Source organism: Photobacterium sp. S4TG1 (assembly GCF_036040035.1).
Lineage (GTDB): Bacteria > Pseudomonadota > Gammaproteobacteria > Enterobacterales > Vibrionaceae > Photobacterium.
In genome coordinates this window covers 1-50,781 of record NZ_JAYXUH010000025.1, presented here as the reverse complement: position 1 = coordinate 50,781, position 50,781 = coordinate 1, and the positions used below count along the sequence as shown (strand labels likewise).

49 protein-coding genes and 1 tRNA gene are annotated in these 50,781 nt (G+C 40.8%); 34 read left to right on the top strand and 16 right to left on the bottom strand.

Annotated elements, in window-relative coordinates; all coding sequences use genetic code 11:
* The first annotated feature begins 31 nt into the window (after positions 1-31).
* Positions 32-116 (top strand) — tRNA-Leu (locus VXS03_RS19325).
* 164 nt (positions 117-280) lie between these two features.
* Here the strand turns inward: VXS03_RS19325 and VXS03_RS19320 are convergent.
* Complete coding sequence (locus VXS03_RS19320; RefSeq protein ID WP_327765452.1) at positions 281-1,441, bottom strand: 2-octaprenyl-3-methyl-6-methoxy-1,4-benzoquinol hydroxylase; 1,161 nt, start codon at positions 1,439-1,441, stop codon at positions 281-283.
* 169 nt (positions 1,442-1,610) lie between these two features.
* On the opposite strand from VXS03_RS19320, the gene mtgA reads away from it, so the two are divergent.
* The 7 genes from mtgA to VXS03_RS19285 all read left to right on the top strand — a co-directional run bounded on the left by mtgA (position 1,611) and on the right by VXS03_RS19285 (position 8,995).
* The gene (mtgA, locus tag VXS03_RS19315) at positions 1,611-2,339 is read left to right on the top strand and encodes a monofunctional biosynthetic peptidoglycan transglycosylase (RefSeq protein ID WP_327765451.1); all 729 of its coding nucleotides are present in this window, start codon (positions 1,611-1,613) and stop codon (positions 2,337-2,339) included.
* Between the two features lie 168 nt (positions 2,340-2,507).
* Positions 2,508-3,935, top strand: a complete 1,428-nt coding sequence (miaB, locus tag VXS03_RS19310; RefSeq protein WP_327765450.1) for a tRNA (N6-isopentenyl adenosine(37)-C2)-methylthiotransferase MiaB — start codon at positions 2,508-2,510, stop codon at positions 3,933-3,935.
* 112 nt (positions 3,936-4,047) lie between these two features.
* A complete protein-coding gene (locus tag VXS03_RS19305; protein ID WP_327765449.1) occupies positions 4,048-5,145 on the top strand; it encodes a PhoH family protein in 1,098 nt (365 codons plus the stop codon).
* On the top strand, positions 5,145-5,606 hold the full coding sequence (gene ybeY, locus VXS03_RS19300; protein ID WP_327765448.1) for an rRNA maturation RNase YbeY: 462 nt from the start codon (positions 5,145-5,147) through the stop codon (positions 5,604-5,606). The genes VXS03_RS19305 and ybeY overlap by 1 nt, the downstream gene beginning before the upstream one ends.
* 83 nt (positions 5,607-5,689) lie before the next feature.
* Entirely contained in the window at positions 5,690-6,562 is an 873-nt protein-coding gene (gene corC / locus VXS03_RS19295) for a CNNM family magnesium/cobalt transport protein CorC (protein ID WP_080158114.1), read from the top strand.
* A gap of 3 nt (positions 6,563-6,565) precedes the next feature.
* Positions 6,566-8,119, top strand: coding sequence for an apolipoprotein N-acyltransferase (gene lnt, locus VXS03_RS19290; protein WP_327765455.1), 1,554 nt, complete (start codon positions 6,566-6,568; stop codon positions 8,117-8,119).
* Between the two features lie 123 nt (positions 8,120-8,242).
* On the top strand, positions 8,243-8,995 hold the full coding sequence (locus VXS03_RS19285) for a lipid-binding SYLF domain-containing protein (protein ID WP_327765447.1): 753 nt from the start codon (positions 8,243-8,245) through the stop codon (positions 8,993-8,995).
* A gap of 82 nt (positions 8,996-9,077) precedes the next feature.
* Here the strand turns inward: VXS03_RS19285 and VXS03_RS19280 are convergent, their stop codons facing one another.
* Positions 9,078-9,647, bottom strand: a complete 570-nt coding sequence (locus VXS03_RS19280) for a zinc ribbon-containing protein (protein ID WP_327765446.1) — start codon at positions 9,645-9,647, stop codon at positions 9,078-9,080.
* A 169-nt stretch (positions 9,648-9,816) separates the two neighbouring features.
* Here VXS03_RS19280 and leuS point away from each other — a divergent pair, with 169 nt between their 5' ends.
* From leuS to lipA, 12 genes are all read left to right on the top strand, one after another.
* On the top strand, positions 9,817-12,390 hold the full coding sequence (gene leuS / locus VXS03_RS19275; protein WP_327765445.1) for a leucine--tRNA ligase: 2,574 nt from the start codon (positions 9,817-9,819) through the stop codon (positions 12,388-12,390).
* A gap of 141 nt (positions 12,391-12,531) precedes the next feature.
* Positions 12,532-13,185 (top strand): LPS-assembly lipoprotein LptE, encoded by a 654-nt coding sequence (locus VXS03_RS19270; protein WP_327765444.1) that lies wholly within the window; start codon positions 12,532-12,534, stop codon positions 13,183-13,185.
* On the top strand, positions 13,182-14,210 hold the full coding sequence (holA, locus tag VXS03_RS19265) for a DNA polymerase III subunit delta (protein ID WP_327765443.1): 1,029 nt from the start codon (positions 13,182-13,184) through the stop codon (positions 14,208-14,210). Before VXS03_RS19270 ends, holA begins: the two co-directional genes overlap by 4 nt.
* Before the next feature lie 222 nt (positions 14,211-14,432).
* On the top strand, positions 14,433-14,750 hold the full coding sequence (gene rsfS, locus VXS03_RS19260; RefSeq protein WP_080158120.1) for a ribosome silencing factor: 318 nt from the start codon (positions 14,433-14,435) through the stop codon (positions 14,748-14,750).
* Between the two features lie 6 nt (positions 14,751-14,756).
* Entirely contained in the window at positions 14,757-15,227 is a 471-nt protein-coding gene (rlmH, locus tag VXS03_RS19255) for a 23S rRNA (pseudouridine(1915)-N(3))-methyltransferase RlmH (protein WP_061000179.1), read from the top strand.
* A gap of 6 nt (positions 15,228-15,233) precedes the next feature.
* A complete protein-coding gene (mrdA, locus tag VXS03_RS19250) occupies positions 15,234-17,189 on the top strand; it encodes a penicillin-binding protein 2 (protein WP_327765442.1) in 1,956 nt (651 codons plus the stop codon).
* Complete coding sequence (rodA, locus tag VXS03_RS19245; protein WP_327765441.1) at positions 17,189-18,310, top strand: rod shape-determining protein RodA; 1,122 nt, start codon at positions 17,189-17,191, stop codon at positions 18,308-18,310. The genes mrdA and rodA overlap by 1 nt, the downstream gene beginning before the upstream one ends.
* 3 nt (positions 18,311-18,313) lie before the next feature.
* Entirely contained in the window at positions 18,314-19,204 is an 891-nt protein-coding gene (locus VXS03_RS19240; protein ID WP_327765440.1) for a septal ring lytic transglycosylase RlpA family protein, read from the top strand.
* A 229-nt stretch (positions 19,205-19,433) separates the two neighbouring features.
* Positions 19,434-20,606, top strand: a complete 1,173-nt coding sequence (locus VXS03_RS19235) for a serine hydrolase (protein WP_327765439.1) — start codon at positions 19,434-19,436, stop codon at positions 20,604-20,606.
* A gap of 208 nt (positions 20,607-20,814) precedes the next feature.
* A complete protein-coding gene (gene ybeD / locus VXS03_RS19230; RefSeq protein WP_061000189.1) occupies positions 20,815-21,096 on the top strand; it encodes a DUF493 family protein YbeD in 282 nt (93 codons plus the stop codon).
* Positions 21,097-21,328: 232 nt separating this feature from the next.
* Positions 21,329-21,979: a lipoyl(octanoyl) transferase LipB gene (lipB, locus tag VXS03_RS19225; RefSeq protein ID WP_327765438.1), complete on the top strand. Its 651-nt coding sequence runs from the start codon at positions 21,329-21,331 to the stop codon at positions 21,977-21,979.
* The gene (gene lipA, locus VXS03_RS19220; RefSeq protein ID WP_327765437.1) at positions 21,976-22,947 is read left to right on the top strand and encodes a lipoyl synthase; all 972 of its coding nucleotides are present in this window, start codon (positions 21,976-21,978) and stop codon (positions 22,945-22,947) included. Before lipB ends, lipA begins: the two co-directional genes overlap by 4 nt.
* Before the next feature lie 89 nt (positions 22,948-23,036).
* Here the strand turns inward: lipA and bamC are convergent, their stop codons facing one another.
* Together bamC and dapA are read right to left on the bottom strand one after the other, a co-directional pair.
* Positions 23,037-24,047 (bottom strand): outer membrane protein assembly factor BamC, encoded by a 1,011-nt coding sequence (gene bamC, locus VXS03_RS19215; RefSeq protein ID WP_327765436.1) that lies wholly within the window; start codon positions 24,045-24,047, stop codon positions 23,037-23,039.
* 51 nt (positions 24,048-24,098) lie between these two features.
* Entirely contained in the window at positions 24,099-24,977 is an 879-nt protein-coding gene (gene dapA, locus VXS03_RS19210) for a 4-hydroxy-tetrahydrodipicolinate synthase (RefSeq protein ID WP_327765435.1), read from the bottom strand.
* A gap of 358 nt (positions 24,978-25,335) precedes the next feature.
* Between dapA and VXS03_RS19205 the strand changes: the two genes are divergently transcribed.
* Together VXS03_RS19205 and bcp are read left to right on the top strand one after the other, a co-directional pair.
* The gene (locus VXS03_RS19205; protein WP_327765434.1) at positions 25,336-25,872 is read left to right on the top strand and encodes an ACT domain-containing protein; all 537 of its coding nucleotides are present in this window, start codon (positions 25,336-25,338) and stop codon (positions 25,870-25,872) included.
* Between the two features lie 74 nt (positions 25,873-25,946).
* Entirely contained in the window at positions 25,947-26,411 is a 465-nt protein-coding gene (bcp, locus tag VXS03_RS19200; protein ID WP_327765433.1) for a thioredoxin-dependent thiol peroxidase, read from the top strand.
* Between the two features lie 76 nt (positions 26,412-26,487).
* Here bcp and VXS03_RS19195 read toward each other — a convergent pair whose 3' ends face one another.
* Both VXS03_RS19195 and VXS03_RS19190 read right to left on the bottom strand, forming a co-directional pair.
* Positions 26,488-27,558: an AI-2E family transporter gene (locus VXS03_RS19195; protein ID WP_327765432.1), complete on the bottom strand. Its 1,071-nt coding sequence runs from the start codon at positions 27,556-27,558 to the stop codon at positions 26,488-26,490.
* A 5-nt stretch (positions 27,559-27,563) separates the two neighbouring features.
* The gene (locus VXS03_RS19190) at positions 27,564-27,818 is read right to left on the bottom strand and encodes a sulfurtransferase TusA family protein (RefSeq protein WP_327765431.1); all 255 of its coding nucleotides are present in this window, start codon (positions 27,816-27,818) and stop codon (positions 27,564-27,566) included.
* A 163-nt stretch (positions 27,819-27,981) separates the two neighbouring features.
* Here VXS03_RS19190 and VXS03_RS19185 point away from each other — a divergent pair, with 163 nt between their 5' ends.
* From VXS03_RS19185 to VXS03_RS19170, 4 genes are read left to right on the top strand one after another with little or no spacing between them, the layout of a single operon-like run.
* On the top strand, positions 27,982-29,445 hold the full coding sequence (locus VXS03_RS19185) for a beta-barrel assembly-enhancing protease (RefSeq protein WP_327765454.1): 1,464 nt from the start codon (positions 27,982-27,984) through the stop codon (positions 29,443-29,445).
* A gap of 29 nt (positions 29,446-29,474) precedes the next feature.
* A complete protein-coding gene (arsC, locus tag VXS03_RS19180) occupies positions 29,475-29,831 on the top strand; it encodes an arsenate reductase (glutaredoxin) (protein ID WP_327765430.1) in 357 nt (118 codons plus the stop codon).
* Positions 29,828-30,424, top strand: a complete 597-nt coding sequence (wrbA, locus tag VXS03_RS19175; RefSeq protein WP_327765453.1) for an NAD(P)H:quinone oxidoreductase — start codon at positions 29,828-29,830, stop codon at positions 30,422-30,424. The genes arsC and wrbA overlap by 4 nt, the downstream gene beginning before the upstream one ends.
* 14 nt (positions 30,425-30,438) lie before the next feature.
* A complete protein-coding gene (locus VXS03_RS19170; protein ID WP_327765429.1) occupies positions 30,439-30,861 on the top strand; it encodes a DUF2069 domain-containing protein in 423 nt (140 codons plus the stop codon).
* Between the two features lie 96 nt (positions 30,862-30,957).
* Here VXS03_RS19170 and VXS03_RS19165 read toward each other — a convergent pair whose 3' ends face one another.
* The gene (locus tag VXS03_RS19165) at positions 30,958-32,121 is read right to left on the bottom strand and encodes a DUF2066 domain-containing protein (RefSeq protein ID WP_327765428.1); all 1,164 of its coding nucleotides are present in this window, start codon (positions 32,119-32,121) and stop codon (positions 30,958-30,960) included.
* A 275-nt stretch (positions 32,122-32,396) separates the two neighbouring features.
* Here VXS03_RS19165 and VXS03_RS19160 point away from each other — a divergent pair, with 275 nt between their 5' ends.
* Positions 32,397-33,644, top strand: a complete 1,248-nt coding sequence (locus VXS03_RS19160) for a uracil-xanthine permease family protein (protein WP_327765427.1) — start codon at positions 32,397-32,399, stop codon at positions 33,642-33,644.
* Positions 33,645-33,736: 92 nt separating this feature from the next.
* Here the strand turns inward: VXS03_RS19160 and upp are convergent, their stop codons facing one another.
* On the bottom strand, positions 33,737-34,363 hold the full coding sequence (gene upp, locus VXS03_RS19155) for a uracil phosphoribosyltransferase (protein WP_327765426.1): 627 nt from the start codon (positions 34,361-34,363) through the stop codon (positions 33,737-33,739).
* Positions 34,364-34,564: 201 nt separating this feature from the next.
* On the opposite strand from upp, the gene purM reads away from it, so the two are divergent.
* Both purM and purN read left to right on the top strand, forming a co-directional pair.
* Positions 34,565-35,605, top strand: coding sequence for a phosphoribosylformylglycinamidine cyclo-ligase (gene purM / locus VXS03_RS19150; RefSeq protein WP_327765425.1), 1,041 nt, complete (start codon positions 34,565-34,567; stop codon positions 35,603-35,605).
* Positions 35,606-35,609: 4 nt separating this feature from the next.
* Positions 35,610-36,251: a phosphoribosylglycinamide formyltransferase gene (purN, locus tag VXS03_RS19145; RefSeq protein ID WP_327765424.1), complete on the top strand. Its 642-nt coding sequence runs from the start codon at positions 35,610-35,612 to the stop codon at positions 36,249-36,251.
* A gap of 80 nt (positions 36,252-36,331) precedes the next feature.
* Here the strand turns inward: purN and VXS03_RS19140 are convergent, their stop codons facing one another.
* The 3 genes from VXS03_RS19140 to dauA form a co-directional block, all read right to left on the bottom strand.
* Positions 36,332-37,129: a class II glutamine amidotransferase gene (locus tag VXS03_RS19140; protein ID WP_327765423.1), complete on the bottom strand. Its 798-nt coding sequence runs from the start codon at positions 37,127-37,129 to the stop codon at positions 36,332-36,334.
* Between the two features lie 88 nt (positions 37,130-37,217).
* The gene (gene lpcA, locus VXS03_RS19135; protein WP_061000225.1) at positions 37,218-37,796 is read right to left on the bottom strand and encodes a D-sedoheptulose 7-phosphate isomerase; all 579 of its coding nucleotides are present in this window, start codon (positions 37,794-37,796) and stop codon (positions 37,218-37,220) included.
* A gap of 101 nt (positions 37,797-37,897) precedes the next feature.
* The gene (gene dauA, locus VXS03_RS19130) at positions 37,898-39,589 is read right to left on the bottom strand and encodes a C4-dicarboxylic acid transporter DauA (RefSeq protein ID WP_394167702.1); all 1,692 of its coding nucleotides are present in this window, start codon (positions 39,587-39,589) and stop codon (positions 37,898-37,900) included.
* Between the two features lie 490 nt (positions 39,590-40,079).
* On the opposite strand from dauA, the gene fadE reads away from it, so the two are divergent.
* On the top strand, positions 40,080-42,533 hold the full coding sequence (gene fadE, locus VXS03_RS19125) for an acyl-CoA dehydrogenase FadE (RefSeq protein ID WP_327765421.1): 2,454 nt from the start codon (positions 40,080-40,082) through the stop codon (positions 42,531-42,533).
* Between the two features lie 51 nt (positions 42,534-42,584).
* On the opposite strand, the gene VXS03_RS19120 is transcribed toward fadE, so the two are convergent.
* Positions 42,585-43,844 carry a TIGR03503 family protein gene (locus tag VXS03_RS19120; protein ID WP_327765420.1) on the bottom strand — a complete coding sequence of 420 codons (1,260 nt, stop codon included), beginning with the start codon at positions 43,842-43,844 and terminating at the stop codon, positions 42,585-42,587.
* Positions 43,822-44,544 carry a DNA polymerase III subunit epsilon gene (gene dnaQ, locus VXS03_RS19115; protein WP_327765419.1) on the bottom strand — a complete coding sequence of 241 codons (723 nt, stop codon included), beginning with the start codon at positions 44,542-44,544 and terminating at the stop codon, positions 43,822-43,824. Before dnaQ ends, VXS03_RS19120 begins: the two co-directional genes overlap by 23 nt.
* 51 nt (positions 44,545-44,595) lie before the next feature.
* Here dnaQ and rnhA point away from each other — a divergent pair, with 51 nt between their 5' ends.
* Positions 44,596-45,060, top strand: coding sequence for a ribonuclease HI (rnhA, locus tag VXS03_RS19110; protein WP_327765418.1), 465 nt, complete (start codon positions 44,596-44,598; stop codon positions 45,058-45,060).
* Between the two features lie 8 nt (positions 45,061-45,068).
* On the opposite strand, the gene VXS03_RS19105 is transcribed toward rnhA, so the two are convergent.
* Positions 45,069-45,827: a class I SAM-dependent methyltransferase gene (locus tag VXS03_RS19105; RefSeq protein WP_327765417.1), complete on the bottom strand. Its 759-nt coding sequence runs from the start codon at positions 45,825-45,827 to the stop codon at positions 45,069-45,071.
* Positions 45,828-45,868: 41 nt separating this feature from the next.
* On the opposite strand from VXS03_RS19105, the gene gloB reads away from it, so the two are divergent.
* The 3 genes from gloB to VXS03_RS19090 all read left to right on the top strand — a co-directional run bounded on the left by gloB (position 45,869) and on the right by VXS03_RS19090 (position 48,941).
* Positions 45,869-46,627 (top strand): hydroxyacylglutathione hydrolase, encoded by a 759-nt coding sequence (gene gloB / locus VXS03_RS19100; protein ID WP_327765416.1) that lies wholly within the window; start codon positions 45,869-45,871, stop codon positions 46,625-46,627.
* A gap of 71 nt (positions 46,628-46,698) precedes the next feature.
* Positions 46,699-48,255 (top strand): LysM peptidoglycan-binding domain-containing protein, encoded by a 1,557-nt coding sequence (locus VXS03_RS19095; protein WP_327765415.1) that lies wholly within the window; start codon positions 46,699-46,701, stop codon positions 48,253-48,255.
* Positions 48,252-48,941, top strand: a complete 690-nt coding sequence (locus VXS03_RS19090) for a Yip1 family protein (protein WP_327765414.1) — start codon at positions 48,252-48,254, stop codon at positions 48,939-48,941. Before VXS03_RS19095 ends, VXS03_RS19090 begins: the two co-directional genes overlap by 4 nt.
* On the opposite strand, the gene VXS03_RS19085 is transcribed toward VXS03_RS19090, so the two are convergent.
* The gene (locus tag VXS03_RS19085; protein WP_327765413.1) at positions 48,938-49,804 is read right to left on the bottom strand and encodes an endonuclease/exonuclease/phosphatase family protein; all 867 of its coding nucleotides are present in this window, start codon (positions 49,802-49,804) and stop codon (positions 48,938-48,940) included. The genes VXS03_RS19090 and VXS03_RS19085 overlap by 4 nt on opposite strands.
* Positions 49,805-49,899: 95 nt before the next feature.
* A complete protein-coding gene (locus VXS03_RS19080) occupies positions 49,900-50,235 on the bottom strand; it encodes a DUF1904 domain-containing protein (protein ID WP_327765412.1) in 336 nt (111 codons plus the stop codon).
* Positions 50,236-50,781: the final 546 nt, after the last annotated feature.

The following is a 50,781-nucleotide window of genomic DNA, read 5'->3' as shown; positions in this document are numbered from 1 at the left end:
CTTTTCTGATGACAGTTAAGAATAAAAATATGCGGAAGTGGCGGAATTGGTAGACGCACTAGATTTAGGTTCTAGCGCCGTAAGGTGTGAGAGTTCAAGTCTCTCCTTCCGCACCATATTAGAAACCTACTCTTTGAGTAGGTTTTCTTTTATCTGCAATATAGTGATTATCGTTACCAATGACAGTTGCAAATAAAAGTACTAATAAAAAGCCGAGTAATTAATTTTACTCGGCTTTTTATGCTATTAAGTCTGTAAAAAATAGATTCAAGACAACAGCCTAGATCCCCATTGCGTATTTCAATAGTTGTTTTTTTATCACGCCAGTATGATCAGCAGCCCGTAATCCAACATTACGCAGTAGCTTTAAGGGTCCAATATTATTACTAAATGTACTGTAGAAAAAATCCATTCCAGTTTGCATAACCAAATTATCAGGCCGGCGACAACGCTCATAATTAGCTAAAACTTGAGGTTGTTGCCAATCACTGCCTGCTTGGCTTATTTTATCTAATAAGCAAGCAACATCTTTAAAACCTAAATTAACCCCTTGCCCAGCTAAAGGGTTAATGGTGTGTGCAGCATCACCTAATAACACCACATTGGGTTTATAGTATGTTTGTGCATGACGGCGGGTTAAAGGAAAACTACCATGATTAAGCACGGTAAACTCACCTAATTCACTTGGGAAAGTAGCCATGATCTCAGCCTGTAATTGCGCTGCAGGCATTGCCGATAATTGACGAATTCGAGCAGGAGAATCATACCAAACAAGTGATCCTTGATGGCCTGGCAGAGGTAAAAATGACCGTGGCCCCGCTGGAGTAAACTGTTGCCAAGTAATATCTTGCTGTGGTAACTGAGTCGCAATATTAATCAGCATACAATGCTGACGATAATCCCATGCTGTAATGCCAATATTTGCTTGCTGACGTACCTGAGAGTTCGCTCCATCAGCACCAATGAGTAAACCACAATTAAGCAGTGAGCCATCATTCAACTCGATCTGATAACCATCTTCTATTTCGGTTGCTGCCACCATGGTTGCTGGACACAATAAAGTAATATTGTCGTATTGTTCAAACTGTTGCCATAACGCTAATTGAAGTACACGGTTTTCAACGATATAACCTAATTGTTGTAATTGCATTTCATCGGCATTAAACCGTGTTCGACATTCAGGATGCTCCCACGTTTCAAGGCGCTTAAAAGGACATAAACGCATTGCCATCACAGCCTGCCATGCGCCTAATTGTTCTAATAAGGCAACTGAACGTGGAGAAATAGCCGAAACACGTAAATCCATTGCTTGGGCAGACATAAATGGCTGTGGCGCATAGCCTTCTATTACTGCCACATCTAGCCCTTGTTGAGCTAAACCTATTGCGGCAGCAGCACCAACCATACCGCCACCAGCAACAATGACATCATATTGTTCCATATCTTTACCTACCTATTATGTCCTGGCTTATTATTTGGTTATAATCTTTCAAACCATTGTGTTAGATGATTGTATAAGAAAATACAGTTACTGGGGTACTACCATAACGTATTCATCGCTAATCACCCCTTAACCTCTCTCTTTTATCGCTGACAGGAACCCAATCACCATGCTGGCAAGCTTTAAACGTTTTATTGTGAAACTTATTTTAGGCGCGTTGATTGTACCTATTGTGCTAATTGTTATTTTTAAATTTATTAACCCACCGTTTTGGGGATGGGAAATTAGCCGTACCATTTTTCCACCTCAAGGCTATCCAAAACAAACACATCATCAGTGGGTTAATCTGGACAAGATTTCAAAGAACATGCAATTAGCGGTGATAGCCTCAGAAGATCAAACCTTTCCAGAGCATCATGGTATCGATCTTAGTGCAACTCTATCTGTACTTGAACACAGTGGTAAAAACGGGCCTAGTCGTGGCGCTAGTACTATTAGTCAACAAACCGCTAAGAATGTATTTTTATTTCCAAGCCATTCTTTCATTCGTAAAGGCATTGAATTGTATTTTGCATTATGGATGGAAGTCATTTGGGGCAAAAAACGTATTTTAGAAACCTATTTAAATGTCATTGAATTTGCACCGGGAATTTATGGCGTTCAAGCTGCAAGTGAACACTTTTTCCATATTCCCGCTAGCCGCCTTAGTGCTCAACAAGCGGCACAACTGGCAGCAGTATTACCTAACCCTTATAAAATAAAAGCGAGCCCAATGAGCAATTATGTTTATCAACGCACATTATGGATTCGCAAACAAATGCGTCAACTGGGTATGGTTACGCTAAATAAGGTCTATGATGAACAATCACTTTTTAAATCTTTTAACCTCTATCGCTAGTCAATCCCAAAAGACCACACTTTTTTCAGGGTGGTGATGATCTAGTCAGACCGAGTTTAAAGCAGTACAATACGCGGCTTGCTACAGGGCATTACCTTTTACATACGGTAATGCGACCTGTCAGCCCGTAATCTGAATGTAATGAATCAACACTACGAGCGAAGAGAGATGGCGAAGAAACTGCTGATTAAAACCTGGGGCTGCCAGATGAACGAATACGATTCATCAAAAATGGCCGATCTTCTTAATGCTGCTAATGGCTTCGAGTTAACAGAAATCCCAGAAGAAGCAGATGTTCTGCTACTTAATACCTGTTCGATCCGTGAAAAAGCACAAGAAAAAGTTTTCCACCAGCTAGGCCGTTGGAAAAAATTAAAAGATAAAAAACCCGATCTAGTGATCGGCGTCGGTGGCTGTGTAGCGACTCAAGAAGGCGATTCGATTCGCAAACGCGCACCTTACGTTGATGTTATCTTTGGTCCACAAACCCTACACCGTTTGCCAGAGATGATTAAACGCTCTCAATCAAATGAAAAAACCGTAATGGATATTTCATTTCCTGAGATTGAAAAATTCGATAGTTTACCAGAACCTCGTGCAGACGGCGCAACAGCATTTGTGTCTATCATGGAAGGCTGTTCTAAATACTGTACTTATTGTGTAGTGCCTTACACCCGTGGCGAAGAAGTTAGCCGTCCAATTGATGACGTATTATTTGAAATTGCTCAACTGGCAGATCAAGGTGTACGTGAAGTTAACCTGCTTGGCCAAAACGTGAATGCATTCCGTGGTCCAACACATGATGGTGAACTTGCTAGCTTTGCTGAACTTCTACGTTTAGTCGCAGCGATTGACGGTATTGACCGTGTACGTTACACAACCAGTCACCCGATTGAATTTACTGACGATATCATTGACGTTTACAAAGATACCCCTGAACTGGTTAACTACTTACACCTACCAGTACAAAGTGGTTCAGACCGTATTCTAACGATGATGAAGCGCCCTCATACGGTACTTGAATATAAGTCAAAAATTCGTAAGTTACGTAAAGTACGCCCAGATATCACCATGAGCTCAGACTTTATTGTCGCGTTCCCTGGTGAATCTGATCAAGATTTCGAAGATACCATGAAACTGATTCGTGATATCGATTTTGATATTAGTTACAGCTTCATCTTCTCACCTCGCCCTGGTACGCCAGCAGCAGATTACCCATGTGATCTGACTGAAGAAGTGAAAAAAGAGCGTCTGTACGCCCTACAACAACAACTAAATAGTCAAGCAATGCGCCATGCACGTCAAATGCTAGGCACAGAGCAACGTATTTTAGTTGAAGGACCATCGCGTAAAAATGTGATGGAACTACGCGGTCGTACTGAGAATAACCGTATTGTAAACTTTGAAGGCTCTGCTGAGTTGATTGGTCAATTTGTTGATGTAAGAATCATCGATGTATTTACTAACTCATTACGTGGCGAACTTGTTCGTACTGAAGCAGAAATGGATCTTCGCGTTGCAATGTCACCAGCAGCAATGATGGCAAAAACGCGCCGTGAAGATGATTTAGGTGTAGGCGTATATACTCCAGAATAACTGTCGGTCACTGCCGTCAAATCACGCGCAGTAATCACTATTATTCAAAGTAAGTCGCATGCCCTGAAAATATGGTCGCCTACATTTAGGCGACCTCAATGAGAGGCAAACCTTGAGCAAGATAATTACTGTAGAATTTGATCTGGAACCTGCTGATAATCAGCGTCTTTCCAGCCTTTGTGGTCCTTTCGACGACAACATCAAACAACTAGAACGTCGTTTAGGTGTTGAAATCAATCATCGCAGCAACCACTTTAGCGTCGTGGGTCAACCACACACTGCTGATGTTGCCACCAATATAATTAAAGATTTATACGTTGATACGGCTCCCGTACACAACAACATTCCAGATATTGAACCTGACCATATTCATCTGGCGATCAAAGCTTCTGGCGTCCTAGAACAAACCGTAGAAACAAGTATTCCTTTTGGTAAAGAAGTCCATATAAAAACCAAAAAAGGGATCATAAAACCACGTACGCCCAACCAAGCCCAATACATTGCTAATATCGTAACCCATGATATTACCTTTGGTGTTGGTCCTGCGGGTACAGGTAAAACCTACCTTGCTGTTGCTGCCGCCGTCGATGCGCTTGAGCGCCAAGAAGTGCGCCGTATTCTGCTAACTCGCCCAGCTGTTGAGGCTGGTGAAAAATTAGGCTTCTTACCGGGTGATTTAAGCCAGAAAGTAGACCCATACCTACGCCCACTTTATGATGCTTTATTTGAAATGCTCGGTTTTGAACGAGTAGAAAAACTGATTGAGCGTAATGTGATTGAAGTCGCACCATTGGCTTATATGCGTGGTCGAACACTGAACGATGCCTTTATTATTTTAGATGAAAGCCAAAATACGACGGTTGAACAAATGAAAATGTTCTTAACTCGTATTGGCTTTAATTCTCGCGCCGTGATCACCGGTGATGTCACTCAAATCGATTTACCGCGTGGCGCACGTTCAGGTTTGCGTCATGCTGTTGAAGTATTATCTAATGTTGAAGATATTAGCTTTAACTTTTTCTTAGCCAATGACGTTGTGCGCCACCCTGTCGTCGCTCGCATTGTTCAAGCTTATGAAGTTTGGGAAAGTGAAGATCAAAAACAACGTAAACAAGCAGAACAACGTCGTCGTACAGAACAAGACGCCAAAGACGCCGCCTTATTCGCCGTTGCGACTGCCGCTAAAATTGAATCACAAAAGAGTAACTAATGGCGATTTATCTTGATCTACAACTTGCAACAGCAGACGAAACTGGATTACCAACTGAAGCTGAATTCCAGCAATGGTTAAATGCCGCAGTCACGCCATTTCAGGCTAATGCTGAAGTCACTATTCGATTAGTTGACGAGCAAGAAAGCCACGCACTTAATCTTGAGTACCGTGGTAAAGATCGACCAACAAACGTACTTTCATTTCCATTTGAAGCGCCACCTGAAATCGAAATGGACTTACTTGGCGATTTAATTATTTGTCGCCAAGTTGTCGAAGCTGAAGCACTTGAACAACCGAAACCGCTTAAAGCGCATTGGGCACATATGGTTGTACACGGCAGTCTGCATCTGCTAGGTTATGATCATATCGAAGACGATGAAGCAGAAGAAATGGAAGCATTAGAGACTGAAATCATGCAAAACATGGGTTTTGTCGACCCTTACATTTCTGAAAAGTAGTAACATACCAACGAATATTCCGCGGCTTAATTAACTTAAGTCGCATTTCCGTGGCAATGTCCACTTAGTTGATAAAGTAAATAATGAACGAAGATAACTCTCCAACAACTGAAGGTCCGAGTAGAAAATCCTTCTTTGAACGTATTGGCCAATTTTTCCAAGGCGAACCACAAAACCGTGAAGAATTAGTTGAAGTATTCCGTGATTCGGAAGAAAACGATTTGATAGACCATGACACTCGAGACATGCTTGAAGGTGTAATGGAAATTGCTGAAATGCGTGTACGTGACATTATGATTCCACGTTCACAAATGACCACTATCGAGCGTTCTCAGAAGCTAGAAGATCTTATTGATTTAATTGTTGAAGCTCAACACTCTCGCTACCCTGTTATCAGTGATGATAAAGACCATGTTGAAGGCATTCTATTAGCCAAAGACTTACTGCGTTATTTATTACCTGATAGCGAACCTTTTGATATCGACAAAGTATTACGTCCTGCCGTTGTAGTGCCAGAAAGTAAACGCGTTGATCGCCTATTAAAAGAATTCCGCGAAGAGCGTTACCACATGGCAATTGTGGTTGATGAGTTTGGTGGTGTATCTGGTGTTATCACTATTGAAGACATTCTTGAGCAAATTGTTGGCGAAATCGAAGATGAATTCGACGACGAGGAAGAGCAAGAAGTTCGTCAATTAAGTAAGCATACTTACGCGGTCAAAGCCCTAACAACCATTGAAGATTTCAATGAACTGTTCCACACCTCATTTTGTGACGAAGAAGTCGATACTGTCGGCGGCTTAGTTATGATGAGTTTTGGTCACCTGCCATCACGTGGTGAAGTCGTTGAAGTTAATGGTTATTCTTTTAAAGTGACCTCGTCTGATAACCGCCGTGTTATCCAGTTACAAGTAACTGTACCGGACGAAGCATTTCAACCTACCATTACTCCGTAAATGATGACAAAAAAAACACTCATCTCATTGGGACAGTTGCTTGCAGCTGTCCCTGCGGGTGCAATTGCGACCTTGTCTTTTGCCCCTTATGACTACGCATTTATCGCACCATTAACTCTGATTCTGTTTTTCCTTTTATTACAGAAACAATCTCCTAAACGCTCAGCACTGATTGGCTTTTTTTATGGTCTAGGCATGTTTGGTACCGGCATCAGCTGGGTACATGTCAGCATTGATACCTTTGGCGGTATGCCTAAAATTGCCAGCATGTTCTTAATGTGCTTATTAATTAGCTATTTAGCGTTATATCCAGCGTTATTTGGCTATTTATTTAATCGCTTTAACCGTCAACGTCCTTTGCACCAATTACTGCTATCTGGCCCTGTTATTTGGTTGGTACTTGATTGGATCCGTGGTTGGCTCTTTACTGGCTTTCCTTGGCTATGGATGGGATACAGCCAGCTTAATACGCCATTGGCACACTTCGCACCCATTTTTGGTGTCGAAGGGATCACCCTCGCATTAGTGCTCATCTCGGGATCGATTACTGCGACCCTCTATTACCGTAACTGGCGTCCATTCATGGTTGCGGTGTTAGTGGTAATATTAGCCGTATTAGCGGGTATTCCGCAGTGGGTAAAACCCGATCCTAAGCACAGTGTTAGCGTTGCTTTAATTCAAGGCAATATTTCACAAGAAGAAAAGTGGTTACCTAGTCATCGCTGGCCAACCTTGATGAAATACATGGATCTCACCCGTGATAATTGGGGTTCAGATTTAATTATATGGCCAGAAGCTGCTATTCCAGCACTTGAAGAAGATATTCCGACCTTCTTGCAAAATCTTGATGCTGCAGCACGTGCCAATAACAGCACGGTGATTACGGGTATTTTAGATCAAAAAGCTGATGGAGAGTTTTTTAATAATATATTAACTCTGGGTGTCGATGCAGATGGGCCGTATAACTACAATACAGCCACGCGTTACACTAAGCATCATCTGTTACCTTTTGGTGAATTTGTACCGTTTGCGAGCATTCTACGTCCATTAGCACCGTTCTTTAACCTGCCAATGTCATCATTTAGTCGTGGCGCTTATATTCAACCAAATATTGAGGCGCATGGTTATTCAATTGCACCTGCTTTGTGTTATGAGATAGCGTTTGGTGAGCAAATTCGTGAAAACATCACCAAAAAAACAGAGTTACTACTCACGCTTTCTAATGATGCTTGGTTTGGGCGATCAATCGGGCCTTTCCAACATATGGAAATAGCCCAAATGCGGGCGCTTGAGTTTGGTAAACCATTATTACGTGGCACAAATACTGGTATTACTGCCGTGGTTGACCATAATGGTCACATCACCAAAGAATTACCGCAATTTGTAACAGGTGTTTTAAAAGATAAAGTCATTCCAACCATTGGAATGACACCGTATACCACTTTAGGCAGCTGGCCATTATATGGTTACTGTTTATGGGCGTTAGCGTTATCTTGGTTACTTGTTCGACGTAAACGCGGACATTTCCGTGACTTACCTCCAACGGAAACAGAATAAACTATAAGGTGAAGCTAATAACTTCACCTTTTTTTTTACGATTAGTTTATTGTCATCTCATAAACCAATAACAACCGCAATTCCGCGAGTATCAACTCCTCGGAGCGAGATAAGGAACGATAGATGAAAACGACACATAAAATTTTTACAACTTTGTGTTCATTATTAATGTTGATGCTCTCAACACAAGTACTTGCTCAAGAACAACACAATGACACCAAAGACGCATTAGCTCTTTTTTACAAATCCCCACAAACACAACCTTTTTTCCATTCTGCTTATGGGTATGCCATTTTTCCATCAGTAGGTAAAGGAGGCTTTTGGATCGGTGGTGCTTATGGTTCTGGCGTCGTATTTAAAGCCAATCAAGCAATGGGATTTGCTAAACTTTATCAAGTATCTATCGGGCTCCAATTTGGTGGCCAAGCCTTTAGCGAAATTTTATTCTTCCAAGATAAGCGAGCCTACGATCGTTTCATTGATGGCGGATTAGAATTAGATGCTCAAGCATCAGCGGTTGCCCTAACAGAAGGTGCCTCTGCTAAAATAGGTACCGCAGGTGCGGGAATGAATGCCGGTAGTGACTACATGACCCAAAGCTACATTAATGGTGTTGCTATCTTCACCCGCGCTAAAGGCGGCGCCATGATTGAAGCATCACTAGCTGGCCAAAAGTTCACTTACGAGCCAATGACAGCCGCAACTCGCCAGATCAAAGGCTACAATGATGTTCTGCCGACATTTAACAAAGAATATAAGCAGTCTCCAACTGTGCCTCAACCACAACGATCACAACCGATGCAAAAGCCAGCCGATACGGTTAAACCGGCAAACTCTGCTGTTGTTGTCGATATTATTGAAAAACCAGATTATTAATGAATCGTTAGGTTTTGAGCAATAAAAAACGCAGCCCTTATGGCTGCGTTTTAGTCCACGTTAAAATAACGTTCAACGTTATTTATGGGTTGAGTGGCAACCGCGAAAAATGTTTACAGCCACACTTCACACACGGAGCAATACGAGTAACATGAGTGATCATTTCTGTATGGCCACATTGTTCACACACAAGATTACCCAAGCCGACAAGCTCACCCGCCTGATAAACACCTTTATGCTGTATATCATCCATCACTTCAATCCACTCTAATTGTGTTTTATCTGTGATCTCAGCTAAATTCTTCCAAATGCTTTCACTGACTAACTTATAAAATGGACTTTCACTGAAAGGCTCTGAGCTATTTTTCACTTCTTCCGTAAAAGTTTTTAAATCGCTTTTGACATAAGCTTCAACTAATGACAATTCATCTTTAGTCATATCACTCGCCGCTTTACCATAAAGCTCAGTCGTTTTAAGATCACTTTTGATGTACGCTTCGATTAATGCAAGCTCATCTTTGGTCATATCACTGGCAGCTTTACCGTAAAGCTCAGTCATTCTAAAAAACTTCTTTAGCTCTTCTGGACTATGCTTAAGCGCTTCAGTTACTTTTTCTAATACCGCTTCATAATGCTTTTGTTGCTTAGTCATGGGATTAATCCTCCGCCAATGTGCGAAATAATTACGTAATTACGGCCAAATGTAAGATTAAGGTCGCCGAATCGCTATCAGCTATTGTTGACACCTTTACCTTTGGTTATCCTATGTCGATTACAATGAATGTGTTTGTATTAAACTCACAAAATTCTGGATGTCATCGATGCAAGAACAATATCGTCCACAGGACATTGAACAAAAAGTTCAAGAACATTGGGATAACAATAAGACCTTTGTTGTTAGTGAAGACCCTAATAAAGAAAAATTCTACTGTCTCTCCATGTTCCCGTACCCAAGTGGTCGCTTGCACATGGGTCACGTGCGTAACTACACTATCGGTGATGTTATCTCTCGCTACCAGCGCTTACAAGGCAAAAATGTTATGCAGCCAATTGGTTGGGATGCATTTGGCCTGCCAGCAGAGAACGCAGCAGTAAAAAATAACACTGCACCTGCGCCTTGGACATACGAAAACATCGAATACATGAAGAACCAACTTAAACTATTAGGTTTTGGTTACGATTGGAGCCGTGAATTCGCAACCTGTACGCCTGAGTACTACCGTTGGGAACAAGAGTTCTTCACTAAACTGTATAACAAAGGCCTAGTTTACAAGAAGACATCTTCTGTTAACTGGTGTCCTAACGACCAAACTGTACTTGCGAATGAGCAAGTAGAAGACGGTTGTTGCTGGCGTTGTGATACCCCTGTTGAACAAAAAGAGATTCCACAGTGGTTCATTAAGATAACTGAATACGCACAAGAGCTACTTGACGATCTTGATACTCTTGATGGTTGGCCTGAAATGGTGAAAACCATGCAGCGTAACTGGATCGGCCGTTCTGAAGGTGTTGAATTAACGTTTAACGTTAAAGGTCAAAACGATTTAGAAGTTTACACCACCCGTCCAGATACCCTTATGGGTGTAACATTTGTTAGCATTGCAGCAGGTCACCCACTCGCTGCAAAAGCGGCTGAGAACAACCCAGCCCTAGCAACCTTTATCGATGAATGCCGTAACACCAAAGTTGCTGAAGCTGAACTGGCAACCATGGAAAAGAAAGGCATGGATACTGGCTTTACGGCTATCCACCCATTAGATGGTCGTGAAGTACCTGTATACGTTGCTAACTTCGTATTAATGGATTACGGCACAGGTGCTGTAATGGCAGTTCCAGCTCACGATCAACGTGACTTTGAATTTGCAACTAAATACAACATCGACATCATGGCAGTAATTAAGCCAGAAGACGGTAGCGAATTTGATATCTCTGAAGCTGCATTCACTGACAAAGGTGTATTGTTTAATTCAGGTGAGTTTGACGGTCTAAACTTCCAACAAGCATTTGATGCTATTGCAGCAAAACTTGAAACGGAAGGTAAAGGCAAGAAGACGGTTAACTTCCGTCTTCGTGACTGGGGTGTTTCACGTCAGCGTTACTGGGGTGCACCAATCCCAATGGTAACGACTGAAGATGGTCAAGTGCATCCTGTTGCGGCAGATCAACTACCGGTTATTCTTCCAGAAGACGTGGTAATGGATGGCGTAACAAGCCCTATTAAAGCAGATCTAGAGTGGGCTAAAACCACCTTTAACGGCGAACCAGCACTACGTGAAACTGATACCTTTGACACCTTCATGGAGTCATCTTGGTACTACGCACGTTACTGTTCACCACAAGCAGATGATATTCTAGATCCTGCGAAGGCGAACTACTGGCTGCCTGTTGATCAATATGTTGGTGGTATTGAACACGCTTGTATGCACCTATTGTACTCACGTTTCTTCCACAAATTGCTACGTGATGCAGGTTACGTAACCTCTGACGAACCGTTTAAGCAACTACTATGTCAAGGCATGGTATTAGCAGATGCGTTCTTCTACACCACAGATAAAGGTGGTAAAGAGTGGGTTGCGCCAACAGATGTAACAGTTGAGCGTGATGGCAAAGGTCGTATCACAACAGCCGTAGATTCTGAAGGTCATAACGTTGAGCACTCAGGCATGATTAAAATGTCTAAGTCTAAAAACAACGGTATCGACCCACAAGAAATGGTTGATAAATACGGTGCCGATACCGTACGTCTATTTATGATGTTCGCATCACCTGCAGACATGACACTTGAGTGGCAAGAATCTGGCGTTGAAGGTGCTAACCGCTTCCTTAAACGTGTGTGGAAACTTGTACGTGAACATGCTGAAAAAGGTGAAGCTGAAACGGTTGTTGCAGCAGCACTAAGCAGCGATCAAAAAGCACTGCGTCGTGACATTCATAAAACCATTGCTAAAGTAAGTGATGATATTGGTCGTCGCCAGACATTCAATACCGCCATTGCTGCAATCATGGAATTAATGAACAAGTTAGCAAAAGCGCCACAAGACTCAGTACAAGATCGTGCTATTCTTGATGAAGCACTAAAAGCTATTGTGACGATGCTTTACCCTATGACCCCGCATATCTGTTTTGAAATGTGGCAAGCTTTGGGCCAAACAGACATTGACCATGCAGCGTGGCCACAAGCAGATGCAGCAGCATTAGTTGAAGATGAAAAGCTAATCATTGTTCAAGTTAACGGTAAACTACGTGCTAAATTAACGGTAGCGGCTGACGCAACCAAAGAGCAAGTAGAAGCGTTAGCAATGGCAGAAGAAGGCGTAACTCGCTTTACCGATGGCAACACAGTACGTAAAGTTATTTATGTACCAGGTAAACTGCTAAACATCGTAGCAAACTAATCAAGGTTACTTTGCTTTGTTAGCAAGCCTAATAAAGACAAGTGCCTTAAAGATCCCCGCTTCTGCGGGGATCTTTATAATTATGGTCATATTTAATTTTGCGCTCTGCGCATCTTCTTTTCTTTCAAGGAGCTGACTTTCGTGAAAAGTTTTTTCTCGGCCAACAGCCTAACTCGACTACTTATCATCACTCTTCTCGCGCTTACAACAGCTTCTTGTGGCTTTCATCTTCGTGGTAACTACATGCTACCAGAAGGCATTGCCAAGCTATCGTTAACCAGTTTTGATCCCTACGGCCAATTAACCCGTATGGTAAAATACCAATTTAAACTGCATGGTATTGAAGAAGTAAAACCAGCAGCAAACGTACCAAATCTTAATATCACCAGTGAATCAACTGGCGACAGTACGTTATCGCTATATCAAAATAACGGTAAAGCAGAATACGATTTAACGTTAACGGTTAACTACACTGTGACAATTCCTAATCAAGGCATTGAACAGTTTAGTACTAAAGTCACTCGTACTTTCCTAGATAACCCACTTTCAGCACTTGCAAAATCAGTAGAACGTGACGAATTAGTGAATGTGATGCGTGAACAAGCAGCACAACAAATCATGCGTAAACTGGCGCGTCTGACCACAGTGTTTAATAAAATGGAAGAAGACAAACTCAACGCTGAATTAGACCAAATATTGCATAATCAAAAAGTATCGATTAAAGATGGTAGTACAACCACTATCACCACAACACCTGCGGTAATACATAAAAAACAAGATAATAACGCCCAATGAGAGTCTACCCTGAACAACTGACGCAGCAGCTAACAAAAGGCCTGCGTCAGGCTTATTTGTTGTTTGGTAATGAACTATTATTAAAACAAGAAGCGGGCGATAACATAAAGCATATCGCCCATCAACAAGGCTTTCTTGAACGACATAGTTTTACTATCGATAATAGTCTCGATTGGAATGCAGTATTAGATTGCTGCAATGCCATGAGCTTATTTTCAGCACAACAAATTATCGAGCTTGAAATCGCTGAAACTGGATTAAATGCCAATCAATCTAAAGCATTACTCGAAGTGATAACGGCGCTAAATCCTGATATTTTATTGATCCTTACCGGTCCTAGAATCAATAAAAAACAAGAAAGCACCAAATGGTTTAAAGCGCTGGATAGTATCGGTCTGTATGTGCCTTGTAATACTCCAGACCCACGTCAAATGCCACGCTTTATTCAAGGTCGTTGTCAGTTATTAGGTTTAAAGCCCGATCATGAATCGGTACAAATGCTCGCGCAATGGCATGAGGGTAATTTACTGGCGCTATCGCAAAGTTTGCATAAATTAGTACTATTGTATCCCGATGGCATTCTCACCATCGTACGATTACAAGAAGCATTAAGTCGCCATAATCACTACACGCCATTTCAATTAATTGATGCTTTATTAGCCGGGCAAGCGAAACGAAGCCAACGAATATTGCGTCAATTACAAGCGGAAGGTGTTGAAGCCACTATTTTATTGCGAACATTACAGCGAGAATTAACTCAACTGTATAAAATGCAAGAAATGGGTAAAAAAGGTACGCCACTCAATCTCATCTTTGAACAATTTAGAGTGTGGCAAAACCGACGTGAAATGTATATTGGCGCATTACATCGACTATCTCTAACAACCTTAGTAACGATTATTCATCAACTAACGTTATTAGAAATTCAAGTTAAAACTGACTATGACACCCAACCATGGTCAGCCTTGAGTTGCTTATGTGCAGAGATGTGCGGTATTACAACCCACTTACAACCACGAGATTAATATCAATACAGGTCAAAATTGCGACTTTTTGCCAGTTTGAAGCAAATCACTCAACAAACATGCGAAAAAATACCGTCTGAACCTTGTCCGCTTATCGCTGTCTGATAAGAGCATGGTATACTGCGGCACAATTCATGGTCAGTATGTCTATTTGACATTATAGATGCTAGTTATAGCGTCATTCGGCCAATACTATACTAACACTCAAGTGAGGGAATCCCTTTGCAGGTTCAAGAACTACACGATTTCATTGTTGATAAAATTGACGACATTAAAGCACAAGATATCGTAACTATCGATGTCCGCGGTAAATCAAGCATCACTGATTTTATGGTTATCTGTACTGGTACATCTAACCGTCACGTTGCATCTGTTGCTGATCACATCAACAAAGAATCTAAATTAATTGATTTTCCTCCATTCGGCATCAGTGGCGAAAAAGAAGGTCAATGGGTTATTGTTGATATGGGCGACGTTATGCTTCATATCATGCAAGAAGATGCTCGTGAGCTTTACCAACTGGAGAAGCTTTGGAGCTAATTGATCATGAAGCTTCAACTGATTGCTGTTGGTACTAAAATGCCAAAATGGGTTGAGGAAGGCTATAAAGAATATAGCCGTCGCTTCCCAAAAGATATGCCTCTGGAATTGATTGAAATTTCAGCGGGAAAGCGTGGCAAAAACGCTGATATTCCTCGCATTCTACAAAAAGAAGGCGAAGCCATGTTAGCTGCAGTTGCTAAGGGCAACCGAATTGTTACTCTGGATATTCCCGGTAAACGCTGGGATACAGGACAATTGGCACAACAATTGGATGCATGGAAACTAGATGGACGTGATGTATCAATTTTGATCGGCGGACCTGAAGGACTTTCTCCTGCATGTAAAGCAGCGGCAGAACAAAGCTGGTCATTATCACCATTGACTTTACCACACCCATTGGTGCGCGTGGTAATGGCAGAAAGCTTATACCGTGCATGGAGTGTCACGGCTAACCATCCGTACCACAGGGAATAATCATAAATGAGACAAAAGCGAACCCAGATCCGCGACCATCGCGCTGAGTCGGCATTATTTTTTCGTCGAGCTCTTGTCTCATTTATTGGCATCGCAATACTTGTAGGCCTGCTGCTGTTTAATCTGTTCCATATTCAGGTTGAGCAACATCAGGACTATCAAACCCGCTCTAATGATAACCGCATTAAAATTGTTCCCGTCACCCCTAATCGTGGCCTAATTTATGACCGTAATGGCGTAATTTTAGCGGAAAACAGACCCATTTATAGCCTAGAGATCACTCTAGAAAAAGTCTCTGAACTCGATCAGACTTTTGCTGATCTTAAACAGATCATGGGTATTACTGACGAAGATATCGCTCAATTTCAAAAAGAGCGTCGCCGTACTCGTCGCTTTAAGTCTGTACCTATTCTTGATCACCTCAATGAAAAGCAAGTTGCACTGTTTTCTGTTAATCAACATCGCTTGCCTGGCGTAGAAGTAAAAGCACACCTAAAACGCTATTACCCTTATGGTGACACCCTCACCCACGTTTTAGGTTATGTTGCTAAAATTAACGATCGTGATCTTAAAAAACTGGATAAAGAGGGAAAATTAAGTAATTACAAAGCAACGCGCGACATGGGTAAACTCGGTATCGAGCGTTACTACGAAGAACTATTACATGGCACCTCTGGCTATCAAGAAGTTGAAGTCAACAGCCGCGGTCGTGTTATTCGTACCCTTAAATATATTCCGCCGATTCCAGGTAAAGATATCAAGATCAACATTGATATTAAGCTTCAACAATATGTTCAGAATCTATTAACTGAGCGTAAGACAGATCCTGAAACAGGCAAAGAGATCATTAAGCATAAACGTGGCTCTATCGTCGTCTTAGACCCGAAAGATGATGCAATTTTAGCCATGGTATCAAGCCCTAGCTACGATCCAAATTTGTTCGTACGCGGCATCTCAAGTAAAAAATACAACGCCTTGCTCAATAATCCAGATCGTCCATTGGTGAACCGCGTTACGCTGGGTATTTATCCTCCCGCATCAACGGTTAAGCCATTAATTGCTGTCGCAGCATTAACCGAAGGGGTGATCACTCCTAATACCACCCGTAACGATCCCGGTTGGTGGCAAATTCCTAATTCAACCAGTCGTAAATTCCGTGACTGGTTACGTTGGGGCCATGGCCGCGTTAATATCTATAAAGCGATTGAAGAATCGGTAGATACTTATTTCTATCAAGTTGCTTACGATCTGGGTATTGATCGTCTTTCAACATGGATGAATAAATTTGGTTATGGCGTATACACTGGCATTGATATTCATGAAGAGAGCAAAGCAAATATGCCCACTCGTGAATGGAAACAAACTCGTCACAAACGCCCTTGGTATCAAGGTGATACGATTCCTGTTGGTATCGGTCAAGGTTATTGGACCGCAACACCATTACAGATAGCCAAAGCCACATCGGTGTTAGTAAATAGCGGTGTAGTACATCGTCCGCATCTACTTAAAAATATTATTGATGATAACGTCGAGACACCCGCTAAATTTGAAAACTTTCCTCCAATTACTGGCGTAGATCCTAAAACTTGGGAAATCGCTCGTGAAGGTATGCACCGTGTCCTTTATGGCCATCGAGGTACTGCACGTAAAGCCTTTTACAATACCCCTTACCAAGCAGGGGGTAAATCAGGCTCAGCGCAGGTGTTTGGCTTAGCAGAAAACCAAAAATATAATGCTGATGAATTAGAAGAACATTTACGTGACCACGCTCTATTTACTGCATTTGCTCCCTTTGAGAAACCCCAAGTGGTGGTCTCAATGGTATTAGAAAATGCCGGCGGTGGCTCAAGTAATGGTGGTCCGATTGCTCGACAAATATTTGACCATATGCTGATAGAACCACCAGCCGCGGTTCCTTTACAATTAGTTGCACCAACACAAGCTACTGCGGAAGTACGTTAATGAGCATTATGGCAACAACAGGGGCAAAGCCAAGCATAAGTGACCGCTTACATATTGATATTCCATTATTATTGGGATTGTTAGCGATCATGAGCTTCTCATTAGTGATCATGTACAGTGCCAGTGGTCAAAGCATGCCAATGATGGAACGCCAAGCAATGCGAATGCTGCTGTCACTTGGAGTGATGTTTGTGCTTGCTCAAATTGCACCACGTCGCTATGAAGCTTGGGCTCCTTATTTATTTGGCTTGGGGCTGATACTGCTTGTTAGTGTTCTTGCTTTTGGTGAAGTCTCTAAAGGTGCTCAACGGTGGCTTAACTTAGGCTTTATTCGATTTCAGCCATCTGAATTAATCAAACTTGCAGTGCCATTAATGGTGGCGCGATTTATTGGTAATCGCCCACTTCCGCCAACATTTACCCATATTTTTGTTGCGCTGGTGTTAATCTTCACGCCAACGATTTTAATTGCCAAACAACCTGACCTCGGCACCTCAATTTTGATTGCGGCATCAGGGATATTTGTTCTGTTTCTGTCAGGAATTAGCTGGCGAGTGATTATTGGCGCATTGGTATTACTCGGTGCCTTTATTCCTGTGTTATGGTTCTTCCTAATGCATGACTACCAACGTACACGTGTAATGACCTTATTTAATCCCGAATCTGATCCATTAGGAGCGGGATACCATATAATCCAATCAAAAATTGCTATTGGTTCAGGAGGAATCACTGGTAAAGGCTGGCTTCATGGTACTCAATCACAATTAGAATTTGTTCCTGAACGTAATACTGACTTCATTTTTGCAGTGATCGCTGAAGAATGGGGACTCGCTGGTGTTATTGGTTTATTAGCAATGTATCTATTTGTATTGGGACGAGGATTATTACTTGCAAGCCGTGCTCAAACTGCGTTTGGGCGAATGATGGCAGGCAGTATTGTGCTTAGTTTTTTTGTTTATATTTTTGTTAATATCGGAATGGTAAGTGGACTATTACCTGTTGTAGGTGTACCCCTTCCCTTGGTCAGTTATGGCGGAACCTCAATGGTTACTCTTATGGCTGGTTTTGGTATTCTGATGTCTATCCACACTCATAGAAAAATGTTGTCTAAGGCGACCTAATAAATGCGTTCACTATTTGTAATTTTTTTCCTAATCCTTGCTGGGTGTAGTTCTTCGCCTGAACAAACTCAACAGCCACAAACAAAACCGAATACAACCACTCCCCCCGTTAAAGTCGTTAAAATCGTTAAAATCACTAAGCCAAATACTGACGATCCTAACGCTGGACGCTATTCTCTCAAAGATGATCGTGCACCCACTGTCGTCCCTGATTTTTCAAAAGTAAAATTAGTCACCCCTCACTACGAAGCTTATAGCCGAGGTGGTAATAAAGACTACACTTTACGCGGTAAACGCTACCATATTATTAAGAATCCTAAAGGATATACCGAAACCGGATTTGCTTCATGGTATGGCGAAAAATTCCATGGACATAAAACAGCTAATGGTGAAGTGTATAATATGTTTGCGATGACAGCCGCACACAAAACTCTGCCATTACCAAGCTTTGTCCGTGTCACAAATACCTTAAATCATAAATCAGTTATTGTTCGTGTTAACGATCGTGGACCATTCCATGATGGGCGTATTATTGATTTAAGTATGGCTGCCGCCTCTAAATTAGGTGTAATCAGCTACGGCACAGCACCAGTGAAAATTGAAGTACTCACCGTACCGAAGCCATCAACTAAAGCTGAAATTAAAAAAGCGCCAATTCCTATTCAATATTTTATTCAATTAGCGGCAGTGAATACCCAACAAAAAGCCGATCAGATGCAGCGTGAAGTAAAAAAACGCTACAGCACGAGCGTCGATATTGAAAAAATTGCGAACCGAGCTGTTTTCCGCATTCGTTTAGGGCCATTTTTAGATCATAAAGATGCTGATTTATTGCTCGCTCAGGTGAAGAATAAACATTACCCGCAAGCATTCATGATCACTGAAAAACGATAACTGAACCTTCTTGTTATTTTGAAATCATACTTATTGCCTATAGTTTGTTATTAAAATCATAAAACTATAGGCTTTTTATGGCCTCATCCTATAACAATAGCGACCATAGTGATCTTAATCCCTAAATGTCAGAACTTTGGAAACTTCTGTTCTGACACTGATTGCCAATGGGTTATCTGTTATAGTGAGTCCACTTTTTAGCCACAGATTAATTAAAGTTAAATATATCATGAAGAAAACAGCTGTGCTTTTCCGTTCTGTAGCCATCTCCGCCACTCTGCTGGCTTCAGCTACTGTTGCTGCATCACCAGCAGTAGTACCTGAAGCTCCACAAATTGCGGCTAAAGGTTATGTTCTTATTGACTACAACTCAGGCAAAATCATTGCTGGTCATAACCAAAATGAAAAATTAGCGCCTGCTAGCCTAACAAAAATCATGACCAGCTATGTGATTGGTCAAGAAATTAAAAATGGCAATATCTCTCCCAACGATAATGTCGTTATCAGTAAAAATGCTTGGGCGAAGAACTTTCCAGGCTCTTCTAAGATGTTCTTAGAAGTGGGTAAAACCGTAAAAGTATCTGATCTTAACCGCGGTATTATTGTTGATTCAGGTAATGATGCCTGTGTTGCAATGGCTGAACATGTTGCAGGTTCACAGCAAGCATTCGTTGAATTAATGAATAGCTGGGCAAAAAATCTGAAGATGAAATCGACTCACTTTACTAATGTTCACGGTTTAGATAATTCAGACTTGTACACAACGCCTTATGATCTTTCCATTCTTACACGTGCGCTTATTCATGATTTACCCAATGAATTTAAGATCTACGATGAAAAATCATTTACTTATAACGGTATCACGCAATACAACCGTAATGGTTTATTGTGGGATCAAAGCATGCATGTTGATGGTTTAAAAACAGGCCATACCAACAATGCAGGTTACAGTTTGGTAAGTACTGCCACTGAAGGCAACATGCGCCTTATCTCAGTAGTAATGGGTACCGCAAGTAAACATGCTCGCCTTGCTGAAAGTAAGAAACTATTAACCTATGGTTTCCGTTTCTTCACAACCTTAACGCCATATAAGAAAGATCAAACATTTGTGACTGAAAAAGTCTGGATGGGTGATACAGATAAAGTCGATCTTGGTGTTAATGAAAACACTTACGTTACGATTCCACGTAGCCAAGCAAAAGATTTAAAAGCAAGCTTCGTGTTAACTAAAGAATTAAAAGCGCCAATTCAAAAAGGCGAAGTAATGGGTACGCTTTATTACCGCTTAGGTGATACTGATATTGCTCAATACCCTTTAGTTGCACTTACAGAAGTAAAACAAGGCAACTTTTTTAGCCGCTTAGTTGATTATGTAACAATGCTGGTACACAGCTGGTTCTAAAGCTTAATTGCGAACCAAAACACCAAAAAAGAAGCGGCCAATGGCGGCTTCTTTTGCTTTTCAAGCTTGCATACACATTTTCCAATAACCAAGATAATCACAACCTTGTTTTCCAACTACTGACGCATTAAGATGCCTGCATATTACCGTGATTTGTGATCTATACCACGGTGTAAAGCCAGAGAAACCTGAACCTTGGAGTTCTATTATGCAAGATTTAAATAAAGAGCAACCAAAACTTAAAGATCTACTTGAATTCCCTTGTAGCTTTGCCTTTAAAGTTATGGGTGAGAATAAACCAGAATTGGCTGATCGTGTTGTTGAAGTTATTCAAAAAACAATCCCTGGTGATTACGTTCCAACGACAAAGCCAAGCAGTAAAGGGACTTATACAGCAGTCTCTGTAACGGTTAATGCAACCAATATTGAACAAATTGAAACACTATATAAAGAACTTGGCGCGATCGATATCGTGCGTGTTGTTCTATAATAGCAAGTCAGATGGCGGCTTCTTATAAGTCGCCATTATTTTTTATTTCCCCTTCTTTTTCACTTATTTCTTACTATTTTTCCTCTACTTTCACTTCACCACATAACTCTTAACTATATTAATAAGCCCTGAATAACGGGTTAGTCATGCATCTTTGAACAGTTTAGGTATAATGGTTTGGTTCACAGCCAATAAATGGCGCTTTGCGTTATATCAATAAATAGGCACAAATTTGCAAAAATCTCTTATTATTAGAAATATGGGCCGTTGTGATTATCAAACTACCTTTGATGCGATGCATCAATTCACCAATGACCGTACTGAGAACTCAGTCGATGAAGTATGGTTGGTTGAACATCACCCCGTCTTTACTCAAGGTCAAGCTGGCAAGGTAGAACATCTGCTCAACACAGGTGAAATTCCCGTCGTCCAAAGTGATCGTGGTGGTCAGGTAACGTATCATGGTCCAGGCCAGCAAGTTGCTTATATATTGATTAACTTACGCAGAAAAAAACTCAGTGTTCGTGACCTAGTCAGCCACATCGAAAACACAATTATAAATACACTATCTCAATTTGGGATTACATCTAATGCTCGCCCTGATGCTCCTGGTGTCTATGTCGACAATCGCAAGATATGTTCATTAGGATTACGAATCAGACGCGGCTGCTCTTTTCATGGTCTGGCACTTAATATAAATATGGATTTGGCCCCCTTCCAACGTATTAACCCTTGTGGCTATATTGGAATGGAAATGACGCAAACAGCATCATTAAACGGCCCGAGTGAACTGATGGAAGTTCAGCCGGTACTCATTGAAGAATTAACAAAATTACTCGACTACTCACATGTCGAGTGGATGACGGAAAGCAATCAACTATGAGCAAACCAATTAAAATTGAACAAGGCGTTAAATACCGTGATGCAGATAAAATGGCATTAATTCCGGTACGTAATGTTGCCCAAGAAGAAGCACCCAAAGAAGTGTTACGTAAGCCATCATGGATGAAAATTAAACTGCCATCTGACAGTAAACGCATTCAAGAAATAAAATCAGCCCTACGTAAAAACAACCTCCACTCTGTTTGTGAAGAAGCATCATGCCCAAATTTGGCAGAATGTTTTAATCATGGTACTGCTACCTTTATGATTTTAGGTGCCATTTGTACGCGCCGTTGCCCATTTTGTGATGTTGCCCATGGTCGTCCATTGCCGCCAAATGCAGAAGAGCCAAGTCATTTAGCTCAAACCATTGCAGATATGAAGTTACGTTATGTGGTTGTAACATCAGTCGACCGTGATGATCTTCGTGATGGTGGTGCACAACATTTTGTTGATTGTATTAATGAAATTCGCGCAAAAAGCCCACAAATTCATATTGAAACTTTAGTGCCAGATTTCCGTGGTCGTATGGATCGCGCACTGGATATTTTTCAAGATACAGCGCCAGATGTATTTAACCATAATCTGGAAACTGCGCCACGCTTATACCGTAAGGCGCGTCCTGGAGCAAACTACCAATGGTCGCTAGATCTATTAAAGAAATTTAAAGAAATTCACCCAACAGTACCAACAAAATCGGGTGTTATGATGGGACTGGGTGAAACCAAAGAAGAAATTATTCAAGTCCTAAAAGATTTGCGCGCTCATGGCGTTACCATGCTAACCCTTGGCCAATATCTGGCACCAAGTCGTCACCACCTACCGGTTGAACGTTATGTACCGCCAGAAGAGTTTGACGAGCTAAAACAAATTGCCCTTGATCTTGGTTTTACACATGCTGCTTGTGGCCCATTTGTACGTTCGTCTTACCATGCCGACTTACAAGCTCAAGGTGTCGAAATTAAATAATTAGTTAATAGTTAATAGTTAATTTCCATAAAAAAAACCGCTTTAGTCTGCACTAAAGCGGTTTTTTAACAACTAAACCAAAAGGTTAATTATTTAGCAAAAGCAGCGCCAAATACAGGAGCAATAGAATCTAATACAGAAACTGTTACTGGCTTACCTTCGTTATCAGTAATGTTCAATGATGTACGATTACCTAGATCACCCACTAAAATACGATATTTATCATTAGTTAAATTCATCGGCTTCGTACCTAACTGAGTCCAAAACGCATCATCTGGTTGACGGTATTTAACTTCAATTAAACCTTGTGAACGATTGCGATCTTCAATAGTAAAGCCTAACTGTTGTAGCATTGTAGGTAAGCGTTCCCACATATCTTCATACGACGCACGCGCAATAATAATTGGTAAACCACTACGATCGGTTCCCATTACCACTGGAATGTTTTTTAATTGCTCAGCTGCCGCTAAACGCGCTTGCTCACGAGCCATATTATCGTACTTAGACATCACTAAATTGGTCATTAAAATACTATAGCGACGCTTATTATCCGCACTAACAGGTTTCACCTCATCATTTTCACGCCAATCAGTTAACGTGATACGATAGCTATTAATATTAGGCGTTTTTTCAATCGTGTAGCGGCTACTGATCTTGGTATCTTCATCATCATTGGTCCAAGAAACCCAATCAGTATCAATACGATCAGCACTCTGTTTTACAATACCGACTTTATTATCTGTGATCAGCTGTTGTGTAACACGCCAGATCTTCATCAGATCAGTTGATGATGGCATAAACAAGGTTACGCCTTGCTGATCAATCGCGGAGGTTACTCCAGGGATCAATTCGAGCACCTGTAGTGGTGGACGAATATCAACCTTAGTGCCCACTTCGCCTTTATAAACGTGTTGCGGGATCGCATAGTTAGTATTACTAAAAGGTTGAGCCCCTGCCGGCAACGTCCAGCTCTCAAGTGATGGCGTATTAAGATAATTAAAATCTTGCGCTGCCTGTCGACGACTATCCGTACCACTAGAACATGCGGTGATCGTTGTCACTACGACGGCGGCTAATGCTAGCCGGTATTTATAATTCATTTATGCTCCTGCGCTCCTAGATTGTTACAACCACGAATGAATAACTACGTATTATAATACGTTAGCATCAATAAGTGCTTGTTTAACAACAGGCTGCTGTGATTCGCTTAAAACAGTAAGCGGAAGTCGTAAGTTATCGTGTTCAATTAACCCCATTTGATGAGCAGCCCACTTAACGGGAATAGGGTTAGCTTCAACAAACAGTTTGGTGTGTAACGGCATCAAACGTTGGTTGATCTCTTGAGCCGCATCAATGTTACCTTCTAAAGCAAGGTTAAACATTGTCGCCATTTCTGCTGCAACAATATTTGCAGTAACAGAAATAACGCCATGTCCACCTTCAGCAACAAAATCAACCGCAGTTGCATCATCACCGCTTAGTTGGATAAAATCTGCACCACAAAGTTCCCGTGTTTTTTTAACGCGAGTAAGATCGCCTGTTGCATCTTTAATGCCAATGATATTGTCAAGTTTAGCTAAACGAGCAACGGTTTCCGGCAATAAATCGACAGCAGTACGGCCAGGTACATTATATAAAATTTGTGGTATATCCGTCGATTCAGCAATCGCTTTATAGTGCTGATACAAACCTTCTTGGGTCGGTTTATTATAGTATGGTGTCACACTTAAACAGGCAGCAATTCCTGTACCAGAAAACAGTTTGGTAATAGTTATTGCTTCATGGGTCGCATTTGCACCCGTACCCGCAATAACAGGAATACGTCCATCAACATACTCTAATGTTTTTAAAACAACTTTAATGTGTTCATCAACGGTTAGTGTTGTTGATTCACCTGTTGTTCCTACGGCAATAATTGCAGTAGTACCCGCTGCAATATGGTAATCGACCAATTTCTTAAGGCCGATATAATCAACTTCGCCTGAAGGATCAAATGGTGTTAATAGTGCTACCATGCTTCCTGAAAACATGTCCGTCTCCCCTGTTTTATATATCGTAACAATTCTAAACTAACAACATTAACAACCAATCATTAAAAATGGTTACGGTATATAGCTAGTTAATAAGTCATGGTACTTTTGCATGACTATAAACTCAAGCAAAGGGTGACTGAAAACCGTTAACTGGAGCGCTTTATCGTATTCATGTTAAGCCCATCAGCAATGTTTTACGTTTCTTATCCCTAAAAATGTTTTTTTTTAATGATTATTATTGTTAACCCTACAATTATAATAAAAATTTTGTGATTATTGATGGTGATTTGCACTCTTTGGAATAATGAGTCTGTGCTAACATGCTAGTAATGATCACGAAAATATGGCGCTAAAGATGGAACATTACCTCGTAATAACAGCTGTAGGTACTGACCGCCCAGGTATCACCGATGAGATCACCCATCTTGTCGCAAACAGTGGCTGTAATATCATTGATAGTCGAATTGCTCTTTTTGGCTCTGAATTCACCCTGATTATGTTACTTTCAGGCAATAGTAATGCGATTTCAAGAATCGAATCAACATTGCCTCTAAAAGGCCAAGAACACGACTTAATCACGGTAATGAAACGTACTAATAAACATATTTCTCGTTTCTTTCCATACACAGCTGATTTTCATATTGAAGCAAAAGACAGCCCAGGATTGATTAAACATTTCACCCATTTTATTGCCAGTCGAAAAATTGACATATCAACATTGAGTGCCAATACCATTGAAAATGGCCATGATGATATCGACAATAAATTAGTCCTTCAAATCAGTACTAATTTGCCTGAAGATTGTAATTTAATGAGTCTACAAGAAGAATATGAAGCGCTCTGTAATCAGCTTAATGCCCACGGTACAGTAAACTTTATTGGTCATCACTAATATTGTCATCTTTCAACAGTCCATCATAACAACACAACTAAAATTTGTGTTTATAACTTAATAAGGACCGCTGCATGAAAACATTAACAACGGGAATGCTCGCCCCTGCTTTTACCTTACTTAACCAAGATAACCAGCCAGTTAGTTTAAGTGACTTCACGGGTAAAAAGGTCTTGGCTTATTTCTATCCTAAAGCAATGACACCAGGCTGTACGGTTCAAGCTTGTGGGCTACGTGATAGTAAAGCCGAACTCGACGCACTTAACGTCGTAGTTTTAGGTATCAGTATTGATCCTGTTAAGCGTTTACCTAAATTTATTGAACGTGACAATCTTAACTTCACATTGTTATCGGATGAAGATCATGCGGTTGCCGATCAATTTGGCGTGTGGGGCGAGAAAAAATTTATGGGAAAAGTGTACGATGGTCTGCACCGCATCAGCTTCTTAATTGATGAGCATGGCAAAATTGAGCATGTGTTTAATAAATTTAAAACCAAAGATCATCACCAAGTGGTATTAGATTACCTTAATCAGTAATACCGTTATAACCCACCCTTAAATAAAAAGGCCGCTATCGGCCTTTTTATTGATGATTATTGGTATCGAGGCTGTTTTAGTAACTCACCGGCGGAATAGCTTCTTTCATAACTAATGCGCCCCACACAGCTTTGACTAAGGTTGCTAATGGAATCGCAAAGAAGACGCCCCAAAATCCCCACAGCCCACCAAACACCAACACTGCAACTATAATTGCCACCGGATGTAAGTTAACGGCCTCTGAAAATAAGACGGGAACTAAAACATTACCATCTAAAGCTTGGACAATACCGTATGCTGCGAGTAGCCACCAAAATTCAGGAGTCCAGCCCCATTGAAATAAGCCAACCATCGCAACTGGAATCGTCACCGCTGCAGCGCCGATATAAGGAATTAAAACAGACAAGCCAACAAGCACACCAAGTAAAGCCGCATACTGAAGTCCCATCACCACAAATACCAGATAACTTACGATACCAACAATAAATATCTCGATCACTTTACCGCGAATATAGTTGGAGATTTGCTGATTCATTTCAGCGCTCACCTTACTCGCTAAACGGCGATTACTTGGCAAAACATCAACAAATGAACGTAAAATCGTCTCTTTATCTTTTAATAAGAAGAAAATTAATAATGGTACTAAAATCAAATAGACACCAAGTGTTGCTAAACTTACTAATGACGATAAGGATCCCTTAACAACACTGCCACCAACCGTTAATACTTTTTCACGTAATGTGTCGGTTAACACTGTCACTTGATGTGGTTGTACAAAATCAGGATAACGTTCAGGTAAACTTGAAACATAAACCTGTAAATCATTAAACATTTTCGGTACATCAGCACTTAAATTGGTAATTTGATGCCATATAGTGGGCAGTAAACCAAATAATGCTAACACCATTAAGCTAGCAAAAATAATCAGCACAATGGCAACAGATATTGTTCGCGGTAATCCCCATTGGGTAAAACGCGCAACAGGTGATTCCAGTAGATATGCCAACACAATAGCAACGAGCAATGGCGTAATTAATCCACCAAAGAAATACAAGGTTAAAAAAGCACCCGCTAAAATGATCATTAAACTCACAGCATGAGGATCAGAGAATCGGCGTTGATACCAATTTTTAAACATATGCAGCATGAAAATTACGGTCCTTTTTTCACAATAATAACCAGCTGATAGGTGTTTTCAGCCTGTATATCAAGAATAAATCCATTGTTGGTTAAATAACGAATAATATCCATCTGAGTGCCATCGGCTGAAACCTTAATTTCAAGTTTCTGAGTCGACAATAAATCGCAGCATGCTCGCTTTACCATCAAGAGTGCTAACGGACAACGGTGCGCCATAAGATCAAGTGTTAGGATTTCCATTCCAATTGCGTGACAGTGATTATCCATTATCGTATTGTACCCTTAACCGCAAGGAATAAGCGAGATAACCACAAGGCGAAATATAACAATAGCGAACCTAAGTTAAAATTCGCTGTCATAACAACGCAGAAGGTTATCGATAATGACTCCGTTATCCCATATTAATCGACAGGGTGGTTGTATTACTTATATGTTCCAATTTGCTAAAGCACCAACTTACCTCTTACTATCAGCCTTGTTAACGACAAGCTTGCCGGCTATAGCGAATAATGCCTCTTTACCTGATATCGGTACCACAGCAGCATCAACTCTAACCATTGATAAAGAAATTGAATATGGTGAGATGTACATGCGCATAATGCGAGCCAGTCGTCCCATTATTAATGACCCTGTATTAACAGAGTATATTCAAGATCTCGGCCATAAATTAGCAGCCAATGCTGATGGTGTTAAAACGCCTTTCAACTTCTTCTTAATTAAAAATTATGAGATCAACGCATTTGCACTCTTTGGCGGTAATATTGGTATTCATTCGGGATTATTTTTACACGCAAAAACAGAAAGTGAACTAGCTTCGGTTATTGCGCATGAAATTGCTCACGTCACCCAACGTCATCTTGCTCGTTCATTAGAAGATCAAGCAAAAAAAAACCCAGCAACCATGGCTGCAATGCTGGGCTCACTATTATTAACAATTGCAGCACCAGAAGCGGGAATGGCAGCATTGCATGCAACAACCGCTATCTCAATGCAAGGTATGCTAAATCATACTCGTAGCAATGAAAAAGAAGCGGATCGAATTGGAATATCGACCTTAGCTAAGGCGGGATTTAACCCTCAGGCAATGCCGCATTTTTTTGAACGGTTAGCTGAACAATATCGCTATACCACTAAACTACCAGCAATGTTACTCAGTCACCCATTACCTGAATCACGTATTACAGACAGTCGCTTACGTGCTAATAACTATTCAGTGGTGAGATTACCGCCTTCAGAACGCTACTTATTAGCAAAATCACGAATGGTGGCTCGGTATGTCGGCTTTAGCCAAACATCTGCATTAAATTGGTTCAACACTGAACTTAAAAAAGCTCCTGCAAACCAGCGTAAAGAACTGAATTATGGTAAAGGTTTGGTTTACCTTGATAATGGCCAATACACCAAAGCCCAGCAATTATTATTGCCACTTCTTGCTGCTGAGCCCAATAATGTCTTTTATATAGATGCAGCTACAGACTTAAATCTTTATCAAAAACAGTATGACAAAGCGATAAATAGCTTAGAGAGTGCATTACAATATCAACCTGAAAGTAGCGTATTACAGCTAAATTTAGCGAATGCCTTATTTGAAGCTCAACGTTACCAACAAAGCATTAAAATATTGAACCGCTATAGCTATCAACATCCCAATGATATTAATGGCTGGGCATTATTAGCGCAAAATTATGCTAAACAGAATCAACGAGATGGTGAATTAGCGGCGATGGGAGAATTAGCAGCATTACGTGCTCAATGGGGGCTAGCAATTAGCAACTACACTCAAGCGGCGCAACGAGCAAAACTGGGCTCTCTTGATCAAGCACGTTATGATGCACGATTGGATCAACTTCGCCTTCAACAAGCCAAATTTGAAGCTTTACGTTCTTCTTTTTAGTGGCTCTTTTTATTTATAAGGAATTTATTATGACCATCACTATTTATCACAATACACGTTGTTCAAAAAGCCGCGAAACATTAGCCATACTGACAGAGCAAGGTATCACTCCCACAGTAATTCATTACTTAGATACACCACTGACAATTGAACAACTGCAACAGCTTTACCGCCAACTTGGTTATAACAATGTCCGTAAAATGATGCGTACTAAAGAACAACAATATAAAGAACAACAACTCGATGTGGAAACACTCACGGATCACACTTTATTTGAAGCAATAGTGTCATGTCCTAAATTACTTGAACGTCCGATTGTGGTTAACAGTGACAATGATAAAGCGGCAATGGGCCGTCCACCTGAGCATGTATTGAGTATTTTATAATGACTAAAATCTTAGTACTCTATTACAGTCTTCATGGCAATACGCGCCAATTAGCACGTCATATTGGTCGTGGCGTCGAACAAATAACGGATTGTGAAGCGGTACTAAGAACGGTGGCTGACATTTCAACAATAACGACAATAGCTTCCACATCACAGCCAGCAACAGCGTCCGATCCTATTGTCAGCCATGATGATCTCAAACAATGTGCAGCAATGGCAATGGGTAGCCCAGTTAGGTTTGGCAATATGGCAGCCCCGCTCAAGCATTTTTTAGATACTACTAGTAGTGAATGGCTATCGGGTACATTAATAAGTAAACCAGCTTGTGTTTTTACCTCATCATCGTCATTGCATGGTGGTCAAGAAACAACGCTACAATCTATGATGTTGCCACTGTTACATCATGGAATGTTAATTGTTGGTATTCCCTACTCTGAGCCTTTGCTACATACAACGCGCCATGGCGGTACACCTTATGGCGCATCGCATGTTAATAACGGCACAAATAAACAATTACATCCTGATGAAATAGCACTTGCTCAAGCCATTGGACGGCGTTTAGCAACTATAGCATGTAAATTAAGCGGCTAAGAAAAGGAGCTTTCATGCCCAAAATGCAACGGTTGACCTATTTCTGTCGTCAAGCTGCATTATTCAGTCATTGCAGTTTGATTATTTTTATTATTCTATGGCAATTATTGCTGTCGCCTCATCCTCAATTATCCACATTTACCATCACTGCATTATGGGTTATGCCATTACTATTACCCTTGCCTGGAATGCGGGCAGCAAAACCTTATACTCATGCATGGGCAAATTTTATTTTACTGTTTTACGTTCTCCATGCTGTAACGCTGATCAGCCTTAATAATGGTGAGCGAGGGCTAGCTGTCATTGAACTCATCATTGTGAGTATTTGCTTTATGAGTAATATTCTATTTGCCCGCTTACGAGCTAAAGAACTAGGCATTAAATTGAAACGTTTATCACAGGTTGAGCGTGAAGAGCGCGCCCGTTATAACGATTAATTCACGGCTGTTACTTTTAACAAAACGAAAAAAAACCTCAGTAATATTACCGAGGTTTATCTGTAACGATCACGCTAATACCATAATGCAACGCTATCAACTATTCCAATAATAAATATTTTGTGGCGATACTGTTAATGCGTTCACCGCAGGTACAACAGCGGGTGTCGTACCAGCAGTCGACGTTGCAGTTTCAGCTACAGGTGTTGGTACTGTCGAATCGGCCGCAAAAGCCACGCCAGATTGAGTTTGGCGTACTTGACTATCATTGCTGATTTCTTGGCGGAATGCCTGCTCAGAACCTTGTAAATCCAATTGGAAAATAACACTGTTACCTTTAATTCTCATCGCATTTGCGCTATGCACAGATGTTAAACCATTAAGCATTTTTTCTAATGCAAAAAAGTTTTCAGTAGAGTGGATATTATCAACTTCAATATTAATATTTCCACCAGCAACACCACCTAAAACAACGGCATATTTATTAGCAAGATAATCAGTAACTTGGTTAATCATCTTAGTGGATGTCTGTGCTAACGTTCCTGATGCGGTCCCTGTCATTGGCTGTGTTGCTGCGGTTGCAATCTGACTTGGTTTTTGAGGGTAAAACTGCCAATTTAAGCTAACACTACCATCGGGTTGTTGTTGCGCTTTAACCAGTAATAGTCCATCAGCATGATAGTGCGCACTAGCGGATGCAATAGGATCAATAAAACCACCCCACAAATCTGAAGGGTTAACAGCCGTTGAATCATTGACATCCCCAACCGGGAAAGTCAATGGTAGGCCTCGACTATCAGCTGCTTGTTTAGTGTCATTAACTAATCCATTGGTTGATTGGTCCCATAGAATATTACGTTGCTGACCATCACTATCAACCATCCATACTAAAATATTTGGCCGTTGATCTTTCCAAATACTGGCTTTTGATTTAACGAGTAATTGTTTGATTTGGTTTTTATCAAAACTCAAATTAATCGCTCGTTGACCATTTATTTGGCTATAACCAAACTGGCTGATATAGCGACCACTGTTCGTAATTGCCGTTTTAATTGTTGCGTTATTAAGAATGTCAGTATTACCTGATATTTTTACTAACACATTCGCTAATCCTTGTTCGCGTGCAGCTTGATCAGCTTGTTGATCATTCCCTATCAATGTGACTTGGGTTTGATAAAGATCGTTCACTGTCGCAGCATGTACTGGTAAAACCAATACGGCTAAAAATAATAATGCAAATCGCAACATAGTAAGACTCATGGTTAACTCAAAAAAATAGACCTATTAAAGCAGACAACAGGTTTCACCATTGGTGCCGTATCATAGCGCAGAGTGTGAATAATTCACTCGACAAATTTGACAATTAGATTCTATAACTCACATTTTAAACTGCCTAATAACTATTCCCATGCAAAGAAAACGCCATTCGTTCTAAATTTGCACAATTGTGAGCGTTTTTTATCTTTTACTCATCTAGGTTATCGTTTGCTTCCATGCTAGGATCACGCGATTTTTTTTACTGAGAGATGAATATCATGATGCAAGTTCTTCAAGGTGCACAAATGTTATTTGTGGCATTTGGAGCATTAGTTCTGGTTCCGTTGCTAACTGGACTTGATCCCAATGTTGCCTTATTTGGCGCAGGTGCTGGCACACTATTATTTCAGATCGTCACCAAACGTTCTGTTCCCATTTTTTTAGCCTCATCTTTCGCCTTTATTGCTCCAATGATGTACGGCATTCAAACATGGGGCGTCGCAAGCACTATGGGTGGATTAATGATGGCTGGTGTCGTGTATGTCATTATGGGATGCATCATTAAAATTCGAGGGGTCGGCTTTATACACCGTTTATTACCTCCCGTTGTTGTGGGTCCGGTCATCATGGTGATTGGTCTAGGCTTAGCTCCTGCTGCTGTCAATATGGCCGTTGGTAAAACAGGTGGCGGTGACGTACAGCTTGTCGCTCATGATGTTGCATTATGGATTTCAGCTATTTCTCTGATTGTGACTATCAGTTTAAGTGTTTTTGCTAAAGGGATTTTAAAATTAGTACCAATTGTCGGTGGTATCACCGCCGGTTATATTACCAGCCTAGGCTTTGGTGTTGTTGATTTCACTCCAGTTATTCAAGCTAGTTGGCTGGCAATACCAAATTTCACTTTTCCAGAATTTAATCTTAATGCCGTGCTATTTATGATTCCCGTAGCGATTGCACCTGCGGTAGAACATGTCGGTGATATGCTCGCAATATCCAACGTAACTGGTAAAGATTACCTAAAAAAACCAGGACTACACCGCACAATGGCTGGTGATGGTATTGCAACGATTGCTGCATCATTAATGGGCGCACCACCAAACACAACCTATTCAGAAGTGACGGGTGCCGTTATGCTAACTAAAGCTTTTAATCCCGTGATTATGACATGGGCTGCAGTTACGGCTATTGTATTAGCGTTTGTCGGAAAACTGGGCGCCATATTGCAAACAATTCCTGTGCCGGTGATGGGTGGTATTATGATTCTATTATTTGGCTCGATCGCAACGGTTGGCCTTAATACTTTAATTACTCACCAAGTTAATCTTCATAAACCAAGAAACTTAGTTATTGTTGCAGTAACACTTGTATTTGGTATTGGTGGAATGGCATTTGGTATTGGTGAATTTAGTCTTCAAGGTATCAGCCTTTGTGGCATAGTCGCTATTTTATTAAACCTGATCTTACCGCATGATTTAGGTGAGAACACAGCCAGTATGCAAGTTGAGGATACTGAACATCTGTAATGACTGTCGTTATTATTTATAAGCTATTGCCCTAAATAAAAAAACCGGACTAATAAGTCCGGTTTTTATATCAGCGATATTTAATACTACAATTATTTAGTACCAAAGATTTTATCACCAGCATCGCCAAGACCAGGAACAATATAACCCTTGTCATTTAGCTTCTCATCAATAGCAGCAGTATATAGCTCTACGTCTGGGTGTGCTTTTTCTAGCGCTGCAATACCTTCAGGTGCAGCAACAAGTACCAATACTTTAAATTGAGTACAACCATGTTCTTTTAATAGATCAAGCGTTGCAATCATTGAACCGCCAGTTGCTAGCATTGGATCAACAATCAGTGCAATACGCTCATCAATATGTGATGCTAACTTATTAAAGTATGGTACAGGCTCTAGTGTTTCTTCATCACGGTAGATACCAACAACACTAATACGTGCACTTGGCATATGTTCTAATACACCATCCATCATTCCTAAACCAGCACGAAGAATTGGCACAACCGTCACTTTTTTACCTTTTAGTTGATCAATTTCAACTGGACCATTCCAGCCTTCAATCATCACTTTCTCTGTTTCGAAGTCTGAAGTCGCTTCATACGTTAGTAGGCTACCAACTTCGGTTGCCAATTCACGAAAACGCTTAGTGCTAATATCACCTTCACGCATAAGACCAATCTTATGTTTAACCAGTGGGTGTTTCACCTCAACGACTTTCATCTCGACTCCTGGGAACTAAATTATAAAAAAATAAAAAAATCGCAGCATTATATACCAAGCCAATCGATTGCCGATAGTATCAAATGCGTAATTGATTAAAATTTAATTGCTACAACAAATTGACGCAAACGTTTGCTCTCGTGTGAGGACTGCTGCTATTATACGCTGGTTTTTTACTTTAATACGTTTGAGGGATCATCTGTGAGCAACAAAAACTCTTCTCTTAGTTACAAAGATGCTGGTGTTGATATTGATGCTGGTAATGCGTTAGTTGACCGTATTAAAGGCGTAGTTAAACGAACTCATCGCCCTGAAGTTATGGGTGGTATTGGCGGTTTTGGTGCTTTATGTTCACTACCAACAAAGTATAAAGAGCCAGTTTTAGTCTCTGGTACTGATGGCGTCGGTACTAAACTTCGCCTTGCTATGGATCTAAAACAGCACGATACCATTGGTATTGATTTAGTCGCTATGTGTGTTAACGATCTAATTGTACAAGGCGCTGAGCCTCTATTTTTTCTAGATTATTACGCCACAGGTAAACTTGATATTGATACAGCTGCAAGTGTTGTTACCGGTATTGGTGAAGGCTGTATTCAATCAGGCTGTGCACTTATTGGTGGTGAAACCGCTGAAATGCCTGGCATGTATCACGGTGAAGATTACGACGTTGCCGGCTTTTGTGTTGGTGTCGTTGAAAAAGCAGACATTATTGATGGCTCTAAAGTTAGTGCAGGTGATGCCCTAATTGCTGTTGGCTCTAGCGGTCCACACTCAAACGGTTATTCATTAGTACGTAAGATTCTAGAAGTATCTCAAGCCGATCTTAATCAAGAACTTGACGGTAAAACACTGTCTGAGCACTTATTAACTCCAACTAAAATTTATGTAAAATCAGCATTAAAGATGATTGAAAATTGCGATATCCACGCTATTTCTCATATCACTGGTGGTGGTTTCTGGGAAAATATTCCTCGCGTATTACCACAAGGAACGAAAGCAGTTATTGATGGTAATAGCTGGCAATGGCCTGCGATTTTTAATTGGTTACAACAAGCAGGCAATGTCGATACCTATGAAATGTACCGTACTTTCAACTGTGGTGTCGGTTTGGTGATTGCATTACCAAGCGCACAGGCTGCATTAGCTATTGAAATTTTACAAGCAGAAGGCGAAAACGCATGGTTGCTTGGTAACATTGCAACGGCAACTGCGGGTGAAGAGCAAGTAGAGATTAACTAAAGCTATGCATAATATCGTTGTCTTAATCTCAGGAAATGGCAGTAATTTACAAGCGATAATTGATAATTGCGCTAATGGCGTCATCAAAAATAGCTGTATTGCTGCTGTGATCTCAAATAAAGCCGATGCTTATGGCCTGCAGCGAGCTCAGCTTGCAAACATAGAAACCGCCTCTATCGCGGTAACTGATTACGCCAATCGTCAAGATTATGATCAAGCTTTGATTAAAAAAATTGATGCTTATCAGCCAGATGTGATTGTTCTCGCAGGCTTTATGCGAATTTTATCTTCTGAGTTTGTCAACCATTACCAAGGAAAGATGCTTAATATTCATCCGTCCTTGTTACCTAAATACACGGGATTAAACACCCACCAGCGCGCCATTGATGCTGGTGATAGTGAACATGGTACCAGTGTCCATTTTGTCACAGAAGAACTCGATGGCGGTCCCGTTATTTTACAGGCAAAAGTGCCCATTTTTACAACAGATAGTGCCGATGATGTTATTGATCGTGTACAACGACAAGAACATAGTATCTATCCATTAGTTATTCAATGGCTGTTAAGCCAGCGGTTATCAATGCAAAATGGGCATGCAATACTAGATGGCACTGTACTACCACCACAAGGCTACGCTGCCCAATAAACGCTAATTAACACTTACAAAAAAGGCGCTCTCCGTGAGATCGCCTTTTTATTATCACAAAAAAATCGAGCCAATTGCGCTTAACAATTGTTAGCGTCAGCTGCGATAGCATGGTAAACCGTCTCACCAAAATGGAACACACGAAATTCACCACGAACCATTTTCTGCCAGCTTTCATCATTAGTTAACGGCTGAGTTGCAATCACGGTCACTACGTCATTCGCCGTTGTTTCACGTTGAAAATCAATCGTTACATCTTCATCAATTAATGATGCTTTACCAAACGGAGCTCGACGAGTGATCCAATGTAAGTTATTGGTACAATAAGTAAGAACATACTCACCATTACTCAACAACATGTTATACACACCCAATTGACGTAATGTATCGCAACACTCGGCAAAATAACCAAAGACAGGCGTCATATCTGCTGGTAATACAGGAAAACGCATTTCTAACTGGTTCATTAACCAGCAGAATGCAATTTCACTATCAGTATCACCTACAGCTTGATTATGACCTGTTACTAATTGTTCATAACCTGTCAATTGGCCATTATGAGCAAAAGTCCAATAATTCCCCCAAACTTCACGCGTAAAAGGGTGGGTATTTTCTAGACTCACCCCACCACGGTTAGCTTGTCGAATATGACTCACAACAGCACGACTTTTTATTGGGTATTGTTGTACCAACTCAGCAATACGTGATTTACAGCTTGGATTAGGATCTTTAAAGGTACGAAATCCTTTCCCTTCATAAAAGGTGATCCCCCACCCATCACGGTGTGGTCCAGTATTACCACCACGCTGCATTAAGCCAGTAAAGCTAAAACAAATATCTGTTGGTACATTGGCACTCATGCCTAATAATTCACACATTTTTATTTCTGCTCTTTACGCTGAATTATACTTATTTAAAAATCAATAATCGCTGTTCTAGTTTGATTCATTAACATTCTATCGACGATTATTTTTCCATTTCTTTTTCAACTAACATAATTAAAATATGAATAATTTTAATATGAATTTCTTGAATACGATCGGCATAGCCAAAATGTGGAACTCGAATTTCAACATCAGCAAGTCCTGCCATTTTACCACCATCTTTACCCGTTAGGGCGATGGTTTTCATTCCCTTAGCTTGTGCCGCTTCAATGGCTTTAAGGATATTGGCAGAGTTACCGGAAGTTGATAAACCAAACAACACATCTCCTTTAGCGCCAACCGCTTCTAAATAGCGAGAAAATACATATTCATAACCAAAATCATTACTTACGCAAGATAGATGACTCGGATCTGAAATTGCAATTCCAGGATAACCTGGACGGTCATCACGATAACGACCAGTTAGCTCTTCTGCAAAATGCATCGCATCACAATGAGAACCACCATTTCCGCATGACAATACTTTACCACCTTGCTTGAATGAATCAGCTAACAATTTAGCTGCTGCTTCAATATCAGCCAAGTTTTTGTCATCATTTAAAAAACGGTTAAGGACGTCAGCGGCATCAGTCAATTCGCTGCGGATCAGATCTTTATACATAAATTGCTCTCTCAATGTTTTCCATTAAATACAAATCAAGCGAGCAATATGCTCGCTTGATGCTGTAATACATCGTTAATCGCAGTTTACATACAAATAACTTACAGTGTCGACTCTTGATCTGGTGTGATGTCGGAATTAACCACTAAAGTTTGCTGTAATTGCGTAATTGAGTGTACTAAATGAAGATTTGTTAGTTCAAATACTCCTGCATGCTCCAATTTACGTTCAACATGCGGTAATACTCCTAGCAAATATACAGGTAAAGCGGATAACCGATCTAGTGCTAATTCAAAGGCATGAATCGCGGTAATATCAATTGTCGATACATCGCTAAAATCAAGCACAACGGCACGAGTTTCCATTGTTGCATGTTCAATCACAGAGAAAGCTTTTTCACTTGCAGCAAAGAATAACGGCCCATTGATGTCATATACCACCACATCGTCACCAAAGTTCAGGTGCGGATGTTTATCATGGGTAATAGTAACGGTTGTTAAGCTCGCAATACGTTGAATAAACAGCACGCCAGCTAATAATAAGCCAACAATTACCGCAACCACCATATCAAATGCAACGGTTAGAATAAAACAAGTCATTAAAACAGCAACATCACGACGCGGTGCCACTTTTAAAGTGTGCACAAAGTGTGGAGCTTCTGACATATTCCACGCGACCATGATAAGCAAACCCGCTAAAGCACTCATAGGTACGTAAGATAACGCAGGCGCTAAGACTATCATTGCTGCTAATACAAACAGAGCATGAATAATGCCTGAAATTGGCGAGAAAGCACCTGAACGAATATTGGTTGCCGTACGTGCAATTGCCGCCGTAGCAGGAATACCACCAAAGAAAGGTACGATCATATTTGCAATGCCTTGACCAACCAATTCTGCATTAGGATTGTGTTTAGTACTGGTCATACCGTCAGCAACAACAGCACACAATAAAGATTCAATACAGCCTAACATTGCAATTGTTAGTGCTGATGGCATCAATTCAATAACTGTTGCCCAATTGAAGGTATCTGATTGCCATAATGGTAAAAATTGTGGTGCTTCTTGAGGAATACCATGACCAATAATATTGCCAATGGTGTAGCTAAATTTCTCACCAAGCAATGTCACATGCTCAAGGCTAAAGTGATTTAAAGCCAGTGCTAAAACTGTACCCACAAATAAAGAAACTAAATGAGGTGGAATTCGGGTTTTCAGTTTAGCCCAACCAATAAAGGTCATAATGGTAATAATACCGACCAGTGCATCGGCATAATTAATGGTAGAAATGGCATGTGAGTAGGCCATTACCTTTTCAGGGAAATGAATCGGACTGCCAAGTACATGTAAGCCCAACAGATCTTTCAGCTGTAAAAACGCAATAACAAAGCCAATACCTGCAGTAAAACCGGTCGTCACAGGGTAAGGGACATACGCCACCAATTGCCCTAACCGAAAAATACCCATCAGTAACAAAATAACCCCAGACATCATTGTCGCAAGCATTAAGCCTGATAAACCGTATTTCTGCGTTATTGGTAATAAAATAACCACAAACGCCGCAGTAGGACCAGTAATATTAAAACGTGAGCCGCCTAATAACGCAGCTAAAAAACCAGCCACGATAACAGTATACAAACCATGTTGGGGAGGAACACCAACTGCGATTGCTAATGCCATACCTAACGGAATAGCCACGATACCAACAGTAATACCAGATACTAAATCGGCACGAAGCTTGGAAATGGAATATCCCTGTTTCCACGTTTGAGAGAGAGCTTGAAAAATCAACACAACAAAACCCCTGTGCTTATTGCACATAAAAAAATAGGCATTGATGTCAACCCGAAAGAGGGTCCGGCGGGCAACTGTCAGTCGGAAATCGGGAAAGGCAACAAACGGAAATACCGCTCACTTATTACTTGCATAAAAAATACACAGTTGTAATAACGTGAACAGTATCACAATAGTGCTATATGTTAACGCTTCACTAATAATTCGCAAGTGAAAATAAAATCACCAATGATCTCGATCAATGCGAGTAAAACCGCAGTATTACTGTTTTTTACAATATCATTCTTGATTGATTGCCCAATAAAATATTTTACATTTATTTAAAAAATAACTTACAATTAATTATAAGTGGTTAGACCTCTTATCTTATTTTTTAAGGCTGCCATACTCTAAAAAAACATCACGTAATATTGTGCTAAAAAGACATTTGAATAATCGGCCTTTTCCAAGTGCAATACACTGTGCTGCTATATGATTACGGAGAATTGCTATGCTGACATTTATATATTTAATTAGCTTTATCTGTGTGCTTGGCGCCCTCGCCTATCACCGTATATCTCGCCCAATTTTTACCGCTATCATTGCTGGATTGTTGGTACTAGGAACCCTTATAAATGTTACAGGAATTATTAGCTGGTTAACGTTTACCGTCATTGCCTTACCCCTAAATGTAGCCATATTACGTAAAAAGTTATTCACTCAATCAGCACTTCAGTATTTTAAAAATGTTATGCCTCAAATGTCACAGACTGAAAAAGAAGCGATTGATGCCGGTACAGTGTGGTGGGAAGCCGATCTTTTTAGTGGAAACCCTGACTGGAACAAACTACATGCTATTCAACCTCCAGCCCTTACTCCTGCAGAACAAGACTTTTTAGATGGTCCTGTAAATGACATTTGCCGCATGGTGAATGATTTTCATATCACTCATGATCTTGCCGATCTGCCACCTGAAGTATGGCAACAACTTAAACAACATAAATTTTTTGCAATGATCATTAAAAAGCATTACGGCGGGTTAGAATTTTCAGCTTATGCGCAATCATTGGTATTACAAAAATTAACAGGCGTCTCATCGGTCTTATCTTCAACGGTTGGAGTACCAAACTCTTTAGGCCCCGGAGAGTTATTGCAACACTATGGTACTAAAGCACAAAAAGATTATTATTTACCACGCCTAGCTGCGGGTGATGAAATTCCTTGCTTTGCTCTGACTAGTCCAGAAGCGGGATCTGACGCAGGTTCTATTCCTGATTTTGGTATCGTCAAAAAAGGGATATGGCAAGGTGAAGAAATTCTCGGAATGGAACTGACATGGAACAAGCGCTACATCACCTTAGCCCCCGTAGCCACTGTATTAGGCTTAGCATTTAAACTATTCGATCCCGATCATCTGCTTGGTGATAAAGAAGATATTGGTATTACGTGTGCCTTAATTCCAACCGATATTGATGGCATTAAAATTGGCCGCCGTCATTTTCCGTTAAATATTCCTTTTCAAAACGGCCCCACACAAGGTAATAAAATTTTTGTGCCCATTGATTTCATTATTGGCGGTCAAACAATGGCTGGTCAAGGGTGGAAAATGTTAGTTGAATGTTTATCTATAGGTCGAGGAATTACCCTACCATCAAACACCACTGGCGGTTTAAAAACAGCGGCAATGGCAACCGGAGCTTATGCTCGTATTCGTCGCCAATTTAAATTGCCTATCGGTAAAATGGAAGGTATTGAAGAGCCTCTGGCTCGAATCGTCGGTAATGCTTATGTGCTTGATGCCGCGACAACATTAACCGTTGCTGGTATCGATTTAGGTGAAAAACCTGCCGTAATTTCAGCCATCGTTAAATACCATTGTACTCACCGTAGCCAAAAGAGCATCATTGATGCGATGGACATCGTCGGGGGTAAAGGGATTTGTATGGGGCCAAGCAACTTCCTGGCACGAAATTATCAAGGAGCCCCAATCGCGGTTACCGTTGAAGGCGCCAATATATTAACCCGCTCAATGATTATTTTTGGTCAAGGAGCAATTCGTTGCCACCCTTATGTGCTTAACGAAATTAATGCTGCTTATATTGACGATCAACAACAAGCACTTAATCAATTTGATAAAGCAGTCTTTAATCATATTGGGTTTGTGTTAAGTAATATCACTCGCAGCTTCTGGTTAGGTTTAACCGATGGTCGAGGCTCATCAGCTCCCCACAAAGATGTAACCTCTCGCTATTATCAACAAATGAATCGCTACAGTGCTAACCTTGCATTATTAGCCGATATCTCAATGGCAACCCTGGGGGGATCACTTAAACGTAAAGAGCGTTTATCCGCCCGTCTTGGGGATGTATTAAGCCAATTATACTTAGCCTCAGCCACATTGAAACGCTATGCTGATGAAGGCCGACAGGCTGAAGATATCGCCTTAGTACATTGGGGCTTACAGGATGCACTTTATCAGGCAGAGGTCGCTATTGATCATTTTTTAGCGAATTTTCCCAATAAAGTCATTGCTCGAGGATTGCGGTTTATCATGTTACCAACAGGATTATGTCGTCGCCAACCCAGTGATGACTTAGATCACCAACTAGCTCGTTTAATTCAAACACCATCAGCAACACGAGATCGTATTGGTCGCGGTCAATTTTTAGAAGCAACAACAAACAATGCCGTTGGAATGATGGAAGTTGCTCTCGTTGATATTCTCGCAGCTGAACCAATTTATGATCGTGTTTGTCAAGCAGCAAAAACACCGCTACCGTTCATGCAATTAGGTAAGGTTGCAGCCATAGGATTAGAACTTGGCGTGATCACCACCGAGGAAGCACAATTACTTCATCAAGCAGAAGCCGGACGATTAGACACCATTAATGTTGATGACTTTGACCCAGCACAATTAGCGATTAATCCATCTCAAGCAACACTCTCAATTCACAATGCAGCTTAAATAGCTCATAACTATGATGCTCAGGGGTAAAAGTCTCTGAGCATCACAGGCTTATTTAGGCACAATTAAATCAGAATGAATGGTTCGTTTACGTCGCCAAATCAATAACACCACCATTGCACTGATAACAATGACAATATTAGTTACGACAACCCACAATAACCGTTGCTGTTGCTGTTGCTGTTGCTGTTCATTATGAACAATTAACTGTTTTTTTGCCTGTTGCTGAGCCAAAGATGCACTCAAATCAACAGAGGCAGCAGCAACTTGAGTATAGTTGTGCTGAGATAAACGAAACACTAACTCTCGTTGAGTCAACGAATCAGTCACATAAACCCACCCTCGCCACCACGCCTTACCTATTTGTGCATCATTAGCCCATGAGAGTGCTAAGTGCGACTGTTGAAGACCGGTACTTTGTTGAATAATGATTGGCTTTTTCTGAGGTTGTTTAACGACCAAATAAGCAGCCAATGAACCTGCAAGCGTTTGATCAGTTTTCGCATCAATATTGACGATATGCGATGTTAATAGTTGATGACTTTGTACAAATGAGGTAGTGATGGGGGCTGGATAAATGAGCACTGTTTGTTCAATAGCACGTTTAAACACTCCATTGCTTGATGCTATTTCAACACGATATTTGCCCGGTTCAACATTCACATTAAGTGCTACGGTAAAAATACCATCACCTGCAACTTCATCATACTGCCGACCATCATCCGCAAATTGTCCCACCACCGTCGGTGCAGACTCATTCGATTGTTCAGGTAACACGGATGTCAGTGGGTAAAAAACAACCTTTAACTGCACTCGATCTAAAAAATCACGTAACAGTAATGGTTGTTTGTTCTGTGTCAATTGCGCACTAAATTTTAAAACTTCTGTTTGATATAATTGTGCGGGTAAAGGTTCAGCCTGTAACTGAATATTTGAGATAAACCTAATCCCATTATTTGCAGACACTTTACCCAAGGCTTGCCATGGTCCCGCCATCGGATGAGTAATTGAAATAATATCCATCCCTTTATCGGTATACCATGACATCGTTTTTGCGTGGCGATCAGCATAATATTTACGCCCATCAGGAGCGACTAAAATTACTGACTGGCTCGGTTGATCACGAGTAACAACAAACGTTATCTGCTCTATTTCCGGATCAACGCGAAAGCGATTATCAAGCCAAGTTAATCTCGCTTCTGTTTGCGCCCAAGCACTTGATATTGAAATCCAAGTACAGAGCGTAACGTAGAAAATAAGTAACCATAATCGCCGCAACATACTGCCTCTAAAGACGCCAAATAACGTCAACCTTCTTACCTATCAAATCAAGCCTATCTTGATGTGCTGTTAGTTCATCGGCCGCTGCATGGATAACCTTTAACTCTTTTCGACCACTAGCCAAACGTCGAATATTAGTTTCCGTTGTAGAGTCATCGTTACCACTGCTTAAACGTAATGATGTTTGACCACCGGTCATCATCAAATAAACGTCAGCTAGAATCTCGGCATCGAGTAATGCGCCGTGCATCGTACGATGTGAGTTATCAATACCATAACGCGAACATAAAATATCAAGGTTATTTCGTTTACCAGGAAACAGCCTTTTCGCCATTTCTAGAGTATCGGTTACTCGACAGATATCTTCTATTTTTGCAATTGACGCGCCCATTTTATGGAATTCATAATCCATAAAACCGGTATCAAACGATGCGTTATGAGCGACTAATTCAGCGCCATCAATAAAATCAATAAATTCTTGGTGGATATCTGCATACACAGGTTTATCACGTAAAAATTCATCCGTAATACCGTGGACAGCGATCGCTTCTGGATCGATTTTTCGATCCGGCTTGATATAAACATGGAACGTATTACCGGTTAATTTACGGTTAATGATCTCTACCGCACCTATTTCGACAATACCGTGGCCTTCATAATGAGGGCCGGTCATGTTCATACCTGTTGTTTCTGTATCAAATACAATAATGCGTTGGTTTGTGGCTTTCATAGTAGTTAATGTGTCAGACTTAAGTTTTTATCTAAGGCAAAACTACCCACTATGATGAAGCAGGTAGAAATTTTCACCGATGGATCGTGTTTAGGTAATCCTGGTCCCGGCGGTTATGGCACAGTATTAAGATACAAACAACACGAAAAAGAGCTTAGTGGTGGCTATTTAATGACCACCAACAACCGCATGGAACTGCTTGCCGCTATTATGGGACTCGCCAGTTTAAAACAACCATGCCATGTTGATCTTACCACTGACAGTCAATATGTGCGTCAAGGAATTACGCAATGGATACATAATTGGAAAAAAAGAGGTTGGCAAACAGCAGAGAAAAAACCTGTCAAAAATGCTGATCTTTGGCAACAGCTTGATCAAGAAACTCAGCGCCATCAGGTTCAATGGCATTGGGTTAAAGGCCATGCAGGACACCCAGAAAATGAACGTTGTGATGTTTTAGCGCGTACGGGTGCAGAAAACCCGACGCAAGCTGATAACGGTTATCAACCAAACTAAACCTAAACTTACGAACGCGAAGACGTTTTAGTGCATGTTTTTTCAGCCTGAGTTCGACAATTAATTCGCAGCGGCGCTAATTGTCGACGTAATTTCCAGGTGGGTTTAATCAGCTTTAATGGACAAGTCCGCTTACGTGCCACGATAAAATATAAACTACCGACGGCAGATAGAGGCTCAGATAGAACATGTTCAAGCCATGCAGCACAAGCAAGGTGCCGAGTAGCAGGGACTATCGCAAATGTTTCTTGATACACCACTTCATAATTGAGTAACCGTAACCAATCATTAATTCGAAACGGTAAATACATCTTACCCGTCCACGGTGCTTGACGGCGATTCCATGGTAATAATCCTCGTAATCCTAATAGGCTCAAGGGGTTATTACCACTTAATACCAAGTAGCCATCGTCAACCATCACGCGATCGATCTCACGTAATAAGCCATGAGGATCTGCCGCATAATCTAATTGATGCATTAATAAACATGCATCAAATGATTTTTCAATAAACGGTAATTCTAAAGCATCAGCCACAATTGTTCGTTTAGGGCTGAATTTATCAACAGTAATTTGATGTTGAATATTACAATGGCTACTGGTCAGCTCTGCACTGAGGCCACCAAGCTTTAACATGTGATAACCGAATAATTTAGGACACCACTCATCAAGTCGTGCCTGTAATAATTCTGCTACCCATTCACCATTGATCACATTCGACCATGTATAAGGAACTTCAATGTGTGTTACTGTACGCGCTGGCTTCATAAGATACTGCTCAACACCTGATAGGGCTGGAGACAAAATTCATGTTAACTGTTAAAAGCATACCCGCATTTAAAGACAATTACATCTGGCTGATTCAAAACCCAGACAATCATTGTGTCGTTGTTGATCCTGGGGATGCCACGCCGGTTCTTGAGGCAATCGAAAAAGACAATTTAATTCTAGATGCAATCCTCATCACTCACCATCATCATGATCATGTCGGTGGCATTAGTGAGTTAAAACGTCGCTTCCCTGCAACTAAAGTCGTTGGTCCCAATGATGAACCTATTCCGGGTATCACTCGCCCAGTAGAAGATGGCGATCAAGTTGATATCTTTGGTGAGCGCTTTATGGTGCTGAGTGTACCAGGACACACTTTAGGTCATGTTGCTTATGTTGGTGATGAAAAGCTATTTTGTGGCGATACATTATTCTCAGCGGGTTGTGGTCGTATTTTTGAAGGTACACCAGCACAAATGTTTAATTCATTGCAAAAAATAGCTTCGCTACCCGATGAAACCAACATCTATTGTGCTCATGAATATACCGCAGGTAATCTTGCTTTTGCCTTAGTTGCAGAACAAGATAATGCGCACTTACAACGTTACCGTGATCAAGTGAATCGTCTGCGCGCCAATGGCCAAAGCACCTTACCTACCACCCTTAATAATGAAAAACTTATTAACCCATTTTTACGTTGTGATCAGCCAAGTATTAAACGCTCAGTTGCTGATAAAGCGTACGATAGCTCAGATATTGAGACATTTGCAGCACTTCGACGTTGGAAAGACGAGTTTTAACGTTTCTCCCCTTGTAACCAAGGTGGTTGGGCAAGTATTATCACCAACCATTTTGGCTACAAACGACTGTCATGAAATTCAAAATTCTTTTAGCAAGTATGCTTGTTATCGCAGGTTGTCAGACAACAAAAGAGACAACGCAGGCCGATACTAACCACCAAAAAACTGTCGTTGAGCAACCTACTAACACTCCAGTTGAAACTGTAGTGCCGATTGTTCCTGTCATCAAAAAAACACAGCCTGTTGTGGAACACTTAACACCGCAACAGCAGCAAGATGTATGGGATCGCATTGCGATGCAGATCACTACGAAAATTCCTAATAATAAACGTGTTCAATATTACCGTAACTGGTATTTAAAGAACCCGCGTAATCTTGAAATTATTGCTCAACGTGCCCAGCCTTTCCTGTACTACATCACAGAACAAGTTGAAAAACGTGGTATGCCGCTAGAATTAGCTTTGTTACCTATTGTTGAAAGCTCATTTGATCCACATGCATACTCAAGCATGGCTGCCGCAGGTCTATGGCAAATTATCCCTGACACTGGCCGCCGTTTTGGCTTAAAACAAAACAGTTGGTATGACGGCCGTCGTGATGTGGTTAAATCCACCACCGCTGCACTTAATTTACTTGAATACTTAAATAAAAAGTTTGATGGTAATTGGCAACAAGCACTTGCCGCTTATAACACTGGTGAAGGTCGCGTATTTAATGCGATTCGTAAAAATAAAGCCGCAGGTAAACCCACTGATTATTGGGCGCTTGATTTACCGAATGAAACCAGCAGTTACGTTCCAAAACTGTATGCGGTTGCTGATATCATCATGCACCCTAAAAAATACGGTTTCCATATTGAGCCAATCCGTAATAAACCCGTTATCGCTATCGTAAAACCTGGCGTACAAATGGATCTTACTATTGCGGCAGAATTTGCAGGCATCAGCACCAATGAATTAAAAGATCTTAACCCTGCTTACCGTCGTGGTGTTACAGCACCGAATGGACTTAATCATCTATTATTACCGATCAACACAGTTAGTCGTTTTAAACGTGAATTAGCACAAAATCGTAACGCTAGCATGATTACACATCATCACCGTGTAAAATCTGGTGAAAGTCTAGGATTAATTGCAAAACGTTACCACAGCAGTATTAAAGCAATTCAAAAAGTGAATAACCTTAAAACCACTAATATTCGTATTGGCCAATCACTGACGATTCCAGCATCGCCAATTTCATTAGTTAATCGTCAGCACCGTGCCGCTGTCCATGTGGAGGCACAGCATTATGTCGTGCAGTCAGGTGATAATTTATGGAACATTGCTCGTAAGCACAAAACGAGCGTAGCAAAGCTTAAGCAACTTAACAGCCTAAGTAAAAATGCGGTGTTACATCAAGGACAACGTTTAAAAGTATCAGCAATAACAGCACCAAAGAAAACCGTCGCTAACCATAAAACTATTCATTACAAAGTACGGAATGGGGATAGTTTAAGTGTTATCGCTCAACGTTATGATGTTTCTGTTGCTGAGATTAAAAAATGGAATAATCTAGCTAACAATAAATATATTAAGCAAGGTCAACAACTCAAGTTAGTGATTGATCGTCGTAAGGTAAAAGCATGACGCCATCTAAAAATCCAATTGTTGCTATTATCGATCTTTTTCGTTCTCCAATAGAATGCTTTGCCGCTATCTATGAACGACCGAAATGGGCAATTTTACCCTATTTAATGATTATTCTTGGTTCATTCATTTTGTGGGGCAGTTACTTTAACCATGTCGATATGCCATGGCTGCAACAAACAATACAAGCGCAACTAGGCAATCTTGGTGACAATGCGCAACAAGCTTGGTTAACGCGAGAAGTATTGCTTGCTGGTGAAGTATTTAGTGATATCACAGGCCGAACAGCTGTGATTTTTGTATTGGCGTTATGGTTAAAATTAGCCACTAAAAGTAGCCGCCACCAACATAGCTATGGAAAGTGGCTCGCTGCGGCATGTTTTATTATGTTGCCATCGTTTATCGGTGACATTGCGAGCTATATTAATGTTGTATTTAATACAAATAATATACTGCCAAATGCTGCTGACCTAAACAGTATTAATGGTCTTTTAAAATTGCCATTAAACAATCGCTGGGCTGCACTCGCAACGACCATGCCATTATTAGCACCATGGTATATCGCTCTAACTTACGCCGCGGTCAGTGCATGGACAGATCTAGATCGTGCCAAAGCTATTATTGTCGCAGTGCTGCCTTGGGTGTTAACACTTATTGTATGGCCTTTGCTAATCATTTCAGCTTAATGCATCACTGAGTGAGTTAATTTAAACGTCGCTAACAATGGGCTATGATCAGAAGCATCTGTTTTTGGTGCTTCTGATTTCACCAACTGTAAATCACGATAATAAAGATGATCAAGAGGCTTACCTAGCACGCGAACTCGCTGATCATTATGGTACTGAACCTCTTTTAGACCCAATGAATGCGCAAAAGCTCGTACCACTTTAATCCGCGCTTTACGCCATGTATTAAAATCTCCTGCCAATATAATTGGTCCTTGGTGCTGTTCCAATACCGTTTTTAAACTGTCTAATTGCTGCTGATATTCATTTAAGCCAATGGCAAAATTCACCCCATGGAGATTAACCACTGCCAGCGTTTGACCATCAGATAGTGTAAATTGCGATAATAATGCTGATTTAGGTAAGCGCAGCCAGGGCTCCATCGCCAAATAAGCGCATGTTTGACGTGAAGATACACGCGATAAATTCATCACGCCAGCAGGTGTATCAAGAAAGCGAAACGCATTTGCCATTCTCACTTGCCAATGATTCGCATCTAAATAATTTTTCAGATCAGTATTTAAACTCGCCTCTTGCAATAACACCAAATCACTTTTCTGAGTAAACCCTTCTAATGCTTGGCGCCAATTAGGACGCTGTTGCTTATAGATATTCCATACAGCAACGGTCAATACACCATTATTGTCTAGCGGTGGCGCAATTTCACTTTCAATACAGTGGTAAGTAAAGTGAGGGGCAAAAACTTCATTGGTCACCTCCGGTTGCATTGTTACATCAAATGATGAGTTAAACGCCCCTAGCCCCAACGCGCCAGCCACGACACCTAAACCAGCAACTACTTTTGTTTTTGTTCTGCGTGCCATAATAGCGCCTACATAGACAACTTAGCCCATTAGATTAATGGGCTAATGTCATCATAAAATTAAAAAGAATAAAATCAGAAAAGAATAGCGGTGGCCTAATAATGTTGACCATTATCGTAATAAGCTGCAGGTGTCAGTGCGGTAAAAATAACAGCGACATCTTGATTTTTATCGTCAACCGCTGTTCTTATAGCTGCAGTAATCACTGCAGCAACATTATCTTGAACCTCTTGACCACGATCAAACCAAAACACTTCAATAAATGGATAAGCATCAGACACCTCACCATCAAAGATAAATGAAGCGGGAATATGCTCTAATGTAAAATCTTCACGAGGACACTCCATCAACGGTTGTAAACCATCAACTAATGCTGTTGATAGTTGTTTTACGGTATCAAATGCAATTGCACGAAAACGAAGATGTGGCATAAAAGCTCCCAAAAATTGACTATTTACTCTACTACATTACCACTTAATAGCGTTCAACCTCGAATTTTTATTATTATAAATTCTCTTCGTAACACTCCGTTAATATCATCATGGCTAATAAAGTGTAGATTCAGAGTACTATCTAGTACTTCTTAATGTACTAATTATAAACCTTAACTATTTAAGGTAACACTTAATTGTAGCGACCTAAAAACGACGGTTGTCGGTTAGTAATGCTTTAATAACAATTATCTTTTGGAAATTCCAACACGCGCAGATGTTCCGTATGACTAATCCGCTGCTCTGCCAGTTGGAGCTACACCTAAATTATATTGATGTAAAAAAGCCCCGACATTGCTGTCGAGGCTTTCTTTAATATGTCAGGAGTTACGATATTCAAACGTCACAACACGCGCTGATTTTCGGTATAGCGGAATCCGCTGCTCTGCCAGTTGGAGCTACACCTAGATTATATTGATGTAAAAAAGCCCCGACATTGCTGTCGAGGCTTTCTTGAAGATGGCAGGAGTTACGATATTCAAACGT

What these genes read in the sequence shown, in the direction of transcription:
- mrdA (WP_327765442.1), top strand. Translation starts at nt 15,234, where the DNA reads ATGAGACAAAAGCGAACCCAGATCCGCGACCATCGCGCTGAGTCGGCA.
- VXS03_RS19235 (WP_327765439.1), top strand. Translation starts at nt 19,434, where the DNA reads ATGAAGAAAACAGCTGTGCTTTTCCGTTCTGTAGCCATCTCCGCCACT.
- VXS03_RS19280 (WP_327765446.1), bottom strand. Translation starts at nt 9,647, where the DNA reads ATGACTAAGCAACAAAAGCATTATGAAGCGGTATTAGAAAAAGTAACT.
- lpcA (WP_061000225.1), bottom strand. Translation starts at nt 37,796, where the DNA reads ATGTATAAAGATCTGATCCGCAGCGAATTGACTGATGCCGCTGACGTC.
- VXS03_RS19105 (WP_327765417.1), bottom strand. Translation starts at nt 45,827, where the DNA reads ATGAAGCCAGCGCGTACAGTAACACACATTGAAGTTCCTTATACATGG.
- ybeY (WP_327765448.1), top strand. Translation starts at nt 5,145, where the DNA reads ATGGCGATTTATCTTGATCTACAACTTGCAACAGCAGACGAAACTGGA.
- rodA (WP_327765441.1), top strand. Translation starts at nt 17,189, where the DNA reads ATGAGCATTATGGCAACAACAGGGGCAAAGCCAAGCATAAGTGACCGC.
- arsC (WP_327765430.1), top strand. Translation starts at nt 29,475, where the DNA reads ATGACCATCACTATTTATCACAATACACGTTGTTCAAAAAGCCGCGAA.
- rlmH (WP_061000179.1), top strand. Translation starts at nt 14,757, where the DNA reads ATGAAGCTTCAACTGATTGCTGTTGGTACTAAAATGCCAAAATGGGTT.
- VXS03_RS19285 (WP_327765447.1), top strand. Translation starts at nt 8,243, where the DNA reads ATGAAAACGACACATAAAATTTTTACAACTTTGTGTTCATTATTAATG.
- corC (WP_080158114.1), top strand. Translation starts at nt 5,690, where the DNA reads ATGAACGAAGATAACTCTCCAACAACTGAAGGTCCGAGTAGAAAATCC.
- VXS03_RS19185 (WP_327765454.1), top strand. Translation starts at nt 27,982, where the DNA reads ATGTTCCAATTTGCTAAAGCACCAACTTACCTCTTACTATCAGCCTTG.
- VXS03_RS19090 (WP_327765414.1), top strand. Translation starts at nt 48,252, where the DNA reads ATGACGCCATCTAAAAATCCAATTGTTGCTATTATCGATCTTTTTCGT.
- VXS03_RS19095 (WP_327765415.1), top strand. Translation starts at nt 46,699, where the DNA reads ATGAAATTCAAAATTCTTTTAGCAAGTATGCTTGTTATCGCAGGTTGT.
- purN (WP_327765424.1), top strand. Translation starts at nt 35,610, where the DNA reads ATGCATAATATCGTTGTCTTAATCTCAGGAAATGGCAGTAATTTACAA.
- holA (WP_327765443.1), top strand. Translation starts at nt 13,182, where the DNA reads ATGAGAGTCTACCCTGAACAACTGACGCAGCAGCTAACAAAAGGCCTG.
- fadE (WP_327765421.1), top strand. Translation starts at nt 40,080, where the DNA reads ATGCTGACATTTATATATTTAATTAGCTTTATCTGTGTGCTTGGCGCC.
- VXS03_RS19165 (WP_327765428.1), bottom strand. Translation starts at nt 32,121, where the DNA reads ATGAGTCTTACTATGTTGCGATTTGCATTATTATTTTTAGCCGTATTG.
- ybeD (WP_061000189.1), top strand. Translation starts at nt 20,815, where the DNA reads ATGCAAGATTTAAATAAAGAGCAACCAAAACTTAAAGATCTACTTGAA.
- mtgA (WP_327765451.1), top strand. Translation starts at nt 1,611, where the DNA reads ATGCTGGCAAGCTTTAAACGTTTTATTGTGAAACTTATTTTAGGCGCG.
- lnt (WP_327765455.1), top strand. Translation starts at nt 6,566, where the DNA reads ATGACAAAAAAAACACTCATCTCATTGGGACAGTTGCTTGCAGCTGTC.
- rnhA (WP_327765418.1), top strand. Translation starts at nt 44,596, where the DNA reads ATGATGAAGCAGGTAGAAATTTTCACCGATGGATCGTGTTTAGGTAAT.
- gloB (WP_327765416.1), top strand. Translation starts at nt 45,869, where the DNA reads ATGTTAACTGTTAAAAGCATACCCGCATTTAAAGACAATTACATCTGG.
- upp (WP_327765426.1), bottom strand. Translation starts at nt 34,363, where the DNA reads ATGAAAGTCGTTGAGGTGAAACACCCACTGGTTAAACATAAGATTGGT.
- VXS03_RS19320 (WP_327765452.1), bottom strand. Translation starts at nt 1,441, where the DNA reads ATGGAACAATATGATGTCATTGTTGCTGGTGGCGGTATGGTTGGTGCT.
- VXS03_RS19240 (WP_327765440.1), top strand. Translation starts at nt 18,314, where the DNA reads ATGCGTTCACTATTTGTAATTTTTTTCCTAATCCTTGCTGGGTGTAGT.
- VXS03_RS19080 (WP_327765412.1), bottom strand. Translation starts at nt 50,235, where the DNA reads ATGCCACATCTTCGTTTTCGTGCAATTGCATTTGATACCGTAAAACAA.
- dnaQ (WP_327765419.1), bottom strand. Translation starts at nt 44,544, where the DNA reads ATGAAAGCCACAAACCAACGCATTATTGTATTTGATACAGAAACAACA.
- bcp (WP_327765433.1), top strand. Translation starts at nt 25,947, where the DNA reads ATGAAAACATTAACAACGGGAATGCTCGCCCCTGCTTTTACCTTACTT.
- VXS03_RS19160 (WP_327765427.1), top strand. Translation starts at nt 32,397, where the DNA reads ATGATGCAAGTTCTTCAAGGTGCACAAATGTTATTTGTGGCATTTGGA.
- VXS03_RS19205 (WP_327765434.1), top strand. Translation starts at nt 25,336, where the DNA reads ATGGAACATTACCTCGTAATAACAGCTGTAGGTACTGACCGCCCAGGT.
- lipA (WP_327765437.1), top strand. Translation starts at nt 21,976, where the DNA reads ATGAGCAAACCAATTAAAATTGAACAAGGCGTTAAATACCGTGATGCA.
- dapA (WP_327765435.1), bottom strand. Translation starts at nt 24,977, where the DNA reads ATGTTTTCAGGAAGCATGGTAGCACTATTAACACCATTTGATCCTTCA.
- miaB (WP_327765450.1), top strand. Translation starts at nt 2,508, where the DNA reads ATGGCGAAGAAACTGCTGATTAAAACCTGGGGCTGCCAGATGAACGAA.
- VXS03_RS19140 (WP_327765423.1), bottom strand. Translation starts at nt 37,129, where the DNA reads ATGTGTGAATTATTAGGCATGAGTGCCAATGTACCAACAGATATTTGT.
- VXS03_RS19170 (WP_327765429.1), top strand. Translation starts at nt 30,439, where the DNA reads ATGCCCAAAATGCAACGGTTGACCTATTTCTGTCGTCAAGCTGCATTA.
- VXS03_RS19085 (WP_327765413.1), bottom strand. Translation starts at nt 49,804, where the DNA reads ATGGCACGCAGAACAAAAACAAAAGTAGTTGCTGGTTTAGGTGTCGTG.
- leuS (WP_327765445.1), top strand. Translation starts at nt 9,817, where the DNA reads ATGCAAGAACAATATCGTCCACAGGACATTGAACAAAAAGTTCAAGAA.
- VXS03_RS19195 (WP_327765432.1), bottom strand. Translation starts at nt 27,558, where the DNA reads ATGCTGCATATGTTTAAAAATTGGTATCAACGCCGATTCTCTGATCCT.
- bamC (WP_327765436.1), bottom strand. Translation starts at nt 24,047, where the DNA reads ATGAATTATAAATACCGGCTAGCATTAGCCGCCGTCGTAGTGACAACG.
- VXS03_RS19190 (WP_327765431.1), bottom strand. Translation starts at nt 27,818, where the DNA reads ATGGATAATCACTGTCACGCAATTGGAATGGAAATCCTAACACTTGAT.